Here is a 56911-nt window from a genome sequence, read left to right as displayed (position 1 = left end):
AGCGCGTGGTGAAATTCGAAGGGGACAAGCCAACCCCCGATCAGGTCGCGCTTTTCACTTTTCCTTCGATCGAACGGATGCAGGCTTTCGTAATCAGCGACGAATATGCGCCTTACAAGGATGCGCGTCTGGCCCAGTCGAACGCGACAATTATCGGCTTTGAACCACGGCCATAAGCCCCGACCGCATTATCCGAAACAAAAACACTATATCTGGAGAGAAGACCGACCATGCTAACCCCCTATGACGAGTTTCCCGTCCATCAGGCGTCCCGGACGTTCAGTTTCATTCCCTCGACGGATTACAGCTGGGACGATGGCTATTATTTCGGGGTCTTCAATCCTGACGTGGGCGTCTTCATTGCGACGGGCGCGCGGGTCAATCCCAACACGGACATGTTCGGTGGCTATGCTTTTCTTAACGATAAGGGGGTCCATTCGACGACCCGCTTCAATCGTGCCTGGCGCCCGAATTTCGATGTCGGCATCGGTCCCTGGCGCGTCGAGTTCGTGGAACCACTAAAGACCATCCGCCTTGTTCTGGAGGAAAATGAAAGCGGCCTCTCCTTCGACATAATGTGGCAGGGCGTATCCCCGGCCTTCGAGGAGGATCATCATTCCGCCGAAAATCGCGGGCGCCTGACCACCGACCAGACCCGCTATTCGCAGCCCGGCGTGGCCACCGGCTGGGCTGAATATCAGGGCAAGCGCTATGAGATAACGCCCGACAAATGGTTTGCGGCGCGCGACCATAGCTGGGGCCTCTATGCCGAACGACCGCCGCTCGCTCCGATCGCTTCGCTATTGCCGCCCCGGAAGAAAACCGGCCCGCAACGCGCGATGCGGTGGTGGAACTGCTTCGTGGCCGGCGATTATAGTGGTTTTTATCATCTGCACGAGACGCCCGACGGCGTTCAGGCGAAGATGAACGACGTGTTCGGCACGCCGCTGGGCGGCCATGTGTTCAAGGGCTGGGACAGCGAGCCGCTGCATTTCACCTCTGCGCGGCACGAAATGCGCTTTGTCGAAGGAACCCGCATGTTGACGGGGGCCACCATGTATCTCGAAGACGATCATGGCGACCAGTGGACGATCGAATATGACGTCGCCGCTCCGCCCTGGATGGGCCAGACGATGGGCTATCATCCCGGCAGCTGGAAGGACGGCGGCACGTTCCACACCTATCATGGGTCGGAGGAACTGGCGATCGAGTGGGAGACGTTCGACTGGTCGGTACAGCCCTTCGCCTATACGCCCTACAAGGTGTCGGGCGAGCAACTCGCCACCAATTTCGGGGAGGGCACGGGCGTCGAGGACGAGGGCAATGACGGCAAAAAGTCCCATGGCGTCGAATATCTGATGCGGGTCACGCTGCACGCGCCGGACGGGTCCGTCCACAGGGGCGCGGCGCAGGTCGAAATGTTCATCAACGGTCGTTACGATCCCTATGGCTTCGAATGAGGTTGGGACTGACTGACAAGGTCGCGCTCGTGTCCGGCGGCAGCGCCGGCATGGGGCGCGCCATTGCCACGGAACTGGCGGACGAAGGCGCTGCGGTGATGATTGCCGCGCGTCGGGAAGAGCCGTTGCGCGACGTCGTGGCCGATATCCGCGCTCGCGGCGGCCGCGCCGCATGGGTCAGCGCCGACATGGCGGTGGAAGCCGATATCGCCCGCGCGGTGACGGAGACCCGCGAGGCCTTTGGCGATCCCGATATCGTCATCGCCAATGTGCGATCGATCCTGCGATACAGTTTCGACGACGCGTCGAACGACGATTTCCGCCAGAGCAACGAGCAGATCATCCTGTCGCTCGCCATCCTTGCGCGAGAGACCGTCCCGGCGATGAAGAACAAGGGCTTTGGCCGCTTCGTCAATCTCGGCTCGGTGTGCGCGAAGGAACCACACCGCTTCTTTGATATCGTCCTGTCCAATACCTACCGGGCCGGCGCGGTCGGCCTTGCGCGCAGCCTGTCCAATGAGCTTGCGCCGTTCGGCATTACCGTCAACACGATCGCACCCGGCAGCATCGACACAGGGCTGAACGAAGAGACGCAGAAGGGCGGAGCCGAAGTGTGCCCCCGGCGCGAGGAACCGCCGGCCATTCAGATGGGCCGCAACGGTCGCCCCGACGAAGTGTCCGCCCTTGCCGCATTCCTGTGTTCGGAACGGGCGAGCTATATTACCGGCCAGACGATCGCCGTCGATGGCGGCTGGACCCGCGGCCTGTTCTGATGGCGGAAAAACAGCCATGACCCCCGAGGACATGCTCGCGCGCGAAGCCATTCGTTATACGATCGAATTGTATAACAGGGGGTCGGACAACGCCGATTATGAGATCCATCATCAGGTATTCCACCCGGAAGCGGTGTTCGAGGTGCAGTCCCAGGGCGCACTGATTGGGCCCGATGCGATCATCGCGGCGCTGCGCCCGGCGGCGGAACGGCGCGGCGCGTTCGAACCGGGCAATTTCCAGCGCCACAATCTGACGACGACGATGATCGAATTTACCGGGCCGGACCGGGCGGAAGCAGTGACCTATATCATCGTCGTGACCGAACTCGGTATCGACCATAGCGGCCGATATGATGATGAATTCGTTCGCAGCGGTGAGCGGTGGCTGCTGATGCGGCGGCGCGCGACGATGGAATGGTCGCGGCCGGATTCCCGCTTCACCCGCTGGCTGGGGCAAGCGAAGCCGGTAGACAAGGTTCAGCGCTGAGGCGCGCGCAGGAGAGTTTATGGAGTTTCTGAACGTGGCCCGGTATACCGAAACCAATTTACGGTGATAGCTCAATGCTGAAATATCGGTCGCTCCCGATAGGGCTGAGGTAACCCAAGGTCGATTGGCGCCGGGTGGGGTTGTAGAAGCATTTGATGCAATCGAACACGTCTGCCTTCTGCCAGCTGTCGTGCCCCTTAGTTGCCGCTCAGGTGCCAGTTTCTTTGTCTTCGAGCGGACGTTCCGGTAATAGGTTCGTGATTCAATCTGACTGTGCCATGATCAGGAAGGTTACTCCGATCACCGTTTAGGGCTTGCTGCGATGAACGAACTGACCATCTGGACGCTGGACTGGGTGCCGGAAGGCCCTCGCGGTTTTGTGCGTGACCTCAGGCTGCGATGGGCATGCGAGGAAGCCGGCCTTGCATACGCCGTCCAAACGATCGGGTTCGATGAACGCGAGACCAATCATCTCGAGCGCCAACCATTTGGCCAAGTACCATTTCTGGACATCGACGGATTGAAGATGTTCGAAAGCGGAGCTGCGTTGCTCCATCTGGCTCGGAAAAGCCACAAGCTGATGCCGCCCGATCCGGCTGGGGCAGCGGAAACATTGCAATGGACGATTGCCGCGCTCAACTCAATCGAGATGGTCAGCGTTCCTTGGTGGTTCCTGACCATATCCGGTGATCAGGACAATAGCCTAACCCAATGGTTAGGCCAGCGTCTTGACCATGTGGAACGGGTATTGAGCGATCGGGAATGGCTGGCGGCCGGTCGTTTCACGGTCGCAGATTTGCTTATGGCGGATGTGCTGAGGATCCCCAAAGTCCGCGCCTACGGCGATCGGCCGGTGACCGAGGACTATGTAACCCGTGTAACGGATCGCCCCGCCTTCAAAAAGGCGTACGCAGACCAAATCAGCTTTTTCAAAGCGGCTGATGAGAAGAGAATAGAGGAAAGGTCAGTATAAATCCTCCGTCATTCATTTCGCCCGCAATCAGCGGCCACTCCCTCCCTTCCGCCGTCGCCCCTTGCGCGACACTCGACGGGTGATTTTCACGCGTCGACTGCAGTCCGTCCGCTTTACAAAGCCCTTTGTATCTCGCCCCCCCCCCCCCCGTCTTCGCCTTAGCTGTAGCCTGCCTTTGAATGTCGGCCCCGGCGTTGGTTCCACGGCTTCGCTAAATTCCACTGCCAGATTGGTCGGCCACGGCGCATCCCTCCATCATTATAATGTCTGGTGTTTTGGGTGTTTGAAGAACGGGACAAAAGTCGTCTTTGTCCATTCCCGGAAGCTCGTCGTCTTGCCGATCAGCGCCGCAAGGTCGTCGCAATTGTCCTTGGTGGTGCGCGTACTGAGCCAGAGAGTGTCGTCATATCCTTGCGGCCAGTCCCGTTTGATATCGTCCAGCGGTATGTGGACCGTGCTCGCTTCGCAGCCCAGCTCCTCACCCAAGATCCGCGTCATCCGGCTGGGAGAGGCGACATCGGACACCAGCTTGATCTCGGTGCCGGCATGTCGGTCCGGATCGGAGATCACGGCGACCGCCGCCCTGCCGATATCCTCTGCGGCGATCAGACCATTTTCCTTCTCGGGCGGGATCGGGATGGCGAAGACTAATTTCCCGTCCTTTTCGAACGGGACGAAGAAGCGCAGCAGGTTTTCCATGAAGAATCCAGGCCGCAAAATGGTCGTGCGCAAAGGCAGTTCGGCAAGCCGTTCCTCGATCGCCCGTTTCGATCCCATCAGGAGCACGCCCCGGGCGTCGGCCGTCAGCGCGGACTGGAAAACATAATGTGAAATGCCGGCTTCGATCGCGGCGTCGACGGCGTTGATGCCTTGAACGGCTTGCCCCACATCCCAACGATTTTCCGCCGAGGAACCAACAAAATAAACCGCGTCGGCGCCCTGTATGGCGTTGCGGATCGACGCGCGGTCGTTTAGGTCACCGGTCACAGGGACGGCCCCGAAGCTGGCGGCATGGCGCGCGGCGTCGCTGTCCGGGTTCCGGGTGACGGCGCGAACATGGAAGCCAGCCGCGATCAGGTGACGCATCGCTGCGCCGCCCGAAGTCCCGGTGGCGCCGAAAACCGCAACTGTCTTATTCATTTATCCACTCCAATTACCGCTCGAACCGGCCAGGAAAGCGCGAACAGCCATGTTCAAAGGAAATTGAAGGCTTCCATCCCGACATATTGACTGACCTCCATGGCAATCGATCCATCGGTAACCGCAGCCTTCAAGGCGGGATAAAAGTCAGCGTCCAGATGCGATTGTACATCTGAAATCGTCTTGTACACGTGAACGAGCCAGATCACGCGTTTGTCATGAAAATCCTGCGCATGTGTGTAATGAACGCATCCCGGCTCGGCGGCGGACAGTGCGTCGCCGTCCCCCGCATTTTCCAGGGCACGCGTTGCCGCTTCCGGAGTCGGATGGGTGATCTTGCCGATGAAAATTATCATTTCAGATCCTCTTGACGCGCGGCGCTTTAAGTCATCAACTGTTAAAACCGCCGAATAACCGCCTGCAACTGTTATTGAGCGGTCAACCCGCCATCGGCGGCAATCGCGGCCCCGGTTACGAAACTGGCGGCGTCGGACGCCGAGCGCAACTGGCGGGAAAACCAGTCTCTATCGGCGATGTCATGCTAGAACCGCATCATCCTGCACCAGTTGCGGGATGATCCTGGTGCCGATGAGTTCAAGGCTTTCCCATGCAAGATCGGGGTCAAGTCCGGCAAGGAGCGGGGCCAGGATCACCGAGCGCCCCAGATCCCGCTGTTGCCTGAGCAATGTCAGGCCATCCTCCGGCGTGAGCACCTGATAACTTCCCGCGGCCCGCAGCGCATCGGCATTTTCGGCATGCTTGAAGTTGGTCGTCTGACCCAGTTTCGCTGCATATGCTGCGTAAGCGTTTGTTTCGTGCAGCGCGTGTGGCGCGATTCGGGCCCAGGCGGCATCTGGATCTTCGGAGATATGGATATGACGGGGGCCGGTGACGTCGACGATCCGGCCTGGTTCCTTGCCGAGTTCGGAACAGGCTTCCTTATAGGCCTGAATCAATTCCGGCTTGTTGACCATCGGATAATAGCCATCGCCCAGCTCTGCGGCACGGCGCGCGGTCGCCTTAAGGCTGCCCCCGATCCAAAGTCTGGGTCCGCCGGATTGTACCGGCGGCGGGGTGACGTGGACGGTGCGCCCTTCATAGTCGAACGTCTCGCCAGCGAACGCACGCTTGAGCACTCTGAGCTTGGCATCGACGAGCCGCGCCCGGTCCTTCAAATCGATACCGAACATCGCGAATTCATCGGGAACATAGCCAAGGCCGATGGTCACATCGAGCCGGCCGTTGCTGATCACGTCCAGAATCGCCAGATCCTCGGCAATGCGGACCGGATCGTGCAACGGCAACAGGATCGCCGACGGCTGAAGCCGGATCTTAGAGGTGCGGGCGGCCATCGCCGCGCCCAGCATCAATGGCGACGGGTTGTAATTGTCCGCGCTGCAATGATGTTCGGGAAGCTGGATCGTATGAAAGCCGTGCTTGTCGGCCCATTCGACCTGTTCGAGGGCGGCGGCGGCCAATGTCGTCGATTTGATGCCGACCCAGGACGGGTTCCGGAGGTCATAGCGCAGCCAAATCTCGAGCATCTCTCGCCTTCCTGAATATTATCGAACGTTCTGCAAACATCCGGGTCGACCAACTCCATGGCAAATGACCGGACCAGAATATAATATATATTTTAATTGCTAGATGGTCTGTCGGTGCGAGTCAATGTTCATAGGGCCCAAAACGGGTTGCCGAAACCAGATAGACCGGCCAGTTTTCGAGGAAATTTTGACTTTTGGGCCGTTGACCATGCCCCATTGGCCTAGCTAATAATCGCGGTTGCATCATGGTGGTCGCTCTGGTTCCCGCTTCCGCACCTGCCTCCACCGGCGCGGCTGAATCGATACGGCGATGGCGTCGGCAGATCGAATGATCTAACGAAAATTGTAATTCTATATTGGAGAAGGAACATATGGCAGGTCGTCTGGACGGGAAGGTCGCAGTCATCACCGGCGGCGTGTCGGGAATGGGCCTGGCGAGCGTCGAAATGTTCGTCGGTGAAGGCGCGAAACTGGTGGTCGCCGATGTCCGCGAAGATAAGGGCCGGGCGCTCGAACAGCGTTTCGCAGGGGCCGTTCGCTTTTCGCGATGCGATATCCGCAACGAACAGGATATCGAGGCGGCCGTCGCGCTTGCGGTGTCGAGTTTTGGCGAACTCGACATCATGTATCATAATGCCGGGGCGGCCGGCGCCAAGGAGTCGCTGGAGACGATGACGGTCGCGGGCTGGGACGACACCCAGGCTTTGCTGTCGAGATCCACCGCATTGTGCATGAAGCATGCCGTACCGTCGATGAAGCGGCGGGGGCAGGGGTCCATCATCCTGACGTCATCCGTGGGCGCGACGAACCTGCGTCCTGGAACACCGGCCTATTCGGTCGCGAAGGGGTCGGTCATTCTACTCGGTCGCCTCGGCGCGCTGGAGTTCGCCGCCGATCGCATACGGGTAAATGTCATCGTTCCGGGCGGCTTTGCCACCCCCATATATGGTGATCTGGTCGGCGCGTCTCGCGAAGTCGCGGATATAATGCCTGATTATCTGGACGAGATGATGGCGCAATGGCAGCCCCTTCCGCGGCCGGGCAAGCCGATCGACATCGCCTATGCCGCCACATATCTGGCCTCGGACGAATCGGCGTTCGTGACCGGCGTGGCATTGCCGGTCGACGGGGGACTGACGCTGAACCGCCCGACCAACGCGGCCGACTTTCTGTTCGGTCACCTGAACGCGGCCAAGGAAAAGGCCGAAGCCGAACTGGCCCGTCGAAGCGGCGATTAGTCACGTATCGATCGGGACCTTGTCGGAGCGAGGCCGCTCTTTGGTGCCAGCCGCGAGCCTGTGCTCAAGCTGGCACGAGCGGCTCGCGCGATCTTGCTATCAGGATGCGGCGCTGGTCACTTCGAAACCACATCCGTTATCGGCACGAACATGCCCGTGATCGCCCCGGCTCGGTCGATCGCGTCGGAGGATGGCATCTCAGGGCCGCCCGCGCGCGAAACAAGGTCGCGCAGCGTGCGGGCTGGATCGTCCGTTTCGACGTCGAAGATCGACAGATATTTGTATGGCGGATCCTTGGCGAGGGAGTCGACCAGGCTGAAGCGCTGCCCGTTCACGAAGTCGGTGCATCGTACGACGTCAGGAAGATGTTGATCGCTATACCATCGATTATAGTCTTCTTCCTTGCCCGGCACCGGGTTGGAAAGAACGACGAATTTATACAGTGCCATTGCGGCGTCTCCTGGCGATTGATCGGCTGTAACAAGCTGGCCGGCCAGCAAATCCCGGGCGCGGAGAGCGACTAGCGGGGCGACTCATCGAGATAGCGTCCGGTCCGCATCGCGCCTTGGAGGGTCGTGCGGAAGGCCACCCGCTTCATGCCCGGCGGCCAGCCGAACGCCTGGTGCAATGTGCGCCGGTTATCCCAGAGCATCATGTCGCCCTGTTGCCATCGATGGACATAGCGATATTCTGCCCTGAACACATGGTCGATGAGCGTGGTCAGCAGTTCCTCGCTTTCGGCACGCTCCAGACCCAGGATGGCATCGACATTGGACGGGCTGATCGAAAGCGACTTCAGGTCGGATTCGGGATGGGTCACGACCAGCGGATGCACGACCGGCGGAAAATCCGGCATGGACAGATTCTCTCCCGGGGATTCCTCCGCGGTCGGCCGCCGGAACGGCCGCTCCTTCTGAACGAAGCGCATGCCATCCGGCCGTGCGTTGTGGACACGCATCACCACTTCCAGGCCGTCGATGCGGTTTTTGATATCGTCGGGCAGGCCGGCATAGGCTTTGGCGGTGTCGATCCACCCGGTTTGACCGCCTTCGCTGGCAGGGGAGTCCATGAACAGGATGGCTCCTTTGGAGATGTCGGGCGTATAGCAGCTGTCCTGATGCCAGGGGATAAAGCCGCCGAGCAGTTGCCCGTCCACGACATAATAGCCGCCCTGCTCCCTTATTTCGACGAGTTCTTCATAGCCGGGGACCCGGACTTTGGGGATCGCGTGGATCTCAAGCGGGCCGAATATCTTGCTCAGCTCCACATGCTGTTCGCGCGTCGCGCCGGTGTCGCGGAACAGGATGACGCCATGATGCAGCCAGAGAGTATATAATTCTTCCCGCACTTCGGGTGCGTGCAGGCGGCCGAGGTCAAGGTCCATCACTTGCGCGCCGACGGCGTCAAGCTCCATGATCCGCAGTTGGCCATAGTGTAGCGCATCATTCATGCCGACACTCTCCATGGGCGTCATTTCCTGTGGACTGCCTTCGCAGGTGGAAGATGTCAGGTCAGGCGAGGCTGCTCCAGTAATCCGAACGCATCGCCTCATTGACCAGTTGCCAGGTCGCGCCACCATGTGTCCGCGTCGAATCCGATCGGTGGTCGCGTAATTCGATCATCGCATCATGGATCGCCCGCCCGGCCGCCCACACCGACAGCACGGGATACATCAGATATTTGACGCCCAGTTCGCGCGCGCGATCGACGTTGGCCACATCCTTGGCATCGGTGGGAATGAACATATGCGCGATCGGCGTCGCGGTGACGGCCGTGATCCGCGGGATTTCCTCGATCTCCAGAAAGGGGACAAGGACCAGGTCGGCACCGGCTTCGCCATAGGCGGCGACCCGGTCACATGCCTCGTCAAGCGTCGATGCATCGCGGGCATCGCAACGAGCCATCACGACAAGATCACCGTCCCGGCGCGCGTCGACGGCGGCCTTGATATGATCGACCATGCGCTCGACCGGCAGCAGGCGCTTCTTGCGGCCGGGCAGATATTTGCCCACCGACAGGTCCAGATCCTCCATCTGGATGCCGCCGATCCCTGCCCGCTCCACAAGCTGGACGTTGCGCGCGATCTGCAGCGTGGAGCCGCCGCCATCGTCGATATCGCACATTGCGGGCAGGCCGGAACATTCGACCAGCAGACGGTAAGCCTCGACCAGTTGCGCCACCGGAACGATGCCGGCGTCCGGCATGCCAAAGGCCGAGGCGGTGATCGCGTAGCTTCCCAGGAAAATACTCTCAAAGCCCGCAAGCCGCGCCATCTGCGCGCTGAGAGCGTCGTGAACGCCGGGGACGATCAACATGTCCGGCCGTTCGAGGAGCAGTCGCATAGCCCTTGCGCTGTTCATGTCATCTCTCCGCCGCATCATAAAAGCCGTTCATTTCGCACTAGAGCGCACAGTTCTAACAATGATTGCAATAAACGGGGGATATGGGCTTGTCCAGAGTGGGTTACGGAAACGATTTGCCGCCATGGTTAGACATCCGCTCAAAAAATATCGATCAGGGAATAACATCGCCTCGTTGATTTTTTCTAACGGATACCTTATATTGAAATAGGATGGGAGGCTGGCTTCCCGCCTGCAGCAGCAAGATAGTGGGACAGGATATGGCGGATCAACTGGAATGGCGGCAGATTACACCCTTTGGTGCGGAGGTGATCGGTATCGATCTTTCCCAGACGCCGCCGCAAGCGATCCTCAATCAGCTTCGCCAGCTTTACGACGAGCATCATCTTCTGGTTTTTCGCGGGCAGACTCTCACCCTGGAGCAGCAGCGCAGCGCGGCGGGCTGGTTCGGGAAACTCTATCCACCGGCTGAGGGCGTCAATTTCATATCGAACACGCGTAAAGACGGATTTCTCGGCAATCTCGAACTCAAATTCCACTCCGATCTGGCGCATTGCGAATATCCGATCGAAAGCGTCATGCTTCTGGGCGTCGAACTGGACGAGGGTAATACATCGACCAAGTTCGTCAGCTCCACCAAGGCCTGGGTCGAACTGCCGGACGATCTGAAAAAAGCGGTAGAAAACCGGCGGGCTGTGCAATGCTTTGCTTATGGACCCAATGACGGGCTGTACGGCTATGACGAAAATCTGCCGAACTGGTCGCATCGCATCGCGCGTCCGCATCCTAGGACGGGGGAACCCTGCCTGTACGTCATGCCGGAATCGACCCGCATCATCGAAGGTCTGCCGGAAGAGGAGGGCCGGCCTTTGCTGGAAGCCTTGTACGCGCATATTGCCCGTCCCGAAGCGGTATATGAGCATATATGGCATATCGGCGACGTCGTGCTGTGGGACAATCTGGCGTGCCAGCACGCCCGTGGCGCGCTGAACCCCGACGTGCCCCGGACGATGCAGCGCGCGACGCTCGGCCCGCTGACCTTCAAGCAGCAATATCCTTCCCTCACGCCCGAAGCGCAGGAGATCGTGTTTGGCAGGCTTGGCGCAGAACCGGGATGAGCCCGGCTGCTGCGCTCGATGCCGACATCTGCGGCGGGATAGGATCCATGGCACCATGGACAAATGGCCCGCCCATAAGATAATGCGACGAGATGAAAACTCGTAAAGCTATTCAAAAGCGCGACAGAATCCTTCAGGCCGCCGCTAAGGTGGTTGCGCATAGAGGCTATGCGGAGACGACGCTGGCGGAGATTGGCGAAGTCGCGGGGACCTTTGCGGGCAGTCTCTATTATTATTTCCCGTCCAAGGACGCGCTGGTCGAAGAAGTTCTCAATATCGGCACGACGAGTGTTTCGGCGCCGGTCATGGAGGCGGTCGCGGCACTGCCTAATGACGCGAGCGCATGGCGCAAGATCAAGACCGCGCTCGACGAGCATGTCGAACGCATGCTCAGCAAGAATGACTTCATCACCGCCTATTGGAAGATTGTCGATCAGGTGCCCGAAGCCATGGGGGGGCGGCACCGCGAACATCCCCGCAGATATGGAGACTTCTGGCGCGGCCTGATCCGCGAAGGGCAAAGCGAGGGCATCGTGCGCCATGATCTGGAGCCGAACCTTGTCCAACTCTTTCTGCTCGGCGCGACTATCTATGCGCAAGACTGGTATGATCCGACGCGACAGCTCAAGCCTCGCCAACTGAGCGATCAACTGGCGCGTATGTTCTTTCGCGGGATTTCACCGGCGGACGCCGAACTGACGTTCGACAAGCCGGCGTCCGTCAAGCCTGCCGCTACCGAAAGCCTGTCCGCCAAACCACAGGAAAAATCCGCCGGGTCCAGGCGCAAGTCCCGCATCCGCGCCGGCTGAGGCGTTCGACACCGGCCGTCTTGCGCCAATTTTATAATTGGTATTGCAAATTTTGCCGATCGGCTTAGGTCATTATCCTCCACATTTCGCCAAGAGGCAGGAGAGGATATGACGGAACAGCGCGATCCGTTGGATGCGGGCCCCAATTCGGCTTCCCCGCTTCGGATGGAGGGTGACCCCTATCATGCCTACCGCTATATCCGCGCGAGCCGCGAAGGCGGCATCCTGACGCTCACTATGGACCAGCCGCCGATGAACGCGGCCGGTTTCGATCTGCACGACGAACTCAGCCGCATCTTTTACGATGTGGCGCGCGATGATTGCGACGTGGTCGTTCTGACCGGCGCGGGGCGGGCGTTCTCGGCGGGCGGGGACCTGGACGAGATGCTCGCGCGCACCGAAAACCCCCAGAGCATGGCCGCGATGATGGAGCGGGCACCGCATATCGTGCATTCGATGCTGGCGCTCGACGTGCCCGTGATCGCGCGGGTCAACGGTCACGCACTGGGGCTTGGCGCCACATTGGCGCTATTATGCGATGTCGCCATCATGGATGAGCGCGCCAGGATCGGCGATCCGCATGTCGCCATGGGACTGACGCCGGGTGACGGCGGCGCGTTCCTGTGGCCGGTTCTGGTCGGCTATGCGCGCGCGCGGCATCATCTGCTGACCGGTGATCCGCTGACAGGCGCGGAGGCGGCGGCGATAGGCCTTATCCACAAGGCGGTGCCTGCCGATGCGCTTGATGCGGCGGTGGCGGCCTATGCCGGGCGGCTCGCTGGTGGCGCGACTTACGCCATCAAGGCGACGAAGCGCACGATCAACATGGCGTTGCGTGCGCAAGCGCAGACGCTGGCCGAGGCGCATGCCGGCATAGAGCAGCTGACCTTGCTGTCCCAGGACCACCGGGAAGCGATCCTGGCGTTCAAGGACAAGCGCCCTGCCCGGTTCGAGGGGCGATGATGATGAATATGACCGGCCTTGAAGGAAAAGTTGCGCTGGTGACCGGCGCATCGAGTGGTCTGGGCGAACATTTCGCCCGTGTTCTGGCAAAGGCGGGCGCGCAGGTCGTGCTTGCCGCGCGGCGAGTCGAGACGCTCGAACAGGTCGCCAAGAGCATTGGAGACGAGGCGCGGACGATGGCGCTGGACGTCACCGATGCGGCCTCGGTCGCGCGCATCGTCGATACGGTGCCCGTGCTCGACATTCTGGTCAACAATGCAGGGGTCGTCCGGGAAAAGCTGGCGCTGGACCAAGCCGAAGAGGATTGGGACGCGGTGATCGACACCAACCTGAAAGGCGTCTTTCAGGTCGCGCAGGCCGCCGCGCGCATCATGCGCGACGCGGGCGGCGGCACGATTGTCAACATCGCGTCGATCGCCGGATTGAGGGTCGGAGCCATGGTGATGCCCTATTGCGTCTCCAAGGCCGGCGTCATTCAGATGACCAAGGCGCTGGCGCTCGAATGGGCGCGCCATGGCATTCGGGTGAACGCCTTGGCGCCCGGCTATTTCCGAACCGATCTTAATGCGGATTTTTGGGAGACCGACGCCGGGCGCGCGATGATCAAGCGCATCCCCCAGCGCCGTCTGGGCGATTTTCCCGATCTGGACGGGCCGTTGCTGCTGCTGGCGTCCGATGCGTCGCGCTACATGACGGGATCGGTGATCGCGGTCGACGGCGGCCATCTCGTCAGCACGCTTTGAAGGGAGGGTTTATTGGTCGAGAAAATCTATCCTGACGCGAACGCGGCTCTGGAGGGCTTATTATTCGACGGCATGACGATCGTTGCGGGCGGCTTTGGCCTGTGCGGGATACCCGAGACGCTGATCGACGGGCTGCTGGCGGCCGTCGCCCGCGACCTCACGATTATTTCGAACAATGCCGGTGTCGACGATTTCGGGCTCGGGCTGCTGCTGCGCAACCGGCAGGTCAGGCGCATGATTTCCTCCTATGTGGGCGAGAACAAGGAATTCGAGCGGCAATATCTGGCGAAAGAACTGGAGCTTGAATTTTGCCCGCAGGGCACGCTTGCCGAACGTATCCGGGCGGGTGGCGCCGGGATCGCGGGCTTCTACACCCGGACCGGAGTCGGTACGCTCATCGCCGACGGCAAGGAACTGAAGGATTTTAACGGCGAAACCTATGTTCTCGAAACGGGGCTGGTGGCCGACCTGGCGATCGTCAAGGCGTCGAAGGCGGATCGTTTTGGCAACCTCGTTTTCCGCAAGTCGGCGCGCAACTTCAATCCGATGGCGGCCACGGCGGGCCGGGTCACGGTGGCGGAAGTCGAGGAAATCGTCGACGCGATCGACCCCGATCACGTCCATACGCCGGGGATTTTCGTCAGGCGCGTCATCCTGGCTACGCGCAACGAAAAGCGGATCGAACAGCGCACTTTGAGCATGGTGGCCTGACATGGCGTGGACCCGCGATCAGATGGCGGCTCGCGCGGCGCTGGAACTGCGTGATGGCGACTATGCCAATCTCGGCATCGGCATTCCCACGCTTGTCGCCAATCATATCCCGCACGACATCGACGTGACGCTGCACTCGGAAAATGGCATCCTCGGCCTCGGGCCATTCCCGACTGCCGACACCATCGATCCAGACATCATCAATGCGGGCAAGCAGACGATCACCGAGCTGCCGGGCACGGCCTATGTCTCGTCCGCCGACAGCTTCGGGCTTGTTCGCGGCGGTCATATCGATGCGTCGATCCTGGGCGCGATGGAGGTGTCCGAAGGCGGCGACCTGTCCAACTGGATGGTGCCAGGCAAGATGGTGAAGGGACCGGGCGGGGCGATGGATCTCGTGGCCGGGGTCAAGCGCATCATCGTCCTGATGGATCATGTCGACAAGGCGGGGAACCCCAAGTTCCGGCGGGAAAACAGCCTGCCCTATACCGGGCGTAATGTGGTCGACATGATCGTCACCGACCTTGCGGTATTCGTTCGCCGGGATCGGCGATCCGGCTTCCGGCTGATCGAACTGGCTCCCGGCGTGACGGCCGAACAGGTCGCTGTGCACACCCAGGCCCATTATATCGAGGAACTGACATGACGGAACGGGCGCAGGCCATTGGCAGCAAGGTCGAGGCATTTGTGCGCACCATCGTCGCGCCATATGAGAAGGATCCGCGCTGCGGATCGCACGGGCCGTCCGACGATCTGGTGCAGGAGTTGCGGGCCAGGGCGCGGCAGGCCGGCGTACTGACGCCGCACATTCTGGAGGACGGCGATCATCTGACGCAGTGCGAGACGGCGCATGTCCTCATCCGCTCGGGCCTGTCGCCGCTGGGACCGTTGGCGTGCAACACCGCCGCGCCCGATGAGGGCAATATGTATTTGATCGGCAAGGTCGGCAGCGCTGCCCAGAAAGCGCATTTCCTGGCGCCCATGGTCGCCGGCGACACGCGTTCAGCCTTCTTCATGACCGAGCCGGCCGGCGAAGGCGGTGCCGGATCCGATCCGTCGATGATGAAGACGACGGCGCGGCCTGAGGGCGATCGCTGGGTGATTAACGGCCGCAAGGCGTTCATCACTGGCGCGCAAGGGGCGGGGGTGGGGATCGTCATGGCCCGCACCGACCCTGGGGATGGCAAGATGGCGGCGACAATGTTCCTCGTCGATCTGCCCGACCCTGCCATCCGAATCGAGCGGGTGCTGGAGACGATCGACAGCTCCATGCCCGGCGGCCACGCGATCGTGGCGATCGACGATCTGAGCGTGCCGGCGGACGCCATTCTCGGCGCGGCGCATGAGGGGTTCCGTTATGCGCAGGTGCGCCTGTCGCCGGCGCGGCTGTCGCACTGCATGCGCTGGCTGGGCGCATGCATCCGCGCGAACGAGATCGCGACCGACTATGCCTGCCGCCGCCACGCCTTCGGCAAGCCGCTTGTCGACCATGAGGGGGTCGGCTTCATGCTGGCCGAAAATCTGATCGATCTGAAGCAGGCCGAACTGATGATCGACTGGTGCGCTGATGTGCTCGACACCGGAAGCCTCGGCACGCTGGAAAGTTCGATGGCGAAGGTCGCGGTGTCGGAGGCGCTGATGCGGATCGCCGATCGCTGCGTGCAGGTTATGGGCGGCACGGGGGTTTCGGGCGATACCATCGTCGAGCAAATATTCCGCGAAATACGCGCCTTCCGCATCTATGACGGCCCGACCGAAGTGCATAAATGGAGCATCGCCAAATCGATCAAGCGCCGTCAGGGAGCGCAGCCATGACCGATGCGGGTTTCGCAGGCGCAGGCGCGGTCAGGGCGGCGCACCGGTTTGACGAAGAGCGTCTCGCACAATGGCTTTCCGCCCATGTCGAAGGCTTTGCAGGGCCGCTGACCGTAGAGCAGTTCAATGGCGGGCAATCCAATCCCACCTACAAGCTGGTCACGCCGCAGCGCAGCTATGTCATGCGCCGCAAACCACCGGGCGTCCTGCTCAAGGGCGCGCATGCGATCGAACGCGAGGCCAGGGTGCTGAGCGCGCTGGAAACGGTCGGGTTTCCGGTGGCGCACGTCCATGGTCTGTGCGCCGACGAGACCGTTATCGGCACGTCCTTCTATGTCATGGACATGGTCGAGGGCCGGATTTTCTGGGATGCGAAGCTGCCGGAAGTCGACCGGGATCAGCGCGGCGCCTATTTCGATGCGATGAACGCGGCGATCGCCCGGCTTCACGGTGTGGACCATGCATCGATCGGTCTTGGCGACTTCGGCCGGCCCGGCAGCTATTTCGAACGGCAGATCGGGCGCTGGACCAAACAATATCTGGACGATGCGGAGGCAGGCCGCGATTCCAATATGGACCGGCTGATTGAATGGTTGCCCGGTCATATTCCCGATGGCGATGAAACCGGCATCGTCCATGGCGACTTCCGCATCGACAACATGATCTTTCACCCGACCGAGCCGCGCATCCTGGCGGTGCTCGACTGGGAATTATCGACGCTGGGCCATCCGCTCGCCGATTTCGCCTATCATCTGATGATGTACCGGATGCCGCCGCTGACGATCCCGGGGCTGATCGGCACCGATCTCGCGATGGCTGGTTTGCCGGACGAGAGCGCCTATGTCGCAGCCTATTGTCGGCGGACTGGCCGCGACGGAATCGCCGACCTCGATTTCTATCTTGCGTTCAATTTATTTCGCTTTGCAGCCATCTGCCATGGCATCAAGGGGCGGCTGGTGCGGGGGACTGCTGCGTCTCCCCAGGCGAGCCGTCTGGTCGCCGACCTGCCGATCCTTGCCGAGCTGGGGTGGAAACAGGCCTTGCTCGCCGGCTGAGCCGAGGCGGATGTGATCGCCCAACACATGCCAGACAAATGGCCTCATATTTATAATCAACGTTGCATTATTTCTGTCATCCGGTAGGCAGGGGTGGCCATCGCGATGCAGGCGCGGAACGTAAGACAGGGACGGGATGCAAAAACTGGGTTACTCGGCTGAGGATTTCGCCTTCCGGGAGGAGGTGCGCACTTTCCTGCGCGAGCAACTGCCGCCGGAACTGGCCGCGCTGGAGGCGCAGCACAGTCATCTCAAGCGGCGCGATACCGACCCCTGGCAAAAGCTGCTGGCCGCGCGCGGCTGGGCCGTGCCCAATTGGCCCAAGGCCAATGGCGGCCCCGACTGGACGGCGGTTCAGCGGCACATCTGGGATGTTGAATATGGGCGCGCCAATGCGCCTGAATATAATATCATCGGTGTCGGCATGGTCGGCCCGGTGATCGCAGAGTTCGGGTCGGACGCTCAGAAAGCCTATTTCCTCCAGGCGATCATCAAGGGCGATCTGCATTTCTGCCAGGGCTTTTCAGAACCGGGTGCCGGATCGGACCTTGCGTCGCTCAAGACCCGCGCCCTGCGCGACGGCGAGGATTATGTGGTGACGGGGCAAAAGATCTGGACCAGCCATGCCGCCGACGCCGACATGATGATCTGCCTTGCCCGCACCAACATGGAGGTCAAGCCGCAGGCGGGGCTGTCGATGATCCTGCTGCCGATGGATGCGCCGGGCATTACCGTGCGACCGATCCGTTCGATCGATGGGATCGAGAGCATCAACGAGGTATTTCTGGATGAGGTGCGTGTACCGGCAAGCGCTGTAATAGGCGAGGCGGACATGGGCTGGACCTATGCGAAGTTCCTGCTCACCGCGGAACGGACGCACAATGCCTATCTGGGCATGCTGCACCGTTATCTGGATCGCCTGCGCATCGCCACGGCAGGGTTGGGTCCGGCCATTCGCCGGCGACTCGTGCAGCTTGAGATCGACGTGGAGGCGCACGACTGGTCCGTGCTGCGCGTTCGCCTTGGCGAGGACGAGCGGCTGGGTGGTGCGAGCGCATCGGCGCTCAAGGTCACGGCTTCGGAACTGCTCATCCGTGCGGGCATGATGGAGGTGGAGGCGCTCGGTCCGTCAGCCTTGGTCGAGGCGGACGGGCAGGCCAGCGCGCTGTCGAACTGGGTGGATCGCGGCGCGGACGGCAAGATGAGCCAGCTCCTCTATTGGCGCGCCGCCACCATCTTTGGCGGCGCCAATGAAATCCAGCGCAGCATCATCTGGAACACATTGGCGCGCTGACGGGGACGTGTGATGAACGTGATGCCATCCTATGAGCAGGAAGAGTTCCGCACCGGCGTGCGACGACTGGCAGATGCTGCGCCGCTGGAACCCGGCGGCTTCGATGCCGCGCGATATGCCGCCGCATGGAGCAGGTTCGCCGAGGCCGGGGTGGCCGGCCTCTGCCTGGCACCCGTGATGGGCGGCTTTTCCGGCGCGGCAGAGGATGTCGCGCTGATCGCGGCGGAACTGGGCCGCGCGCCCGGCGCCACGCCGCGCATCGAGACGATGGTGCTGGCCGCAGTGCTGCTTTCTTCCGGCGCGGAGCCGGCGATCGCGCGACTGCGCGAAAAGTTCGCTGCCGGCCAATCGCAGCCGGCCGTCGCATGGTTCGAGGGTGGCGACCCATATGGGCAGGATATGCCGCAAGTGCAGGCGACGAGGACCGATGACGGCTTCACGCTCACCGGGCGCAAGATGGCGGTCATCGGCGCTACGACGGCCGATTGCCTGATCGTTACGGCGCAACTACCCGCACGAGGGCTTGGGTTGTTCGTGGTCGATCCGGCGGCGGCGCGCGTGGACATGCGCGGTTACCGACTTTCCGACACCACGCCGGTCGCCGACATTGTCTTTCACGACACGCCCGCGTTGACCGATCGCCCCATCGCCGAGGGCGAGCATGCCCGCGCCATCCTGCACAAGGCGCTCGACCACGCATTGATAGCGCAATGCGCCGCTACGCTTGGCGGGATGGATCGCGCCATTAATCTTTCTATCGAGCATCTCAAGACACGGCAGCAGTTCGGCAGGCCGCTGGCCGATTTCCAGGCTCTCCAACATCGCGTGGCCGATATGTTCATCGCGACCAACGATGCCCGGTCAATCCTCTATGCGGCGATCGCCGCATCGCGCGGCGACGCTGTCCCCAGAGCCGCAGCGGCATCACGGTGCAAGGTCAAGATTTCCACGTCAGCCAGGAGCGTCATCGGTGATGCGCTTCACCTCCACGGCGGCATCGGCATCACGACGGAATATCCGGTCGGTCATCTTTACAGGAGGGCCATGGTCGACAGCCTGCTGATGGGCGATGCGGACTATCATCTTGCCCGGCTGGAGGCAGGCGGCGTAGACTGGCGGATGGACGAGCAGCCGGCGGGCGTTGTCGAATGTCTCGCGCGAGCCTGATGCGGGCGACTTTAAAATAAAATGGTAATTAGATTAATTGTTGCAAGCGGGCGGGGCAGCTTTTATGCTTCGTGGGAAAAAGGCGATCGAGCGCCGCTGAATTTTCAGGAGACGGTTGTTGGACAGCTTCATTCCGCAGAGGCCGCAGGTCGATTATCTTGAGGGTATCCGGTCCTATGACGACGTGCCGGCGGGGTCCGTCCGGGCGAAGGCTCCCTATATCGACAATGGCACGGATCTCATCGATCCGCGCCGCTACCGCGATCCGGCGGAGGCCGTGCGCGAATGGGACAAGCTGTGGACGAAGGTCTGGAACCTCGCGGGCATCGCGTCGGATATCCCCAACCGGGGCGACTGGTTCAAATATGATCTGGGCAAGGAAAGTTTCCTGATCGTCCGTGGCGATGACGATCAGATCCGCGCTTTCTACAATGTCTGTCCCCACCGGGGCAACCAGATGGTCCGCACCGATTTCGGCACGGCCAATGAATGTTTTAGCTGTGCGTTTCACGGCTGGAAGTTCGGCAAGGACGGCAGCCTGCTGTCGGTGAAGGAGCCCGAGACCTTTCGTCGCGAGGTGCTCGATGGCGCGCCCGGTCTTACCGAGGTCCGCTGCGATGTGTGGGGCGGCATCGTCTTCATCAACATGGACGACGACGCCGGGCCATTGCTCGACTTCCTGAGTGTCATTCCCGATCATCTTGCCGCCTACAGGCTGGAAAATTACCGGGTCGTCGACGATGTCGAATATATTTACGACGCGAACTGGAAAACCAGCCTCGATGCGTTCGTCGAATTCTATCATGCCGACCAGATCCACCCCGAACTGGGGCAGGCGATGGAAACCTATTACTGCCAATATGATCTGTATCCGCGCGGCGTCAGCCGCATGATCCTGCCGCTCGGCAATACGCCCGACAAGGTCGAGGATCGCGATACGCCCAACGAAGTGCAGGAAACGATGATCCGCCAGTGGGAAGGCGATCCCGAAGAATGGAAGCATCTGCGCGGCGCGGACTATAAGCAGGCGATGGTGCAGGTGAAGCGCCGCCTCGCCGAACGCGCCGGCTGGACCCATTGCGACGATCTCGACGATGACCAGATGGTCGATGACCTCAACTATCTGATCTTTCCCAATGTCACGACCAACACCTATTCCGACGTCAATTACCTCCAGATATTCCGTCCCCATCCGACCGACCCGATGAAATGCATCTGGCGCTCGATCACATTGGTGCCACCGGCGAAGCATGAAGGTTTCCGGCCACTGGAACTGGCCAGCCTGGGGCAGGGGAACACCATCGACGCCGCCGACAAGGACCTGTCGGTGCGGCCGCCCACGCGCCGCGTGACCGATCCGGCCGATACCGGCTTCGTCCTCGAACAGGATGCTCTGCTGGTGCCGGGTGTGCAGCGCGGTATCGAATCGCGCGCCTTCAAGGGCTATCGCCTCAGCGAACAGGAAATTCGCATCCGCCATTATCTCGCCGAGGTCGATCGATATTTGGCGAGATGACGGGGCAGGATGCACGATCTCATGAAGGCGCTCCGTCACCGGGCGGCTATGTCGCGGTATGCCTCGAAGGCGACATTCGCAACGGACAGCAGCAGCGTTTTGCCGTCGCTGGGCGCGATATCCTGCTCGTTGGCGCGGGAGGGCGCGTCTTTGCTCTCGCCAATCGCTGCCCCCACATGGCCAAGCCGCTCGAAGGGGGCCGGGTTACCGGCATGAGTTTCACCTGCCCGGTCCACGCGGCCCAGTTCGACCTTGAGACCGGCCGGTCGATCGGCTTTCCCAAAACCGGGCCATTGCAGCGCTTCGACGTGCGCATCGAAAATGGGCGTATATTTGTCGGCATTGAACGGAATGGGCCGGACTGAACGGCCGCCGACGAGAGAGGAGACCGGGCGCATGCCGGAGAGAGTGGAATTTGTTGTCGATGGCACGCATGTGCATGCCGATCTTTACCTGCCACAGGATAGGAAAGCCGGGGAAAGGCGTCCGGCCATCGTGGCGGGACATGGGTTTAGCGGCGTGCGGGACATGCTGGCGCCGCAAGGGACATATTTCTCCAACGCAGGCTATGTCACGCTCGCTATCGATTATCGCAGCTTCGGCACCAGCGGCGGCGCGGTTCGGGGCGAACAATTCCCCGAACGACATATGGACGACCTCAGTGCCGGGATCAGCTATCTCCAGACGCGCGACGAAGTCGAACCCGACCGCATCGCGCTCTGGGGCACCAGCTTCGGCGGCGGCGTGGTGCTGGGTGCGGGTGCCCGTGATCGCCGCGCGCGCGCAGTCATCGCGTAGGTGCCGATCGTCGATGGCCGAAGCTGGATGCGTGCCCTGCGCGACGCGGAACAATGGGAAGATTTACTCGACGCCATCGACGAGGATCGCCTGCGGCGTTTCAGGGGAGAGCCAAGCCGGCGGATTCCCGTGTCGCTGCCTTTTGCCTCGCGGGATATATGCGCCATGCCGACCAGCGATGATGCATTGCAATTCCAGACGATGATGCCTGAAATCTGGCGCAGCGACATGAGTATGGAATCGCTGGAAAAAGTGCTTCAGTTCAGCCCGATCGCGACGATCGCCCAGATCTCGCCGCGCCCGCTCTGCATCATCATGAATACGGGATATGAGGTCATCCATCCGATCGAAGCCGTGATGAAGGCCTATGCCGAGGCGGCCGAACCCAAGAGGCTGGTTCTGCTTCCCTACGATCAGCTGGGATTCTATGCCGATGAAGGGCAGGACGCCGCCATGGGCGCAGCGCTCGGCTTTCTGGAAGATGTGTTGCCGGTGGGCAGCAAGGCGGGCGGCGCGGTGCCGCGATCGCGCTTCGCTATATAGCCGCAACGCGGGACCACGGATGGACAGCTACGAACCCGGCTCGTAGCTGTCCAACTTCCCCGCCCCAGGCTTTTGTATTTGCGCGGTTTCCGAGTCATCAGATGATTGGCTTTGCCGAACTGCGTTTCCATCTGATTAGAAGCCGGACTAGAATTCAAAGCGCAGTTCACCCTCGAACGACTGCGGGCGCCCGGGACTTACCGAGTTGATCCCGAATCCCGACCCGGTGGGCAAGCCGCCGACATAATATTTTTCCTTGGTAATGTTCCGGACGTAAAGGGCGGCGGAAAGCTTTGTCCCCGCGATCGAGGACCAGCCAAGCCGGGCATTGGCGATGGCGTATCCTGGGATGCGCGTATTGGGAGTCAGCGTAGAGGCGAGGTTGGAAAAATAGGAGGATGTCTGGGCATAGAGATCACCGCGAAGGGTGATCGTGCCGGCATCGGACGACAGCGGCCAGGACCCTTCCGCATAGAGGACGCCGGACCATTTGGGGACGTCCGCAAACGGACCGTAGGTCAGGGGCGTGCCGAGCGCCAGCGCCTCAGGCTCGGTAAACCGGGCTTTGACATAGGTCATGCTGCCGCCCGCATTCAGCCAGGACACAGGCCGGGCGGTGAATTGCGCTTCGGCCCCGGTGACCCTGGCCTGGGGCACATTGTTCGTCACCAGCGCCGGGTTTCCGTTCACCGGTACAAAGGCCGCGCGCTGGATATCGTGAATCCACTGCGCGAAAATGTCCGCGCTGAATGTGACTGGCGTGCCGCCTGCATATCCGCTGAACTTGGCGCCGACCTCGACATCTTCCGTCGTTTCCGCCGCAAATTCGTTTCCGCCCTGCGCGGATGGAATGTTCAGCGGCAGGCTGGTATTATTATAGCCGCCGGTGCGCCAGCTTCCCCGCGTCGCGGCATAGATCATCAGGCTGGGCGTTACCTGATAATCGACGCTGGCGGTCCAGCTTGGATTGGTCTCGGTCCGGCTTTGGGAGGATGCGCCAAAGACGGATGCCGGCAGATTGTCGGCCGACAGCTTGTCGCGGGTATACCGGAATCCCCCGGTTATGTTCAAGGCATCGGTCAGTCGGTAGGTGGCCTGGACGAATCCCGCCAACGACCGATCCCGGTTTTTCGAGGCATATTTGAACTCGGTCGCGGGGAAAATGGGCAGCAGGCCGAACGCAGCATTGTTGCCGTCGAATATATCGCGCTGATTGAGATAATATACCCCGACGACATAATTCAGGCGGCTGTCAAAGAGCGTGCCCTGAAGCTGTAGCTCTTCGGAAAATTGATGCGTGTCGTTGAGCAGCGGAATGGCGACGTTGGGCGTATGATACACGGCATAAGGCGTGCCGTCGAAATCAGTGCCGGTCACCCTGCGGCCACGGTTGAAACCGATGATGTTCTTGATCTTGAGCGTCGGCGACAGTTCGATTTCCGTGCTGTTGATGACGAAGAAATTCCGATTTTTGTAGAGCGACTGTCCATCGATATTCGTCTTCCACGGCCCAAGCGCACGCTGCGCCTCCAAAGCCCCCGGTATGCCGCCGGCAGGCGCGCCGGGGTTCCCCGCCAGATAGGCCTGGAACAGAGGGTTGGAGGGGTTGTACAGGCAGTCGGCGCTGCTGTTGAGCGTGGCGCCGCCATTGGTCGACCCACAGGCATTGTAGGAATAGATTTCGGTCGGCGTCGAGCGACCTCGATCGCGTGTATATTGAACCGTCGTGACGTTGGTGACGCCATGGGCGGGTTCGATCTTGAGCGTGCCCCGGATCGAGCGTTGGGTCAGGTTGCCGAGCCGCTCGCCATTGAACATATTCTTGACGAAGCCGCCGCCCGACTGAAGATTGCCGGCGATCCGCAGGCCGATGCCGGGCGCGAGGGGCAGCGTGACCGCGGCGGTCAGCTGGCGGCTGTCGAAGCTGCCCAGGCGCCCGGTTACGAAGCCTTCGAAATCGTCCTTGGGCTGCCTGAACTGGTACAGTACCGCGCCCCCGGTCGCATTGCGGCCAAAGAGCGTGCCCTGAGGGCCCTTGAGCACCTGAATGTTATCGATGTCGTAAAAGGTCGCCGCCCCTAGCGTGTTGATCTGGACTTCGTTGATATAGGGCAACACGCCTGGCGCCGAATTGCTGTAGGCATCGATGCTTTGGCCCCGAATGGCGTAATTGATCGCGTTGCTGCTGCCCGTCTGCCGCACGATCAGGCCCGGAACGGCGGTCTGCAAATCGGACTCCGACCTGATCGCCTGGCGTTCGAGCGAAGCGCCGCCGATCGTGGCGATGGAAATCGGAACCCTCGACAGGCTTTCTTCCCGTCGCCGCGCCGTGACGATGATTTCGTCGGCACCCGACGAAGCGGCTCGTCCGCCGTCCACGGCCGATGATGTCGATCCGGCGTCCTGCGCGTGCGCGGCGGATATTCCGCCTGCCAACGCCATCAGGGATGTCGCATAAAATATCGCCGAAGCCTTGCTCACGATTACACTCCCCTTTAGCGCCGGCATCCTCGCGGGCCTTTTTCGCCCTCGGCTGCCGACTTTTTCATCATCTAACGATCAGTAGAATTTCTGGCCATCATGTCACGAAAAAACTGCATCGGCGGATTGAAGAAGTCATTCCTGGGCCTACAGTGTTGCCGGAGCCGGCGGGTCGCCTCAACCCGATACGAACTGCCGCGCATATCGTTCTTTCAACGCGAATTTCTGCACCTTGCCTGACGTTGTGGTCGGGAATTCGTCGACGAACCACCAATATTTCGGGAGCTTGAATCTGGCGATGCGGGCTTCGAGGAAGGCTTTCAATTCACTCTCGTCCGCGGTCGCGCCTGGTTTCAGCCGGACGGCAACCGCGATCTGCTCGCCCCAGCGCTCGTCGGGTACGCCGAACACCGCCGTGTCGGACACCGCCGGATGTTCGAGCAACTGATCCTCGATCTCCCTGGGATAGATATTTTCGCCGCCTCGGATCAGCATATCCTTCGAGCGCCCCGTGATCGTCAGATAACCGTCGGCCCGCACCGTTCCGAGATCGCCGGTATGGAACCAGCCGTCGGGCTCGATCGCCTCCGCCGTGGCGGTGGGGTTTTTATAATAATCCTGGAGGACGCATGCGCTGCGCAGGCAGATCTCGCCGATGGTATCGACGGGCAGGATCGCACCACTGGCCGTGTCGACGATCCGTACTTCGGTGGGGCCAAGCGGCGTGCCTACGGTTCGGCTGACATGCTCGACGCTGTCGCCGCGCACCGTCGAGCATATCATCCCGCTCATTTCCGTCTGGCCGAAGATCATCATGAATTCGCAGCCAAAATGTCGCTCGATCCGCTCGACCAGTTCGGGCGCAACGGGTGCGCCACCGCAGGTCAGGACCTTGAGGCTGCTGAAATCCATATCGTCAAAGCCCGGATGTTCGAGCAGCGCGATCGCCATGGTGGGAACCGTCGTGGTGATGGTGACGCGCTCCTGCTCGATCATGCGCAGCATCAGGCCGGCTTCGAACTGCGGCGGCAGGATCAGCGTGCCTCTGTTCCACAGGGCGCCGCAGGTGGAATGGACCGACCCGCCCGTGTGGAACATCGGCACGCAATTCATCCATACCGATCCGTCGCCGGCGTCGAAACATGCGGTGGCGAATTTCGAACTGTTCACGATGCCGCGATGGCGCATCCGCGCGCCCTTTGGTTTGCCGGTGGTCCCGGACGTATATTGGATCATCACCGGATCGGAAGGCGATATTTGGGGAAGTTCTCCGTCAACAGGCGCCGCAGCCATGAAATCGGACCAGTCGTCGAGGATCAGCACCTCGCGCAGCAACGGCAGGCGGTCGCGCACCTGCGCCAGCATGGCGAGGTGATCGCTCCCCCGGCAATAGCGCACCGTGATAAGCCCCACCGCGTCGGAATTTTCGAGGATATAGGCGACCTCCTTTTCGCGGCTCGCCGGATTGATGGTGACAAGGACGATCCCTGCGAGCGCGGCGCCAAACTCCACCAGCCACCATTCAGGCACATTATGCGCCCAGATGGCGACATGCTCGCCGGGACGGAACAGGGCGAGAAGCCCGCGCGCCGACCGTTCGGCCGCGGCCAGCGCCTGCGCATAGGTCCAGGACCGTTGGCGGCCCTCCATGTCCGGACTTTCCTTCAGCGCGATGCGGTCCGGCACGGCCTGCGCGCAGTCCCGCAGCAAATCGCCCAGCGTCATCTCGGAAACCTGCGCCTGGGGGTTCGCATGGAAATAGGATGTCGCCATCGTTACCTGGTCGGTCATTCGGCGCCCCTCCCATCTTTGCCGTTCGTCGTTCCGGCGCGTTGGAGCACGCGGTCGAGCGTCACCTTCTCGACGAAGGCGACGATGTCGTCGATGGTGGACCCCGGCCCGAATATCCCCCCTACGCCCAATGCGGTGAGTTCGGCATGATCGTCCTGATGAACCAGCCCTCCGATCATCAGCGGCACATCGACACCCTGCACGCGCATCTCCTCAGCGACATCGCGGCAATGCTCCACATAAGCGCCCGACGAAAAGCTGATGCCGATCAGGTCGACGTCCTGGTCGCGCGCCTGCCTGACAAGTTCGCGCACCGTCAGATGCTCGCCCAGAAAGGCGACGTCGCAGCCATAATCCCCAAGGCGGGTCGAAAGCGTGCGAATGCCCTTGGTATGTACGTCGAGGCCGAGCATCCCCAGGCCCACGCGGCCGAGCTTGCGATTGAGCAGTATCGCCATGCTCAGTTCTCCGACAGGCCAAATGGCGAGGTATAGACATCGAAGGCGTCATAGGCATGGCCGAACCCCTGGCGCAGCGTGCCCCATACCTCCGAAATGGTCGCATCGGCGATGAAGGCGTCGATCATGGCGGGGTACGGATTCCCCCCCTCGCGCGTGACACGATGGAGATGCTTGATGGCGCTCGTGACGACAGGCATGTCCCGCTGGCCCCTGAACTGGACGAAGCGCTCGACATGGTTCTGGATGGAGGCCTTCATCGGTTCGAACCGTGCGAACGGCTTTTCGTCGGCATTGGTGAAGGCGTTCAGCCCGACGACGAGCCGTTCCTTGTTGTGCAGTTCGCGGTCATACTGGACGTTGAACTTGTCCATTTCGCCCTCCAGCCAGCCGCTTTCGATTGCCTCGACAAGGCCGCGCCGCTCGATCTCCGCCAGCAGCGTGAGCGCCTCCTTTTCGACCGCATCGGTGAGCGCTTCGACATAATAGCTGCCGCCCAGCGGGTCGGCCACGCGCGCGGCGCCGATCTCATGCGCCAATATCTGCTGGGTGCGCAGCGCGAGTTCCTTCGCTTCCCTGGTGGGAATGCAGATAGGCTCGTCATAGGTGCAGGTTTCGACCGACTGGACGCCCCCGCAAATCGCCGCGAAGGTCTGGAGCGCGGCGCGCGTGATATTGTTGAGCGGCTGCTGGTACACCAGCGACTTGCCGGCGGTATGACAGGCGATCCGCAGGCGCATGCTGCGCTCGTTGGTGGCGCCGAACCGTTCCTTCATCGTGCGCGCCCAGATGCGGCGCAGGGCGCGGAACTTGGCGACCTCCTCGAAGAAATCGACGTCCGACGTCGATACCCAGGCCATGCGCGGCGCGATCTGGTCGACGGACGTGCCGCGCCTGGCGATATCGTCGAGGCAGGTGTTGACGATCGCCATGCCAACCGCGATCTCGCCCGCCGGCGAAACGCCGCGCTCGCGAATATCATAGGCCTGCGGCAGGCCCAGCGCCCATAGCGGCGTGTTGGCGGCGGAATATTCAAGGCATCCGGCGCTCATCCGAAGCGCCATGTTCGACGGCACGAGCTTGGAACCCCAGCCCGATATCACCTGATGGAAATAGTCCGGCATGTGCGAACCCAACAACGTATCGAGCGACTGCCCCCGCTTTTTATGGACCGCCACCGTCAACGGATAGACGAGCGAAATCGAATGCCAGGCAAGATCGATCTTGGACAGGTCGATTCCCTCCATCAGCCGCTCGCAATCGCGCAATGTGGGGAGGGAGACACCTTCGATGCCGACATCGTTGCGGAACATCGGATGGTCGGGATCGACCGCCCATTTGGTCGGCACATCGTCGACGACATTGAGACCCGATGCGCCATTCTCAATCGCTAGGCCGAGACCGTGACGCGTGTCCTCCGGCGCGCCATAGCCCACGATTTCCCGCATACTCCACATGCGCGACCGATACATTTGGGGAAATGCGCCGCGCGTGAAGGGATATTCGCCGGGGCCGCCCCTTATGTCCTCGCCATCGGACACGTCATCGGGCGTATAATGCGATTTCGTCTCCAGATTACCCCAGGTCTTGGTGCGCGACAGGGCAATCGTCGTCAGCTTCTCATGCAGCATGTCGCCGTCGCCGTTCCCGGATGCCGATGCTGGCTGACCCTCATTCTCTTTGGCAGTCACTGATAATTCCAGTTCTTCGAAAAGTGTCTCGGATCATTCCCGCACGGTCAGCCTGCGCGTGGCGCTCCGGTCGATCGTCGCGCATCCCGTGCCACGAAATGCGCGTATCGGCCCTTCGACCGGCAGCTTGGCCAGAACGGCGATGGCCGCTGCCGAGAATGGCGCAGCCAGACGGTCAGGCGTCTGGAATTCAATCCCGCCCTCTCCCGACCAGGCGTCGCGATAGTTCCAACGCATAACGTTGATGAGCGGGTAATCCAGATCGCTACCGCCACCGGGAGCGGCAATATATTTCCAGCCGAAGGTTCGAACCTCGCCAGCCTTATCGTTGACTCGTTCGAGCGCCGCTGGAGCAAGCCGGCGCAGCGATGACGCGCAACCCCTGAGGAGCAAATTCTCGTCTTCGTAACAGCTAAAGCTCGCCTCGGCCCCGCCAACAAACGCGTCAGGAATGGTTCCGAACAACTTGCCCAGGCCCATAAATTCGCGCCCCGCGACCAGTGCGCCGACTTTGTTGACCCATAGGATCGGTGCAAAGGCCGCAACGATCGTCTCGTCCCCATCGCCGTGCACAGCGCTCACAGAAAAGACGATCTCATTATAGGCTCTGCCGCCGAGATAATCGACATTCTGATAACTGACATAGCTGAGCGAGGCCGTCACGATCTCCGGCAGCCGGAAGTGGCCCGGTAGCAAGGACGCAGCTACTTCGGGCGATGTTACATAGCTGAGTACGATCGCATGCGCATCGTCGATCACCGTGCGGTCAGGAACCGGCGAAGGACCGAACATCGCAGGCATGTCGTAGCGTTGGCCTTCAAGCGGCACGAAAACCATGCGTGATTACCTTCCAGCTGCGGAACTGCATCCTGCCATTGTTAAAAACATAATGTATCTTAGAAAATCTAGGCGTGAAGCGCAAGGGGCGATCGAGGTCGCCCGGTGCCGGTTCGGTAGTTTTCAAATCTGACCTGCCTTGCGGTGGTGCCGGCCATCGGCAATGACGGGGGCCAAGCGGCTTGCAGATTCGGGTTATTTGCCATCATTTCCTTCCCGAGGCCGATCCTCGCGGGTCTTTGGTGGCCCGTCACGAAGCGCTGCCAGAAAGTGCCGATGGGTTGTCAGGTGTGGGGCCGGTGAAAGAGCGGCGAACGCCGCCGAGGTAGCGTACCGAGCGACGAGTGTGAGGTTCGCAAACAGCATATTGTTGAGCAATCCTGAAAGCGGCTGAAGGTGTCAACGTCGCCCGCAAGTCGGCTGACCCTACTGTCACGCGGGCGGCATATCTGGCCGATGTCGAAAAGCATGTTGATGGCTTCGGCCGGGACGCAACTGCCAAGCGGGATAACGCGCGCAAGGCGCTTGCCGGTTCACTGAAGGAAGCCGAAACCAAGCTGACGCATATTGTGGGCTTTGCGCCCTCTGCCGACGCAGCGGAAATCCGTGGCGTGCTGCGGAGCATGTCTGCCGATCAGCGGCAAGCGGAACTGGCTAGGGCGTTCGAAGACGGCAACCGGGAAATCATCGACGCTGTGGGCAGCTTCGATCAGCTTATGCACGGCTGCAACCCTGAAATTGTCACCGCATTAGTTGACGAAGATCAGCGCACCGTTGCCCCGGCTGAATATGCCAGCGTCCAATCCCACAAGAAATATGGCTGCTATCTCGACAACGCTGGCCCTAGCTTGATGGCATTCACCACGCGAGCGCTGGCGGGGCCAGGCGGCTATGAGAAAGCCCGGCAGACAACTGCGGCTGTCCTGAAGTCCTATGGGATTGGCTTTGACGACTGAATTGGCGGGGCGGCTCCTAACCGGGCCGCCTTCGCGAATTTAAGCGTAACCCCATGACCACCAATCCTTAGCGACGGTTCACCGTGGGCACCGAAACGGCTCGCATGATTGCTATCTGATTGCTGGCGCTATGGCGCAAGATCATCTGCCCGCATAGATTGCTGCTAAGTATCTTAAAAGTTTGGTGGACGCACTTGGGCTCGAACCAAGGACCCGCTGATTAAGAGTCAGCTGCTCTACCAACTGAGCTATGCGTCCACTTCTGTTCGGAGGGTTCGTCCAAAGACTTCTTCCGACCGGAGGCGCGCGGTTAGCATGATCATCGGGCTTTGCAAACATAAAATGATGGAGTCGCCGGCAAATCCCGCAGCGCAGCGATTCAGCCCCAGTCTCGTAGCCCGCCCGACCGCTTGCTGGCGCGATCGATCGACATGATGATGCCAACACACAGCATCACCGTGAGCATCGAGGAACCGCCATAGGACATGAACGGCAGGGGGATTCCCACGACCGGGGCCAGACCCATCACCATCATCAGGTTGATCGCGACGTAGAAAAAAATCGTCGTGGTCAGGCCGGCCGCGGTCATGCGCGCGAATTTGTCGGGGGTGCGCAATCCCACGCGAATGCCCCAGCGGAAAAGCAGCGCGAAGGCGCCGATCAGGAAGATGCCGCCCATCATCCCCCATTCCTCCGCCATGGTCGCGAACACGAAATCGGTGTGGCCTTCGGGCAGATAGTCGAGATGGCTCTGCGTCCCGTTGAGGAATCCCTTGCCCAATATGCCGCCTGATCCGATCGCGATCTTGGACTGGCTGATATGATAGCCCGCGCCCAGCGGATCGCTTTCCGGGTCGAGGAAGATCAGGATGCGGTTTTTCTGATAATCGTGCAGGAAGCTGAAGGCGACCGGCACGACCGCGGCAAGGGTCAGGCCCGACCCCACGAACAGGCGAAGCGGCAGACCGGCGAGAAACATCACCGTGATGCCGCCCGCCGCGATCATGGTTGCGGTGCCAAGGTCGGGCTGAACCAGCACCAGCGCGGCGGGCGCGCCGATCAGGCCCAGCGCCGGCCAGATCGCGCCCCAGCGACGGATTTCGCCTACCGGCAGCAGAGCATAGAATCGCGCGACGGCGAGGACGATCACAGGCTTCATGAATTCCGATGGCTGCAACTGCATAAAGCCAAGGTTGATCCAGCGCTGGCTCCCGCCGGCGACGCCTCCGATCAGCTCCACGAGCACCAGCGCCACGAGGATAGCGCCATAAGCGGGGAAGGCCAGGCGTGCGACTTGCTCCAGCGGAATTCGGCTGAGCACCAGCGCCATCCCCGAAAACACGCAGAAACGTAAGCCCTGGTTGATCGCCCATGGGGTGATGCTGCCACCGGCCGCGCTATACAGCACCAGCGTCCCGAAAAAGGCGATAGCCAGCAGAAGCGCCAGCACGCGCCAGGGGAAATCCGTAAGCGGCTGGGGAATGATACTCATGGCGTCGCACCGTTCGCAGCGGCAGGCGATCCGGGCGGCGGCGGTACGTCGTCGACCTCATTCGGATCATTTTCGGGACCGGGATGGAGCGGTGTCGCATTATGGCTTGCAGGAGAAGCCATGTTGCCCGCCGCGCTCGCGGCGTCCGGCGGCGCTTCGCCTGTCTCGATCGCCTTGGCGAGGCGAAAAGCGCCCATCTGCCGGGCCATGCGCTCGGCCGGCGGGCCGCCCCATCCTTTTTCGAGCGTCTCAAGCTTCTCCAGCGCTTTTGCCGGATCGAACAGATAGGATAATGTGTCGCTGGCGATCATCGGCGCGTCTTCGTTGCGATTGATATGACCGCCATGTTCGATGATGCAGGCAACGGCGTAGCGCGGATTGTCGAACGGCGCGAACCCCTGGAATAGGGCATGATCGCGCAGCTTGAAGGGCAGCCCGGCATTGCCGCGCACGCCGCCCGCGCGCTCCGCCATGGTGATGCGGCGGACCTGCGCGGTGCCGGTCTTGCCCGCCATCAGCACGCCTGGGATGTTCATGCGCGCCGCGCCGCCCGTGCCGCCGCCATTGACGACCGCACTCATGGCGTTGCGGATAACGGTGAGATGCTCTGGCGACGCGCCGAGAGAGGGCGCCGGCCGCCGCCGCGCGCCGGCGACGAAATTGGGCTCAAGCTGCCGGCCCGACGCGATGCGCGATGCCATGATCGCCATTTGCAGCGGATTTGTGAGCATATAGCCCTGGCCGATGGTGGCGTTGACCGTGTCGTACACCTCCCATTTCTTGCCGTATTTCTTCATTTTCCAGGCCGGGTCTGGCACGGTGCCATAGCTTTGGCTGGGGAAGGGCAGGGCGAATTTCTGGCCCATGCCGACGCGCCGCGCCATGTCGGCGATCACATTCATGCCGACGCGCTGCGCCATCTGATAGAAATAGATGTCGCAGCTCTGGGCGATGCCGCGATGCATGTTGACCGCGCCATGACCTCGCCGGCTCCAGCAGTGGAACAGGGTGTTGCCGACCCGCACCGCGCCCGCGCAATGGATGGTGTCCTCGGGGCTGACTCCGGCCTCCAGCAGCGACAGCGCCACCATCGGCTTCACCGTCGACCCGGGCGGATACAGCCCCTGCAACACCTTGTTGCGCAGGGGGACATGATCGTCCTTCGACAGCATTTCCCATTCGACATGGCTGATGCCGTCGGAAAAGCTGTTAGGATCGAAGCTCGGCATCGATGCCATGGCGAGCACGTCGCCATTATGACAGTCGATCACCACCACCGATCCGCTCTGGGTGGCCAGCCTCCGCCCGGCATATTCCTGCAAACCCGCGTCTATCGTCAGGCGGATGGTGTTTCCGGGCGTATCGGGCCGCGTCGTCAGCTCGCGCACGATCTTGCCGCGCGCTGTCACCTCGACCCGCTTGGCGCCGGGCTTGCCCGTCAGCCTGAGGTCGAAGGACCTTTCAAGCCCGTCCTTGCCGACCTTGAAGCCGGGCGTGATCAGCAACGGGTCCTTGCGCGCCTCATATTCTTTGGCCGACGCGGCCCCAACATAGCCCAGCAGATGGCCGACCGCCGCGCCGGCCGGATAATAGCGCGAAAAGCCCTGCGTCGGTGCAACGCCCGGCAGGTCGGGCAAGCGCACGCTGATCGCGGCGAACTGGTCGTAGGTCAGGTTCTCGGCCACCTGCACCGGCCGGAACCCCGGCGCCTTTTCCAGCTCGTCCTTGATCCGGTCGACCTCGTCGGGGGTGATCGCCAGCAGCTTTGCGAGGCTGCCGACCGTCGCATCGACATCCTTGACCCGCTCGGGGATCAGGTCGACGCGAAAGTCGGTACGGTTGGTGGCGAGCGGGCGGCCGTTGCGATCGATGATCCAGCCACGGCGCGGCGGAATGAGCGTCAGGTTGACCCGATTGCTTTCCGACAGCAGTTTGTATTTCTCGTTCTCGGCAATGCTGATCCACGCCATCCGCCCGGCCAGCAGCGCGCCGATGCCGCCCTGGATGCCGCCCACCACCATGGCCCGGCGGGTGAAGGTAAAGGATTGCGCGGCCTCGGTAATGATCTTGCGATTGGAACGGGGAAATTTCATGCCCAAATCTTATGCCATGACGCGCCAGTGGTCGATCCGGGCACATTGCCTCACCACGAAGGGAAACAGCAAGATCGTCCAGATCATTTGCGGCAGGACGAGCCACAGCCGCACATCGCCGCCGCCGGTCACGCGAACGAAAAACAGCCCGCCGCTGATGCAGAGCAGGATGGCGATCGCCGCGATCAGCCAGTCCTGCCGATAATCGCGCCACAACAGCCTTTGCTCGACCGTGTCGATCGCGATCAGGGTAACCGTCCATAGGAACATGGCGGAGCCGATCGGCTGGCCGCTGGCGATGTCGTCGAACAGCCCAAGCGGCAGGGCGATCCATGCGCGCCACATTTCAGGGCGCAGCAGCCGCCAGGCCAGCAGCAGCAACAGGCCAAAGGGCGGCATCACCGGCGACTGGGCCACGATCGGCAGCGCCGTGACAAGCGATGCCAGCATGACCGTGATCACCGGCGTCCCGGCCAGCCTGAAACCAGAAGGATGGCGGCCGAGACGCGACACCGGCTGCACTCGCCTGTCGATCATGGCGCGGTGGCGTCCGCGGCAGGCTCGGCTCCGGCCTGCACGGCGGGATCGGACCGGGTCACGACCTGTTCGAACGCGCGCTCGACCACCACCGCATCGACCTTGGCGGGGTTGGCCAGCGGCACGCCATAGGCGATCTCGCCTTCGATGCGGACGACCACCGCTACCGGGATGTTGGGCTGGTAGATGCCGCCAATGCCCGACGTGACCAGCAGTTCGCCCGGCCGGAAGGGGTTGCGCCCCGCCGACAACGCCCGAATCTCGACGGCCCCGTCGCCCGTGCCGGTGGAGATGGCGGGAATATTGTCGCTCGCCCGGCGCACCGGCACGATATTGCTGCTGTCGGTCAGCAACAGCACGTCGGCCGTGTTGGGCGTCACGCTGAAAACCCGGCCGATCAGCCCTTCGGGCGCGCGCACCGGCATGCCCGGTCCGATGCCTTGCCAGCGTCCGGCGTTCAACCGGGCAAAGCGACGCGTGCTGCTGGCGGATGAGCTGATCAGCCGCGCGCTCAGCACCTCGCTGCCATCCTCGTCGACCAGCTTCAGAAGCTTTTTGAGGCGGGCATTTTCCTGCGCGATCGCCTTGGCTTCGATGATGCGGTTGCGGTCCGCCTCGACCTGCCGCCGCAGCCCGACATTCTGCGATCCGGCGCGGAAATAGGCGGCCAGCACTTCGTCGATCGAGCTGACGCCGCTCACCATATTCCTGAGGCCGCTGGAGGCCGGGCGCGTGACTTCGGCCGTCGCCCCGCGGATCGCGGAAAAGCCGGTGGGATCGAACATCGCGACCACGATCAGCAACAGCCCGATCGCCGCCCCCGTCATCGCGATGACATAGCTGGCGAAGAGGCTATATTGCGCCTTCCGGTTTTGACCGGGGCGCCGGCTAGGGGGCCGCGCCATTGCCTGTTGCTCCGCTTAAGGGCGTCAAACCAGAGCGATGTCCAGCCAGACGGGATCGTCTGATGCCATGGAAATCGATCGAAACCAACCATTCCGGCTCAGCCGGTCTGAAGCACGCCCCGGAACATGGGATCTTCCATCGCGCGGCCCGTGCCGATAGCGACGCAGGTCAACGGATCTTCGGCGATCGTGACCGGCAACCCGGTCTCGTCGCGCAACTCATCGTCCAGTCCCTTGAGCAGCGCGCCGCCGCCGGTCAGAACGATGCCCTGGTCGACGATATCGGCGGCGAGTTCGGGCGCGGTGTTTTCAAGCGCGATGCGGACGCCCTCGACGATCGTGCTGATCGGCTCGGCGAGCGCGTCGGCCAGCTGGCCCTGGTTGATCGATATTTCCTTGGGCACGCCGTTGACGAGGTCGCGGCCCTTGATGTGGATCGTCTCGCCCACGCCATCTTCGGGCGGCTGGGCGACGCCGAACTGCTTCTTGATGCGCTCGGCCGTCGCTTCGCCGATCAGCAAATTGTGGTGACGCCGCACGAACGACACGATCGCCTCGTCCATCTTGTCGCCGCCCACGCGCACCGACGTGGTGTAGGCGAGGCCGCGCAAGGACAGCACGGCGACTTCGGTCGTGCCGCCGCCGATATCCACCACCATGGAGCCGATCGGCTCGGTCACCGGCATGTCCGCGCCGATCGCCGCCGCCATCGGCTCCTCGATCAGGAATACCTGGCTCGCGCCCGCATTGCTGGCGGCGTCGCGAATGGCGCGGCGCTCGACTTTGGTGGAGCCCGACGGCACGCAAATCACGATTTCGGGAAAGCGCCATGGGCGCGACTTGCCGCCATGCACCTTGGTGATGAAATGCTTGATCATCTGTTCGGCGACGTCGATATCGGCGATCACGCCATCGCGCAGCGGCCGGATCGCCTCGATCGAATCGGGTGTCTTGCCCATCATCAGCTTGGCGTCGTCGCCGACGGCCTTGACGCGCTTTACCCCATTGATCGTTTCGACGGCGACCACCGAGGGTTCATTAAGGACGATGCCGCGCCCGCGCACGTACACGACCGTGTTGGCCGTGCCGAGGTCGATGGCCATATCCTGCGATGATAGCTTGAAGAGACGCGAAAAGATCGACATGCGGTATCCTGTTCAGCGTGCGGTTCCCGGGCTGGAGCGGCACGATTTTCGATCACTTGCCGCGCCGCCAGCCAGCTTCATGTCTCTTGCGTCAAAAATATGAGGGCAGGCGGGTCGCGGAAGTCGCTCGCTTGGGCTAGTCACTAATCAATGTCAATACGCCGCCTTCCCGAACATCTGGTCAATCGTATCGCTGCCGGTGAAGTGGTGGAAAGGCCCGCCAGCGCGCTCAAGGAAATTGTCGAGAACGCGCTCGACGCCGGAGCCGTGCGGATCGCCATCCGCCTCGCCAATGGGGGCCTCGACCGGATCGAAGTCAGCGACGACGGGTGCGGGATGAACGCGGCCGACATCGCACTTGCGCTCGAACGCCACGCCACCTCGAAACTGCCCGACGAGAATATCGAGAATGTGTCGACACTTGGTTTCAGGGGCGAGGCGCTCCCTTCCATAGCAAGCGTCGCCAGGCTTGCGATCGACAGCCGGCCACGCGGCGCGGATGGCTGGAACCGCACGATCGACAATGGCGTGCTGGCGAGTGAAGGTCCCGCCGCGCTGCCCCCCGGCACGCGCGTCACCGTGGAACAGCTTTTCGGCAAGGTGCCCGCTCGCCGCAAGTTCCTGCGCTCGGCCAGGTCCGAATATGCCGCCTGTCTCGATATCGTGCGCCGTCTCGCAATGGCACATCCCGCCGTCGCCTTTTCGCTCGAACATGACGGGCGGCGCGTGCTGGGGGTGCAGGCGGGCGAGGCGCGGGAAGAGCGGGTCGCCGCGCTCACCGATCGCGCGCTGGCGCAGAACCACGTCATTATCGGGCTTGAGCGGGAGGGCATAAGCCTGTCTGGCGTCGCGTCGCTGCCCACCTATAATCGCGGCGTCGGCGATCACCAATATCTGTTCGTCAACGGCCGCCCGGTGCGCGACCGGCTGCTGATCGGGGCGGTGCGGGGCGCCTATGCGGACCTGCTCGCGCGCGACCGTCATCCGGTGGTCGCGTTGTTCCTCGACGTTCCCCCGCTGGAGGTCGACGTCAATGTCCACCCGGCCAAGACCGAAGTGCGCTTTCGCGAGCCGGCGCTGATCCGGGGAATGATCGTGTCCGGCCTGCGCCGCGCACTCGACGCCGAAGGGTTCCGCTCGGTTCAGCATGCCGATCCCGCCGCGCTGTCGGCCTGGCGGCCAGAGCCTATCTCACCCACGCCGATCGGCGCGATGCCGATTTTCGACGCGGTTGGGGTAGGTAGCGTGCCAAGCTTCGGTACGCTCGCCGATCGCCGCAGCAGCTTCATGACCCCGCCGCCGCAGGCCCGCGCCGAGCCCGCCGCCGCGCCAGCGCTGCAAGCCCAGAACTTCCCGCTCGGCGTCGCGCGCGGCCAGGTCGCGCGCACCTATATCGTGGCGGAGGCGCAGGACGGCCTCGTCATCGTCGACCAGCATGCCGCTCATGAGCGTCTCACGCTGGAGCGCATGCGGCGGGCGATGGAAGGGCAGGGCGTTGCGAGCCAGGCGCTGCTCCTGCCCGAAGTCGTGGAACTGGACGAGCCCGCCTGCGACCGGCTGGAAGCGCGGATCGAGGAACTGCACGCCTTCGGCCTAGACCTCGAACGCTTCGGCCCGGCGGCGATGCTGGTGCGCGCGATCCCCGCAATGCTGGGGCAGGCCGATGCGGTCGGGTTGGTGACGGACCTGGCCGATGATCTCGCCGCCTATGACAGCGCGCTCTCACTCAAGGAGCGGATCGACCTCGTCGCGGCCACCATGGCCTGCCACGGCTCGGTCCGCGCCGGGCGGGTGCTCAGCGTCGCGGAAATGAACGCCCTCCTGCGCGAAATGGAAGTGACGCCACGGTCGGGCCAGTGCAACCATGGCCGGCCGACCTGGGTAAAGCTTGGCCATGGCGATATCGAAAAACTGTTCGGGCGGAAATGAGCAGTCTCTGGGGACCCGCCCCCTTCAATATCTGTTGCGGCTGACGAGCGGCCACAAAATGTTGATCGCGAGGCCGCCCATCACGAGAAGCGCGGCACCAAGCTTCCAGGCGGGCATCGCCTCGCCCAGCAGCCACGCGGATGCGCCCATGCCGAAAACCGGCACCAGCAACGCGGTCGGCGTCACCGTCGCGGCCGGATGGCGCGTCAGCAACCAGCCCCAGGCGGCATAAGCGAACAAGGTGTTGCCCACCGACTGCCACAGCACGGCCGCCCAGGTCAGCGCATCCGCCTGCATGACCCCGGCTTCCATCGCCGCCGGCCCCTCCAGCAAGAAAGACCCCAGAAACAATGGCGGTACGGAAAACAGGCTGGCCCAGACGACATAGGCAAGCATATTGGTCGCGCCGCTTATCTTGACGATGTGGTTGCCGATCGCCCAGCTCATGGCCGCCATAATCACCAGCATCAGGCCGAGCGGAGTCGTCGACCCGTCGGAGTGCGACAGGATCAACCCCAGTCCGCCGACCGCCAGCAGGAGCGCGACGATCTGAAAGGATCGCACCCGCTCCCCTGAAAAATACATGGCGAGGGCGATCGTGAAGAACACCTGGCTTTGCACCACCAGCGACGCCAGGCCCGGCGAGATCTGGTCGCGCATCGCGATGTAGAGCAGGCCGAACTGTCCGAAGCCGATGAACAGGCCGTAGCCCGCAAGCGATCGCCAGGACACGGCCGGCCGCCTGACGATCAGCGCGGCCGGCAAAAACGCGAAGCAGAAACGCAGCGTCGCAAAGAGCAGCGGGGGAAGATGATCCAGCGCAAGCCGGATCACGACGAAATTCGTCCCCCATACCGCAACGACAGCGAGCGCCAGCAGGGCGTGGCTCGGCGAGAGGCCGGCGGATGGCGGCGGGGCAGGCCGAGGGAGAGCGCTGATCATGGAGGCGCCATAGGATTTGGGCGGCACGGTGACCATAGCCGCTCTTCAACCTGGTGGCCTTTGCCAATCCGCCGCCTATTGCGGCCGCGTGCGCCACATGGTGATCGGAATCATCGTCAGCACCCGCTCGTCATTCTGATTGAGCAACGTCACCTTATTGCGCACTATCCCCATTTCCGGGCGGCTGCGCGATGGCGTCTTTTCGACCACTTCTGACGATCCCCGCAACGTATCGCCGGGCCGTACCGGCCGCAGCCAGCGCAACTCGTCGACTCCGATCGCGCCGAGGCTCGCCGCTTGCTGGCCCGGATTCTTCTGAATTTCGGCGACGAACATCTTCATGAAAAGGGCGGTGGTGTGCCACCCGCTCGCCGACAGGCTGCCGAAATGGGTTTTGGCCGCCGCCTCGTCGGACAGATGGAAGGGCTGGGAGTCATATTCGGCGGCGAAGGCGATGCTATCCTCGCGAGACAAGGTGATCGGCCCGAAGCTGATGGAATCGCCGAGGGCGATGTCCTCGAAATAAACGGTTTCGTCGCGCACATCGATGCCTTCCATAGCAAGCACGCAATTTAGGAGCGACCGGCCCTTGCATCAAGCCGCGCGCCGCTCATTCCAGATGCTCGGCCATCGCCATCCATGCGGCCCGTTTCGCCTCGCGCGACAGGCTGGCGAACGCGCCGCTGGACGAGGGCAGGTCGATGAACGCCAGCCCCCGCGCCGCGCCCAGTTGCCGGCGGCCGTGCAACGCCGCCGTCTTGCCGTTGAACGCGACCGCGCGCAGCGCCGGCAGCCGCGCGACGAATGCGCCGAGATCCCGCAGTTCAGCCCCCCGGATCGCGCTGTCCATGCTGCCCGGCCGGTGCGCGCTTTCGATCACGTCCCACAGGCCGACGCCGCGCGCCTACAACCGCTTGAGCCGCATCGCATAGGGCTGGCCCCGCAGATCTTCCCCCAGCACGTCGCCCATCAGCGCCCAGAAGGCGTTGCCGCGATGGGCATAATATTCCCCCTGCCGGATCGACGCGTCGCCGGGCAGGCTCCCCAGCACCAGCAGCCGCGTGTCGGCGTCGACGCTCGGCGGAAAGGCGAATTTCAGCGCCAAGAGCTGCGGCGGTCAGACGTTGAAGCGGAACAGCATGATATCGCCATCCTGCGTCACATAGTCCTTGCCTTCCGAGCGCCACTTGCCCGCATCCTTGGCCCCGGCCTCGCCATTATACTGGACATAATCGGCATAGGCCATGGTTTCGGCGCGGATGAAGCCCTTTTCGAAATCGGTGTGGATCGAACCGGCTGCCTGCGGGGCTTTCGATCCGCGATGCACGGTCCAGGCGCGCGCTTCCTTCGGCCCGACGGTGAAGAAGGTGATGAGGCCGAGCAATTCATAGCCCGCCCGGATGATCCGCGCGAGGCCGGCTTCCTCCAGCCCCAGCGCTTCGAGATATTCGCCGCGTTCCTCGACCGGCATGGTGACCAGTTCGGCCTCGATCGCGGCGGACACGATCACGGCCCGCGCCTTTTCGGCCGCCGCCTTCTCGAACACGCGCGCGCTATAGGCATTGCCCTCCGACGCGGCGGCTTCCTCGACATTGCAGATATAGAGCACCGGCTTGGCGGTCAGCAACTGCGCCTGCGCGAACAGCCGGGATTCCTCCTCGTCGCGCGGCTGCGTCAGCCGGGCCGGCTTGCCATCGCGCAACAGGTCGAGCGCCTGACCCAGCACGGCGGCGGCGGCCTTGGCCTCCTTGTCGCCTTGCGCCCCTTTTTTCAACAGGTTGGGGACGCGCTTTTCCAGACTTTCGAGGTCGGCCAGCATGAGTTCGGTCTCGACCGTCTCGGCATCGGCGATCGGGTCGACCTTATTCTCGACATGGGTGATGTCGTCATCGTCGAAACAGCGCAGCACATGGACGATGGCGTCGGTCTCGCGGATATTGGCGAGAAACTGGTTGCCCAGGCCCTCCCCCTTCGACGCCCCCCGCACCAGCCCGGCGATATCGACGAAGGCAAGCTGGGTTTCGATGATCTTGGCCGATCCGCCGATCTTCGCGATGGTCTGGAGCCGATCGTCGGGGACGGCGACGCGGCCCTCATTGGGTTCGATCGTGCAGAAGGGATAATTCGCAGCCTGCGCCGCCTGCGTTTCGGTCAGCGCGTTGAACAGGGTGGACTTGCCGACATTGGGAAGCCCGACGATACCGCAACGAAAACCCATGAAACTGCCTTTTATCTCTGATCGATTGGCCGCGCCGATACCGCTTTCGGGTTCGCTTTACCAGTCTCGCGACGATTGATGCGCGATGGGGTGGGACAAAAGGCCCAATTGCCCGTTCCCCACTGATCCCCACATGATGCGCGGGAAACAAGGAACGATCATGGACGAGTCCGGCGAGAATTTTTGGATGGATGAAAAGGGCCGGCGCTGGCTCCGCCGTCCGGCGCTTGAAACCGGGGCGCGGGGCCGCTGTCCACGCTGCGGCGAAGGGCATATCTTCACTGGCTTTCTGACCGTGCGCGATCGGTGCGAGGTGTGCGACCTCAGCTACGACTTCGCCGATCCCGCCGATGGTCCGGCTGTCTTCGTGCAGCTGTTCGCCTGCGTACCCGGCGTCGTCTTCATCGTCATGCTCGAAATCCTCGCGCGGCCCGGCCTATGGGTCCATATCGCGGTGGGCATTCCAGTGCTGATCCTCACGACCGTGCTGCCGCTGCGACCGATCAAGGGCTGGCTGGTCGCCGCGCAGTATACGAACAAGGCACAGGAAGCAGGCACGGCGCAGCTATGGGCGAAGCTGCACGAAGGCGACCGGCGGTAATAGTCAGGGGCGGACGATCAGGGTGATCGACGCGACATGATTGACGCGAGTCCGCCGGTGTGACTGGTTGACGACCTGGTTGAGGTAACCGATCTCCAGCGTCGACGCGCCTTTGACCGCAACCTCGGCGCCTACGAAGCTGCGCACCTGATCAAAGCCGCCCCGTGCGCCCCAGTCGGTGTCGTTGAGCGCGACGAAACCCTCGACGGAAACCAGCGCATTGACCGCCTGGCTTCCGGGCCGCAGCGGCTTTTCATAGCGCAGCATTTCGCGCAGCCGCCATCCCATGTCGCTGCCATCGGACCGCCAGCGCTGTTCCATCCGTGAACGCGACGACAATTCGCCGCCCCAGGGCTTGCCCAACGTCCAGCTGAGCTGCTGGAAACTACGCTCCTCGTTGAGGTCGCGCCCGCCCTCGACCGGCACGGCGATATGGGCATAGCCCTGATAGACGGTCATTGTGGGCGACAGCTTCCACCCGACCGCGCCGCGCACGATCATCTGATCGAGCCGAGACACGCCATTGCCGAAGCGCGGCTGCAATTCGGCCAGATAGACGAGCTTGCCGGAAATCCGCCCCATCGCGGTCAGGTTGAGCCAGACCTGCTCATCCTGCGCAGTCGCGGCGCGTGCGGTGGCGGTGGAGGACAGCAGGGCGGCAAGGGCAAGGATGATACGCATGGGCGCGAGCCCTTAGCGAGGCATCGTTGCCACAGCATGTCCGCTTCGTGACGTTTATGCTCAGGTGATCACGCTTGGGCGGTCCATTCCGGTATAGCCGCGAATGTCCGCCAGTTCCTGTGCGGCGGCGACCAGCGGCGCGAGCGCGTCGCCCGTGTCCATCGCCAGATCGCCGTCCGGCCCGACATAGCGTTCGATATAGACGCGCAGGGTCGCACCCTGCGTCCCCGTGCCCGACAGGCGAAAGACGATGCGCGATCCATCCTCGAAGATGATCCGCAATCCCTGGTTGCGGCTGATCGACTGGTCGGTGGGATCGGTATAGGCGAAATCGTCCGCGCTCGCGATCGTCCCGCCGCTGGTCGCAAGCGCCGGCAGCGACCCGAGCCTGACGGCGAGCGACGCCATCAGGGCTTCGGCGCGATCGCTGGCGATCGCCTCATAATCGTGCCGGGCATAATAGTTGCGGCCATAGGTCGCCCAGTGAAGGGCCATGATCTCCGCCACGCTTTGCCTGCGGACGGCGATGATATTGAGCCATAGCAGCACCGCCCAGATGCCGTCCTTCTCGCGCACGTGGTCGGACCCGGTGCCCGCGCTCTCCTCGCCGCAGATGGTGGCCATGCCGGCATCGAGCAGATTGCCGAAATATTTCCAGCCCGTCGGTGTCTCGTATAGCGGGATTCCGAGGCTTTCCGCCACCCTGTCCGCCGCGCCGCTGGTCGGCATCGACCGGGCGATGCCCTTGAGCCCGCCGGCATAGCCCGGCGCGAGATGGGCGTTCGCAGCGAGCACCGCCAGCGAATCCGACGGCGTCACATAGCAGTGCCGCCCGATGATCAGGTTCCGGTCGCCATCGCCATCCGACGCCGCGCCGAAATCGGGAGCGTCATCCGCCATCATCCGCTCGTATAGCGCCGCTGCGTGGACCAGATTGGGGTCGGGATGATGGCCGCCGAAATCGGGCAGGGGCGTCCCGTTCATCACGGTCCCCGCCGGCGCGCCCAGCCGTCTCTCGAAAATTTCGGTCGCATAGGGGCCGGTGACAGCGCTCATCGCATCGAAGGCGAGGGTGAAGCCGCCCGCGATCATGGTGCCAATGCCATCGAAATCGAACAGGCTCTCCATCAAATCCGCATAGGGCGCGACCGGGTCCACAATTTCGACCGTCATGTCGCCGATCGCGCTGGTTCCGATCGCATCGATATCGACATCATCGGCCACGGCGATCCGATAGTCGCGGATAGTCAGCGTGCGCTCAAAAATCGCGTCGGTCACCTTTTCCGGCGCCGGGCCGCCATTGGCGACATTATATTTGATCCCGAAATCCTCGTCGGGGCCACCCGGATTATGACTGGCCGACAGGATGAGGCCACCAAATGCTTCGCACGATCGGATCAGGTGCGAGGCTGCGGGGGTCGAAAGGATGCCGCCCCGGCCCACGATTACCCGGCCAAAGCCATTGGCCGCCGCCATCTTCAGCACGGTCTGGATGACCTCGCGATTGAGGAACCGCCCGTCGCCCCCGACCACCAGCGATTCGCCCGCAAAGTCTTCGAGACTGTCGAACACCGACTGCACGAAATTTTCGGCATAATGGGGCTGTTGAAAGACGCGGACTTTCTTGCGCAGACCGGACGTGCCCGGCTTCTGGTCGGTAAAGGGCGTGGTCGAAATCGTTTGAAACACTGGCATCCCCCGAAAGGCGCTGGAATGATCATCATGGCGTGATCGCTGATGTGTGCAATCAATGCTTTTGGCCCTGGCGGCTTGATTATTGCACGGCGCGATGGTTTGAAAGGCGTCAATGAAGGAAGGTTTCACCATGTCCCCCATCCCCTGGGATCAGCCGGCAACGCTGATCGACCTCGACGGCAAGGCGCCCCTGATCGCCACCGTCCGCGATTGCGCCACGCATTTCGCGATGTTCAAACCTTTCGCCAAGGAGCAGGCTCGCGTCCTCCTGACCCAGCCGGTCCACCGCGAAGGGCGCAAGACCCGCACATGGCTGCTGGAACCTGCCGAAATCGAGCAATTGGCGCAAAGGCTGAAGGACGAGGGCTGAGCGGGCGACGTTAGCGCCGCTCTATTTTATGGGCGCGCGGAGGCGCTGAGGACGCGGAGAGATAGGAACTGCCCTACGGTCGGTCCAACTCCTAATCAGAATGCGATGATATCAGCTTGATCTTGTTCCCCGGCGCACGCCGGGGCCCAGAGTCCAATGCGCAGGCCCTATGAACTTTCAACCGCGCCGGGACCCCATCTCCGCGTCCTCTGCGCCTCTGCGCGAATATGATCGTCCCGGCATCCCTCACGCCGACGAGTGTCGATTGACCCGAACATCAGTCCGCCAGACGCAGCGCAACCTCGTTCATGAACCGGGCGTCGTCGCCCTCGGCCAGCCAGGGCGCCTCCGCGCCGATCGCGCCCAGCATGTCCGACAGCGCGTCGATTTCGCTCTTGTGATAATTGCCCAGCACATAGTCGTGCACCCGGTCCTTGTGCCCCGGATGGCCGATGCCGATCCGCACCCGGCGGAAATCGGGCCCGATATGCGCGTCGGTCGACCGCAGGCCATTATGCCCGGCATTGCCGCCGCCGCGCTTGACCTTGACCTTCATCGGTACGAGGTCGAGTTCGTCGTGAAAGACGGTCACGTCCTGCGGCGTCAGCTTATAGAAATCCATGGCCGCGCGGATCGCCCGGCCGCTTTCGTTCATGAAGGTCGCGGGTTTGAGCAGGATGATCTTGTCGGGGCCGATCCGTCCTTCCTGCACCCATCCCTGAAACTGCTTCTTGGCAGGGGAAAAATGATGGAGATCGGCGATGACGTCCGCCGCCATGAAGCCGACATTATGCCGGTGCATCGCATAGGTCGGGCCGGGATTGCCCAAGCCTGCCCAGATTTGCATGATGCTTCTCCCCGACAAAACGTCCGTTCGTCCTGAGTGGACATTGAGCTTGTCGAAATGTCGTATCGAAGGATGCTTTGATACAGGTCTTCGACGTTGCTCAGCCCTTACTCAGCACGAACGGAGGTTGAAGATCGTTATCGGCTGGAGATATTATTCGGCCTCGGCTGTCTCGGCCTCGCCGCCTTCGCTGCTCTTGAGAGCGGACGGCGCGACGATGGTGGCGAAGGTGAAATCGCTCTCGTCGGCGGCCTTGGCGCCCTTGGGCAGCGTCACGGCGCTGATATGGATCGAATCGCCCACTTCATAGCCGGTCAGGTCGACGATGATATCGTCGGGGATCTCGGCGGCATCGACGATCAGTTCGACGTCATGCAGGACGATGTTGAGCACGCCGCCCTTCTTGAGGCCGGGCGATGCGTCTTCATTTTCGAACCGCACCGGCACGTTGACGTGGACGGAGGCATGTTCGGACACGCGCAGGAAGTCGGCGTGCAGCGGACGATCGGATACGGGGTGGAAAGCCACATCCTTGGGCAGGGTGCGTACGGTCTGCCCGTTCACCTCTACCATGACGACCGAATTGAAGAAGTGACCGGTGCCGAGCAGCTTGTTGAGGAGCTTTTCCTCGACGTGGATCGACTGGGGTTCTTCGTTCATTCCATAGATGACGGCGGGTACGCGGCCTTCACGGCGGAGGGCACGGGAGGCTCCCTTGCCTGCCCGATCGCGTGCCTCGGCCGACAGCGTAAGCTGCTCGCTCATTGCGTGTCTCCAAAAGCTTGGTTGATAGTCTTTTCCCGCCACGCCTCCAGGGATGACCATAGCGGGAACGCGGCCCTTTAGCAGAAAAGGGCGCAAAGGCAAGGGTGGGATGAGTCCACTCCGTTCGCCCTGAGTAGGGGCTGAGCCTGTCGAAGTCCCGTATCTAAGGGTTCGTACGTAAGAGCGTCCTTCGATACGCCATTTCGACAAGCTCAATAGCTACTCAGGACGAACGGGCATTTTTTCCGAGTCACTGCACTCGCGTCACCGAATAGCCCCTGGCCTCCAGCAACTCGATCAAATTCTCCCGCCCGGTCAGATGGCCCGCACCCACGGCGATGAAGGGCTTGCCCTTCATCGGCCCGATCGCCTTCACCCAGTCGCGGTTGCGCGCCACCAGCACGGCTTCCTCGACCAGCGGATCGGGCTGCTCGCCGATCTCATCCTCTTTCGCGATCGCTTCCATGTCGCCCTTGGCCCAGGCGGTGAGGATTCGATCATAGAGCGCCTTCATATCCTTCGCCTCATGCACCGTCTGGACGAGCAATCGCCGCTGCGCCGCCTCGGGCAGCGTGTCGAACGCGCCGAACTGGCGCTCAACCGTCTCAAGCCCGCCGATCGGCTTGCGCTTTGCATTGAACGTCGCGATCAGCGCCTGCTCGACCCCGTCGTCCTGGCTGACCTTCAGCGCCTGTTGGGTGGCGGCCGACAGCAGCATCGCCGCCGCCCAGCTTTCATAGCCCGACAGCAACTGCGTATTGGTGCCGCCCTCGCGCATCGCCGTGTCGAGCGCCTCCTTCTCGCCGGCCGGCACCCGCGCCTCCAGCGGCGGCAGCCCAGCGCTGCGCCCCATCTTCTCGAACAGGCCGAGCGTCTTGGGCGCGTCCTGAATGTCCGCCGCCTCCAGCACCAGCCGGTCCGCCTGGCTCATCGCCCGCCCGATCGCAGGCGTTTCCCACGCGATTCCCTTAGGCAGCACATGAATGGTGCCGAACAGCCAGCCGTCCAGCGCCCCTTTTTGCACCCGCCACAGCGCCGGGCCGGACTGGGAGGATGGCGCGGGGGCAGGGGCCTCGCTCCCGCAAGCCGCCAATGCCGTCAAAGCCAGCAGCGCAAGGAGCCTGTAAATCATGCGCATCCCTCTATTCCCCCACCCGCGCCGACGCGATGCCGAGCGCTTTGAGCTGATCCTGCACGCTGCCAGCGCCCGCCAGATGCCCCGCACCGACCGCGACGAACACCGTGCCCGGCCGGTCGAGCCGCGCCTTGATCCACTTCGCCCAACTGGCGTTCCGCCCGATCAGCAAAAGCTGCGCCAGCTCCGGCGTCGCCTCCAGCGATTCGTTCATTTCCTTCGCCAGCCTGTCGGGCTCGCCCCGCTGCCAATGGCGCATGAGCGAGGCGAATTGCGCCTCCATATCGCCCAGCCCATCGACCGTACTCGTCAGGAACCTGACCTGCTGGTCCATCGGCAGGCTGGCGAAAAAGCCCAGTTGCTGCTCCACCGTCTCCAGCGCCTCGATCCGCTTGCCCTGCGCTTTCGCGTTCGCCATCAGTATCTTGTCCGCGCCCAGTTCCGCCTCGTAGCCCAGGCGATCGAGCGGCGCGACCGACAGCGCCATGCCGGCCATCCACGGGGCGAACCCCTCGAACGCCTGCCATGGCAGGCCGTTGGCGCTCATCGCCGCCTGATATTTCGTGCGCGCCTGCGGCTCCAGCCGGTCCGACAGCTTCACCCCGTCATGCGCTCTCGCCTTGCCCGCCATCAGGCCCGCCAGAGCGCCGGGGTCCTCCGGCTCGATAATCTCCACCACCAGCTCGTCCGACCGGTCGAACGCGCGCTTCACCCCGCCGCCGAACCAGTGCACATCGGGCTTGAGCACATGGACCGTGCCGAACAGATAGATGCGGGTGTCGGCATCCTCCACTTCCCAGAGGGCGGGCGCGCCGAGCGCCGCCGGGGGAGGAGGAACGGCAACCGGCCGCTCCTGCGTACATCCGCCCAGTAGCAACAGTCCGGCGACCAGCAGGCGGGGGAGGGGCCAGTTCATATCGCCAAAGCATCCGCATCGTGAAAACCGCCTTGTTCATGCGGGGCGTGGCCCTCCCGCGCAAGCGCCTTAACCCTGATTGCCGCTGCTTTTCCTTGACCCTATTGCCCCCATGGGCCAAGGCGCGGCCATTCATATCCCGGTCTTTTTTGCCAAAGGACGACATGTGGCCGAAGGCTCGCCCCTTTCCTTCCAGGACCTGATCCTGACCCTGCACGCCTATTGGGGGCGGCAGGGCTGCGTCATCCTGCAACCCTATGACATGGAAGTCGGCGCGGGCACTTTTCATCCCGCGACCACGTTGCGCAGCCTGGGGCCAAAGCCGTGGAACGCCGCCTATGTCCAGCCCAGCCGCCGCCCGACCGACGGCCGCTATGGCGAAAACCCCAACCGGCTTCAGCATTATTACCAGTATCAGGTGATCATGAAGCCGAGCCCCGCGAACCTTCAGGAACTGTATCTGGGGTCGCTGGTGGAAATCGGCATCGACCCGCTGGTCCATGATATCCGCTTCGTCGAGGACGACTGGGAAAGCCCGACTCTGGGTGCGTGGGGGCTTGGCTGGGAAGTCTGGTGCGACGGCATGGAAGTCAGCCAGTTCACCTATTTCCAGCAGATGGGCGGCTATGACTGCAAGCCGGTCGCGGGCGAGCTGACCTACGGCCTCGAACGGCTCGCCATGTATATTCAGGGCGTCGACAGCGTCTACGACCTCAAATTCAACGATGCCGGCGTGACCTATGGCGACGTCTTCCTCGCGAACGAACAGCAGATGTCGAAATGGAATTTCGAGATCGCCGACACCGAAAAGCTGTTCCGCTGGTTCAAGGATTGTCAAGCTGAATGGCGCAGTTGCATAAATGCTCAATTGCCATTGGCGGCGTACGATCAGGCGATCAAGGCAAGCCACGTTTTCAACCTGCTCCAGGCGCGAGGCGTGATTTCGGTGCAAGAGCGCGCCAGCTATATGGGGCAAGTCCGGGACATGGCTAAAGGCAGCTGCCAAGAGTGGATTGCCACGAATTGGGATGAGTGGTCTGCGCAATATCCTGGGTGGACGGTGTGATGACGTATATTTCCCTGCCCCCTACCGTCATCCCAGCGAAGGCTGGGATCTCATGCCTTGAACGCTGCGCCCTGCGGCCTGAGACCCCGGCCTTCGCCGGGGCTTCGGAGAAAATTGCATGAGCAATTTCCTCCTCGAAATCCGCTGCGAGGAAATCCCCGCGCGCATGCAGTCGAAGGCGTCGGACGACCTCGCCCGCCTCTTCACCGAAGAACTGACGAAGGCCGGCCTCAAACCCGCTGCCTTCGAAAGCTTCGTGACGCCCCGCCGCCTCGCGCTTATCGCCCGCGATTTGCCGCTCGAAACCGCAGCCGTCAGTGAGGAGTTTAAAGGCCCGCGCACCAGCGCACCGCCACAGGCACTCGAAGGCTTCCTGCGCAAGACCGGCCTGACCCAGGACCAGCTTGAGGACCGCGACGGCATCTGGTTCGGCACCGTCAGCAAGCCCGGTCGCGCCACCGCGCACGTCCTTGCCGAAGCCGTTCCCGCCGTGATCCGCGCCTTCCCCTGGCCCAAATCGATGCGCTGGGGGGCGGCCAGTCAGACCACGACAAGCCTGCGCTGGGTCCGCCCACTGCAGGGCATCGTCGCGATCCTCGGCGAGGATCTGATCGATATAGAGATCGACGGCGTGCGAAGCGGCTTCGCAACCTTGGGCCATCGCTTCCATCATCCCCACGAAATCACCATTGGCGGCGCGAACGACTATGTCGAAAAGCTGCGCGCCTGCCATGTGATCGTCAGCCATCAGGAACGGCAGGCGATCATCGAAGCCAAAGCCGCCGAAGCCGCCGCCGCGCACGGTTATAGCGTGATCGAGGACAAGGGCCTCGTCGCCGAAAATGCGGGCCTCACCGAATGGCCGGTGCCGCTGCTCGGGCATTTCGACCCCGCTTTCCTTGAGGTGCCCCCTGAAGTCATCCAGCTAACCCTACGGATAAACCAGAAATATTTCGTGCTAAAGGACGCGACCGGCAAGCTGGCGCCAGCCTTCATCTGCACCGCCAATATCGACGCGAAGGACGGCGGCGAAGCCATCGTCGCCGGCAACCGCAAAGTCCTCGCCGCACGCCTCAGCGACGCCCGTTTCTTCTGGGAACAGGACCGCAAGGTCCGGCTGGAAGATCATGCGAAAAAGCTCGACCGCATCACCTTCCACGAGAAGCTGGGGACCGTCGCCGACAAGGTCGACCGCGTGGCGAAACTCGCTAGATGGCTGGTGGAAGAAGGCATCGTCACCTTAACCACCCCCGTCGTCCCCGCGCAGGCGGGGACCCATGTGGCCCCACGCGACTCCCATAGTGGCGGAGAGATGGGTTCCCGCCTTCGCGGGAATGACGAAGAGAGAGAGGCGCTCGCCACCCTCGCCGAACAGGCAGTCCGCCTGTGCAAGGCCGACCTCGTCACCGAAATGGTCGGCGAATTCCCCGAATTGCAAGGCATTATGGGCGGCTATTACGCCCGCGCCGAGAGCCTGCCCGACGCGGTCGCCGATGCCATCCGCGACCACTACAAGCCGGTCGGGCAGGGTGACGACGTACCCACCGCGCCGGTGACGGTGGCGGTGAGTCTGGCGGATAAATTTGACACGCTAGCTGCTTTCTTTGCCATCGGCGAAAAGCCGACTGGGTCGAAAGATCCTTTCGCGCTGAGGCGTGCCGTTATCGGCATTGCTCAAATTGTAATCAAAAACCATCTCAGATTGCCATTGAGACGTTTGTTCACAATCGCCCATCTCGCTTGGTTTGAAGGCGCAGTGAGAAGCGTTCGCAATGACGATATTTTTGTGGGTCTCGAAGAGAAAAGCTATGATCCGAAGGCATTAGACCTTCTTCGAGTTGAACTGATCGATCGCTACCTAGAGCTTGCGCCAATCGAACATGCCCACGAGTTCACTCGCCTTTTCGACTTGTGGAGTGCAAGTGCTGCGCTAGGCATCCCGGAGTTTGTCGCCGACCGCCTTAAGGTCCAGCAAAAGGAAGCCGGCGTCCGTCACGACCTGATCGACGCGGTGTTCGCGCTTGGGGGCGAAGACGATCTCGTCCGCCTGCTCGCGCGCGTGAAAGCGCTGCAATCCTTCATCGCCACCGACGACGGCGCGAACCTGCTCGCCGGCTACAAGCGCGCCGCCAACATCCTCAAGAAGGAAGCGCCGGCCCTGGCCAGTGCTCCTGCGGACGCAGGAGCCCAGCGTGATGAAGCGCAATCCCGCCCTGGACTCCGCCTCTCGGCGGAGAACGGAATTTCACCCCTGTCCTATTCCCCCGAAATCGCCGAAGCTGCCCTGATCGCCGCGCTCGACGCGGCCGAGCCCCGTGCGACGCAGGCGGTGGCGGACGAAGAATTCGAGGGCGCGATGGCCGCGCTCGCATCGCTTCGCCAGCCCATCGACGCCTTCTTTGAATCCGTCACGGTCAATGATGCGGAACCCGCCAAACGTACCGCCCGGCTTGCCTTGCTTGCGCGGGTGCGGGATGCGGTGCACGCTGTCGCAGACTTTTCGAAAATTACCGGATAGCGCAATAAATAGTCGAATTGTCCGGGAACTATGCGAAGTTAAGCCGAAGCGGGTCTATGAAGCGCCCGTCACCATGAGAGGTCTTTGTTGCAGCGCACAAATATATTATGGCTCGCTGCAATAGGGAGATCGCCCACCGATGATTATGATGGAAGAAACCAGCATGACCGATACCGCCACCCGCTATGTGTACCGTTTCGGCGGCGGCGTCGATGACGGCGGCAAGGGCGACAAGAACCTGCTGGGCGGCAAGGGTGCCAACCTCGACGGCATGGCCTCGATCGGCCTGCCGGTGCCGCCGGGCTTCACCATCACCACCGAAATGTGCACCCGCTATTATGAGGATGGCGGCGTCTATCCCGACAGCCTGATGGCGCAGGTTGCAGGCGGCATCGCCCATATCGAAGGCGTGACCGGCAAGCGCTTCGGCGACCCGTCCGATCCGCTGCTCGTCTCGGTCCGCTCGGGCGCGCGCATTTCGATGCCCGGCATGATGGACACCGTCCTCAACCTCGGCCTCAACGACGCCACCGTGCAGGGCCTCGCAAGCGCGAGCGGCGATGAACGCTTCGCCTGGGACAGCTACCGCCGCTTCATCCAGATGTACTCGGACGTCGTGCTCGAACTCGATCATGGCGCATTCGAAGAAGCGCTGGAGATCGCCAAGGAGGATCAGGGCTACACGCTCGATACCCAGCTGACCGCCGACGACTGGAAGGCGCTGGTCGAAGAATATAAAGGCCTCGTTTCAAAGCTTTGGGGCAAGGACTTCCCCCAGGACGTAAACGACCAGCTATGGGGCGCGATCAACGCCGTGTTCGGCTCGTGGCAGGCCGATCGGGCCAAGGTCTATCGCCGTCTCAATTCCATCCCCCATGACTGGGGCACCGCCGTCAACGTACAGGCGATGGTGTTCGGCAATATGGGCGAAACCTCCGCCACCGGCGTTGCCTTCACCCGCGATCCGGCGACCGGCGAAAATGCCTATTATGGCGAATATCTGATCAACGCCCAGGGTGAGGACGTCGTTGCCGGCATCCGCACCCCGCAATATCTGACCAAGGCCGCCCGCGAGCGCGCCGGGGCCAAGCCCCTCAGCATGGAAGAGGCGCTGCCGGAGACCTACGCCGAACTGGCCGACGTGTTCCAGATCCTCGAACGCCACTATCGCGACATGCAGGACATCGAATTCACGGTGCAGCAGGGCAAGCTGTGGATGCTCCAGACCCGCTCGGGCAAGCGCACCGCCAAAGCCGCGCTCAAAATGGCGGTCGACATGGCCGCCGAGGGCCTGATCACGCAGGAGGAGGCGGTCGCCCGCGTCGATCCGTCCGCGCTCGACCAGCTTCTGCACCCGACGCTCGATCCATCGGCGCCCCGCGACGTATTGACCAAGGGCCTGCCCGCCTCACCGGGCGCGGCTTCCGGCGCGATCGTATTCGACGCCGACACCGCCGAGCGCCACAGCGAACTGGGCGAATCGGTCATCCTCGTCCGCGTCGAAACCAGCCCGGAAGACATTCACGGCATGCACGCCGCCAAGGGCATCCTCACCGCGCGCGGCGGCATGACCAGCCACGCCGCCGTCGTCGCGCGCGGCATGGGCCGCCCCTGCGTGTCGGGCGCGGGCAGCCTGTCGATCGACAACGCCGCCAAGATCCTGCGCATCGGCGATCGAACGCTGAAGGAAGGCGACATCCTCACCATCGACGGATCCACCGGCGAGGTGATGGCCGGCGCGGTGCCCACGGTGCAGCCCGAGCTCGCCGGCGATTTCGGCACGCTGATGGTATGGGCCGACAAGGTCCGCCGCCTCAAGGTGCGCGCCAATGCCGAAACGCCGCAGGACTGCACGGTCGCGCGCGAATTCGGCGCGGAGGGCGTCGGTCTATGCCGCACCGAACATATGTTCTTCGACGCCGCTCGCATCACCGCCGTGCGCGAGATGATCCTCGCCGACAGCGAAAAGGGGCGCCGCACCGCGCTCGACAAGCTGCTGCCCGAACAGCGCGACGATTTCGCGCAGATATTTGAGGTTATGGCGGGTTTGCCGGTCACGATCCGCCTGCTCGACCCGCCGCTCCACGAATTCCTGCCCCATGGCGAAGCCGATTTCGAGGAGGTTGCCAAAGCCGCCGGCATATCGGTCGACGTGCTCAAACGGCGCGCGGCGGAATTGCATGAATTCAACCCTATGCTCGGTCATCGCGGCTGCCGCCTTGGCGTCACCTATCCCGAAATCTACGAAATGCAGGCCCGTGCGATCTTCGAGGCGGCGCTCATCGTCAAGAAGAGCAGCGGCGACGCGCCGATCCCCGAGGTCATGATTCCGCTGGTCGCGACCCGTAAGGAACTGGAGCTGATGAAGGCGATCGTCGATCGCGTCGCGGCCGAAGTCTTCGCCGAACAGGGGGCAAGCGTCGACTATCTGGTCGGCACCATGATCGAACTGCCGCGCGCCGCGCTCAAGGCCGGCGAGATTGCGGAAGTAGGCGAGTTTTTCTCCTTCGGCACCAACGACCTGACGCAAACCACGATCGGGATCAGCCGCGACGACGCCGGACGGTTCCTGACGCAATATGTCGACAAGGGCATTTTCGCGCGCGATCCCTTCGTCAGCATCGATGTCGAAGGCGTGGGCGAACTAATCGAGATCGCCGCCGAAAGGGGCCGCGCCACGCGGCCGGGGATCAAACTTGGTATTTGTGGCGAACATGGCGGCGATCCGGCCTCGATCGCTTTCTGCGAATCGATTGGCCTCGATTATGTGTCGGCATCGCCCTATCGCGTGCCGATCGCTCGTCTTGCGGCGGCTCAGGCCGCCCTGGCACGCATGACCTGAGGTGCAGGGGCGGCCTTGCGGTCTCCCCCACCTTTTTCATTAAAGCGGGGTCTTGCGCCGATTGAAATAGCTGCTGTGATCTTCATTCCTGCCGTCGGAGAGCAACTGCGCCTGCCGGGCCCATTCGTCCCGCGCGATCAGCCCGGGACGGCGCCCGAGCCGGGATTCGAGCGTGGCCTGTTGCTCGTCATTGAGCGCGGCGATCTGGGCATAACGATGATAGCCGGCCTCGTTGAGTCTAATTTCATCCTCGCGCGAGATCGTATGGATCTGGGTAAGGTCGTCCCGGCCATCCACCGCCCCGGCTACCGCCGTCGCCGTGCCCGAACCGATCGGCTCCCTGCGCCGTTCCAGTTCCGCGACCCGCTGATTTGCGACCTCGATCCGTGCGTCCCGGTCGCTGATCGAATGGCGATGCGCGGCCTGTTCATCTCGCCACAACTGCTTGAATCGTCCGCGACCACTCATCATCAGGCCAAGCACGACCCCGATCAGCAAGGCGATCAGCAACAGGACGATATCGTTCATCGTGAAGGTCATGAGGATATCCTTTCACCCGTGGAAACGATCCTCGACGGACAAAGGTTGCCGGTTGCTGCCTGGTCAAATCGGCCCGATCAAAAAAGGGCGAAAAAGGGGTTGCCAGAACAGCAGCCCCCGTCTATCCGCGCCACTCCAGTGCACCCGTAGCTCAGCTGGATAGAGCATCAGACTACGAATCTGAGGGTCGGGCGTTCGAATCGCTCCGGGTGCACCATTCCCCCCATCTCTTCCTTGAAAGTCTGAAAAGGCTTGAAAGGTGAAGAGGTTAGGGAAGTTCTAAATCCAATATTTTTGACATATTCCGAGCGCTGAGCAAAACAGAGCTTGAGCACATATGCTTGAGGTCCAATCGCTCAGAAACCCATAGTTATAAGGGTTCGCGAGGGATGTGAGTGCCGTTCTAAATGCCCCGTCGAAACTGGCAATCGGACGCCCGCAATTGTCGAGCTTTTCGGCCAGTTCGATCTTACGATTCTCACTCTCGCTGATACGCTTTCCGTAGGCTGCAATGAGCATGGCATTTTCCGCTTCGATCACGCGATCTACGAGTCGAGCAATCTCATTCTCGACTTCGCGAATTTCTGCCGTAATCGCTTTCTTGCGATCAGCGGCGCGGTGGCTTTGCCAACGCAGCCGCCGGCTTCAACGTCTCCACTATCCTGACAACGGTTGCCGTCGACAGCTTCTCCGGCCCTATGTTCAGCGAGATCACCGACGCCTTCCCGCCTCATCCTCACCGCGACATGGAAATCATAACCTATGTCCGCGAAGGCGCTATCACGCATGAGGACAGCCTGGGCAACAAGGGCCGGACGGAGGCCGGTGACGTTCAGGTCATGAGCGCGGGATCAGGCGTGCGTCACTCCGAATATAATCTGGAGGATGTCACCACGAAAATGTTCCAGATCTGGATCGTGCCCCCCAAAAACGGCGATGCTCCAAGCTGGGGC

The 56911-nt window shown here is 62.4% G+C and carries 53 protein-coding genes, 2 tRNA genes and 2 pseudogenes (1 of these 57 cut by a window edge); 29 read left to right on the top strand and 28 right to left on the bottom strand.

Annotation, left to right across the window (positions count from 1 at the left end; all coding sequences use genetic code 11):
* The 5 genes from WG907_RS12310 to WG907_RS12290 all read left to right on the top strand — a co-directional run.
* Nucleotides 1–176, top strand: the 3' portion of a protein-coding gene (locus WG907_RS12310; RefSeq protein ID WP_340233168.1) for a DUF1330 domain-containing protein. It extends 220 nt beyond the left edge of the window; only the last 176 of its 396 coding nucleotides appear in the window; its start codon lies beyond the left edge, outside the window; it ends in the stop codon at nucleotides 174–176.
* A 54-nt stretch (nucleotides 177–230) separates the two neighbouring features.
* Nucleotides 231–1460, top strand: coding sequence for an Rv3169 family protein (locus WG907_RS12305; RefSeq protein WP_340233166.1), 1230 nt, complete (start codon nucleotides 231–233; stop codon nucleotides 1458–1460).
* Nucleotides 1457–2233 carry an SDR family oxidoreductase gene (locus WG907_RS12300; RefSeq protein WP_340233164.1) on the top strand — a complete coding sequence of 259 codons (777 nt, stop codon included), beginning with the start codon at nucleotides 1457–1459 and terminating at the stop codon, nucleotides 2231–2233. Before WG907_RS12305 ends, WG907_RS12300 begins: the two co-directional genes overlap by 4 nt.
* Before the next feature lie 16 nt (nucleotides 2234–2249).
* Nucleotides 2250–2720 (top strand): nuclear transport factor 2 family protein, encoded by a 471-nt coding sequence (locus WG907_RS12295; RefSeq protein WP_340233163.1) that lies wholly within the window; start codon nucleotides 2250–2252, stop codon nucleotides 2718–2720.
* Between the two features lie 322 nt (nucleotides 2721–3042).
* Nucleotides 3043–3693 carry a glutathione S-transferase family protein gene (locus WG907_RS12290; RefSeq protein WP_340233162.1) on the top strand — a complete coding sequence of 217 codons (651 nt, stop codon included), beginning with the start codon at nucleotides 3043–3045 and terminating at the stop codon, nucleotides 3691–3693.
* A gap of 258 nt (nucleotides 3694–3951) precedes the next feature.
* Here WG907_RS12290 and WG907_RS12285 read toward each other — a convergent pair whose 3' ends face one another.
* From WG907_RS12285 to WG907_RS12275, 3 genes are all read right to left on the bottom strand, one after another.
* On the bottom strand, nucleotides 3952–4833 hold the full coding sequence (locus WG907_RS12285) for an NmrA/HSCARG family protein (RefSeq protein WP_340233160.1): 882 nt from the start codon (nucleotides 4831–4833) through the stop codon (nucleotides 3952–3954).
* 53 nt (nucleotides 4834–4886) lie between these two features.
* Complete coding sequence (locus tag WG907_RS12280) at nucleotides 4887–5189, bottom strand: putative quinol monooxygenase (protein ID WP_340233159.1); 303 nt, start codon at nucleotides 5187–5189, stop codon at nucleotides 4887–4889.
* Between the two features lie 180 nt (nucleotides 5190–5369).
* On the bottom strand, nucleotides 5370–6377 hold the full coding sequence (locus WG907_RS12275; protein ID WP_340233157.1) for an LLM class flavin-dependent oxidoreductase: 1008 nt from the start codon (nucleotides 6375–6377) through the stop codon (nucleotides 5370–5372).
* Between the two features lie 371 nt (nucleotides 6378–6748).
* On the opposite strand from WG907_RS12275, the gene WG907_RS12270 reads away from it, so the two are divergent.
* On the top strand, nucleotides 6749–7615 hold the full coding sequence (locus WG907_RS12270; RefSeq protein ID WP_340233155.1) for an SDR family NAD(P)-dependent oxidoreductase: 867 nt from the start codon (nucleotides 6749–6751) through the stop codon (nucleotides 7613–7615).
* A 116-nt stretch (nucleotides 7616–7731) separates the two neighbouring features.
* Here the strand turns inward: WG907_RS12270 and WG907_RS12265 are convergent, their stop codons facing one another.
* The 3 genes from WG907_RS12265 to WG907_RS12255 all read right to left on the bottom strand — a co-directional run bounded on the left by WG907_RS12265 (nucleotide 7732) and on the right by WG907_RS12255 (nucleotide 9975).
* A complete protein-coding gene (locus tag WG907_RS12265; protein WP_340233153.1) occupies nucleotides 7732–8064 on the bottom strand; it encodes a hypothetical protein in 333 nt (110 codons plus the stop codon).
* A gap of 71 nt (nucleotides 8065–8135) precedes the next feature.
* The gene (locus WG907_RS12260) at nucleotides 8136–9080 is read right to left on the bottom strand and encodes a TauD/TfdA dioxygenase family protein (protein ID WP_340233152.1); all 945 of its coding nucleotides are present in this window, start codon (nucleotides 9078–9080) and stop codon (nucleotides 8136–8138) included.
* Nucleotides 9081–9126: 46 nt separating this feature from the next.
* Complete coding sequence (locus tag WG907_RS12255) at nucleotides 9127–9975, bottom strand: isocitrate lyase/PEP mutase family protein (protein WP_340233150.1); 849 nt, start codon at nucleotides 9973–9975, stop codon at nucleotides 9127–9129.
* A 260-nt stretch (nucleotides 9976–10235) separates the two neighbouring features.
* Between WG907_RS12255 and WG907_RS12250 the strand changes: the two genes are divergently transcribed.
* From WG907_RS12250 to WG907_RS12185, 14 genes are all read left to right on the top strand, one after another.
* On the top strand, nucleotides 10236–11093 hold the full coding sequence (locus tag WG907_RS12250) for a TauD/TfdA dioxygenase family protein (protein WP_340233148.1): 858 nt from the start codon (nucleotides 10236–10238) through the stop codon (nucleotides 11091–11093).
* A gap of 92 nt (nucleotides 11094–11185) precedes the next feature.
* The gene (locus tag WG907_RS12245; protein ID WP_340233146.1) at nucleotides 11186–11902 is read left to right on the top strand and encodes a TetR/AcrR family transcriptional regulator; all 717 of its coding nucleotides are present in this window, start codon (nucleotides 11186–11188) and stop codon (nucleotides 11900–11902) included.
* A 108-nt stretch (nucleotides 11903–12010) separates the two neighbouring features.
* Nucleotides 12011–12865, top strand: coding sequence for an enoyl-CoA hydratase/isomerase family protein (locus WG907_RS12240; protein WP_340233144.1), 855 nt, complete (start codon nucleotides 12011–12013; stop codon nucleotides 12863–12865).
* A complete protein-coding gene (locus WG907_RS12235) occupies nucleotides 12865–13608 on the top strand; it encodes an SDR family NAD(P)-dependent oxidoreductase (protein WP_340233140.1) in 744 nt (247 codons plus the stop codon). Before WG907_RS12240 ends, WG907_RS12235 begins: the two co-directional genes overlap by 1 nt.
* A 12-nt stretch (nucleotides 13609–13620) precedes the next feature.
* Nucleotides 13621–14319: a CoA transferase subunit A gene (locus WG907_RS12230; RefSeq protein WP_340233138.1), complete on the top strand. Its 699-nt coding sequence runs from the start codon at nucleotides 13621–13623 to the stop codon at nucleotides 14317–14319.
* Between the two features lies 1 nt (nucleotide 14320).
* Nucleotides 14321–14965: a 3-oxoacid CoA-transferase subunit B gene (locus tag WG907_RS12225; protein WP_340233136.1), complete on the top strand. Its 645-nt coding sequence runs from the start codon at nucleotides 14321–14323 to the stop codon at nucleotides 14963–14965.
* A complete protein-coding gene (locus tag WG907_RS12220) occupies nucleotides 14962–16134 on the top strand; it encodes an acyl-CoA dehydrogenase family protein (protein ID WP_340233135.1) in 1173 nt (390 codons plus the stop codon). The genes WG907_RS12225 and WG907_RS12220 overlap by 4 nt, the downstream gene beginning before the upstream one ends.
* On the top strand, nucleotides 16131–17189 hold the full coding sequence (locus tag WG907_RS12215) for a phosphotransferase (protein ID WP_340233133.1): 1059 nt from the start codon (nucleotides 16131–16133) through the stop codon (nucleotides 17187–17189). The genes WG907_RS12220 and WG907_RS12215 overlap by 4 nt, the downstream gene beginning before the upstream one ends.
* 136 nt (nucleotides 17190–17325) lie before the next feature.
* Nucleotides 17326–18483, top strand: coding sequence for an acyl-CoA dehydrogenase family protein (locus WG907_RS12210; protein WP_340233131.1), 1158 nt, complete (start codon nucleotides 17326–17328; stop codon nucleotides 18481–18483).
* Between the two features lie 12 nt (nucleotides 18484–18495).
* The gene (locus WG907_RS12205) at nucleotides 18496–19650 is read left to right on the top strand and encodes an acyl-CoA dehydrogenase family protein (RefSeq protein ID WP_340233129.1); all 1155 of its coding nucleotides are present in this window, start codon (nucleotides 18496–18498) and stop codon (nucleotides 19648–19650) included.
* A 118-nt stretch (nucleotides 19651–19768) separates the two neighbouring features.
* Complete coding sequence (locus WG907_RS12200) at nucleotides 19769–21166, top strand: aromatic ring-hydroxylating oxygenase subunit alpha (RefSeq protein WP_340233127.1); 1398 nt, start codon at nucleotides 19769–19771, stop codon at nucleotides 21164–21166.
* Entirely contained in the window at nucleotides 21163–21531 is a 369-nt protein-coding gene (locus tag WG907_RS12195; RefSeq protein ID WP_340233125.1) for a Rieske (2Fe-2S) protein, read from the top strand. Before WG907_RS12200 ends, WG907_RS12195 begins: the two co-directional genes overlap by 4 nt.
* Nucleotides 21532–21562: 31 nt before the next feature.
* Complete coding sequence (locus tag WG907_RS12190) at nucleotides 21563–21964, top strand: alpha/beta hydrolase (RefSeq protein WP_340233123.1); 402 nt, start codon at nucleotides 21563–21565, stop codon at nucleotides 21962–21964.
* Between the two features lie 27 nt (nucleotides 21965–21991).
* Nucleotides 21992–22507 carry an alpha/beta hydrolase family protein gene (locus tag WG907_RS12185; protein WP_340233121.1) on the top strand — a complete coding sequence of 172 codons (516 nt, stop codon included), beginning with the start codon at nucleotides 21992–21994 and terminating at the stop codon, nucleotides 22505–22507.
* 147 nt (nucleotides 22508–22654) lie between these two features.
* Here WG907_RS12185 and WG907_RS12180 read toward each other — a convergent pair whose 3' ends face one another.
* From WG907_RS12180 to WG907_RS12160, 5 genes are all read right to left on the bottom strand, one after another.
* Nucleotides 22655–24988: a TonB-dependent receptor gene (locus WG907_RS12180; protein WP_340233119.1), complete on the bottom strand. Its 2334-nt coding sequence runs from the start codon at nucleotides 24986–24988 to the stop codon at nucleotides 22655–22657.
* Between the two features lie 177 nt (nucleotides 24989–25165).
* Entirely contained in the window at nucleotides 25166–26779 is a 1614-nt protein-coding gene (locus WG907_RS12175) for an AMP-binding protein (protein WP_340233117.1), read from the bottom strand.
* A complete protein-coding gene (locus WG907_RS12170; protein WP_340233116.1) occupies nucleotides 26776–27237 on the bottom strand; it encodes a cobalamin B12-binding domain-containing protein in 462 nt (153 codons plus the stop codon). Before WG907_RS12170 ends, WG907_RS12175 begins: the two co-directional genes overlap by 4 nt.
* Before the next feature lie 2 nt (nucleotides 27238–27239).
* Nucleotides 27240–28928, bottom strand: coding sequence for a methylmalonyl-CoA mutase family protein (locus WG907_RS12165; RefSeq protein WP_340233115.1), 1689 nt, complete (start codon nucleotides 28926–28928; stop codon nucleotides 27240–27242).
* A gap of 33 nt (nucleotides 28929–28961) precedes the next feature.
* Nucleotides 28962–29765: an acetoacetate decarboxylase family protein gene (locus WG907_RS12160; RefSeq protein WP_340233114.1), complete on the bottom strand. Its 804-nt coding sequence runs from the start codon at nucleotides 29763–29765 to the stop codon at nucleotides 28962–28964.
* Between the two features lie 623 nt (nucleotides 29766–30388).
* Here WG907_RS12160 and WG907_RS12155 point away from each other — a divergent pair.
* Nucleotides 30389–30721 (top strand): hypothetical protein, encoded by a 333-nt coding sequence (locus tag WG907_RS12155; protein WP_340233112.1) that lies wholly within the window; start codon nucleotides 30389–30391, stop codon nucleotides 30719–30721.
* Nucleotides 30722–30903: 182 nt separating this feature from the next.
* On the opposite strand, the gene WG907_RS12150 is transcribed toward WG907_RS12155, so the two are convergent.
* From WG907_RS12150 to WG907_RS12125, 6 genes are all read right to left on the bottom strand, one after another.
* Nucleotides 30904–30979 (bottom strand) — tRNA-Lys (locus tag WG907_RS12150).
* A gap of 121 nt (nucleotides 30980–31100) precedes the next feature.
* Entirely contained in the window at nucleotides 31101–32213 is a 1113-nt protein-coding gene (rodA, locus tag WG907_RS12145) for a rod shape-determining protein RodA (protein WP_340233111.1), read from the bottom strand.
* Nucleotides 32210–34306: a penicillin-binding protein 2 gene (gene mrdA, locus WG907_RS12140; protein ID WP_340233110.1), complete on the bottom strand. Its 2097-nt coding sequence runs from the start codon at nucleotides 34304–34306 to the stop codon at nucleotides 32210–32212. The genes rodA and mrdA overlap by 4 nt, the downstream gene beginning before the upstream one ends.
* Before the next feature lie 9 nt (nucleotides 34307–34315).
* Nucleotides 34316–34843, bottom strand: coding sequence for a rod shape-determining protein MreD (gene mreD, locus WG907_RS12135; protein WP_340233109.1), 528 nt, complete (start codon nucleotides 34841–34843; stop codon nucleotides 34316–34318).
* Nucleotides 34840–35748: a rod shape-determining protein MreC gene (gene mreC, locus WG907_RS12130; protein WP_340233108.1), complete on the bottom strand. Its 909-nt coding sequence runs from the start codon at nucleotides 35746–35748 to the stop codon at nucleotides 34840–34842. Before mreC ends, mreD begins: the two co-directional genes overlap by 4 nt.
* Before the next feature lie 98 nt (nucleotides 35749–35846).
* Nucleotides 35847–36893, bottom strand: coding sequence for a rod shape-determining protein (locus WG907_RS12125; protein WP_340233106.1), 1047 nt, complete (start codon nucleotides 36891–36893; stop codon nucleotides 35847–35849).
* 150 nt (nucleotides 36894–37043) lie between these two features.
* Between WG907_RS12125 and mutL the strand changes: the two genes are divergently transcribed.
* Complete coding sequence (gene mutL, locus WG907_RS12120) at nucleotides 37044–38822, top strand: DNA mismatch repair endonuclease MutL (RefSeq protein ID WP_340233104.1); 1779 nt, start codon at nucleotides 37044–37046, stop codon at nucleotides 38820–38822.
* A gap of 24 nt (nucleotides 38823–38846) precedes the next feature.
* Here mutL and WG907_RS12115 read toward each other — a convergent pair whose 3' ends face one another.
* The 4 genes and pseudogenes from WG907_RS12115 to ychF all read right to left on the bottom strand — a co-directional run bounded on the left by WG907_RS12115 (nucleotide 38847) and on the right by ychF (nucleotide 41982).
* Nucleotides 38847–39764: an EamA family transporter gene (locus WG907_RS12115; RefSeq protein ID WP_340233102.1), complete on the bottom strand. Its 918-nt coding sequence runs from the start codon at nucleotides 39762–39764 to the stop codon at nucleotides 38847–38849.
* Nucleotides 39765–39839: 75 nt separating this feature from the next.
* Nucleotides 39840–40322, bottom strand: coding sequence for a MaoC family dehydratase (locus WG907_RS12110; RefSeq protein WP_340233100.1), 483 nt, complete (start codon nucleotides 40320–40322; stop codon nucleotides 39840–39842).
* 52 nt (nucleotides 40323–40374) lie between these two features.
* A pseudogene (locus WG907_RS12105) lies at nucleotides 40375–40869 on the bottom strand (DNA-deoxyinosine glycosylase).
* A gap of 12 nt (nucleotides 40870–40881) precedes the next feature.
* Entirely contained in the window at nucleotides 40882–41982 is a 1101-nt protein-coding gene (ychF, locus tag WG907_RS12100) for a redox-regulated ATPase YchF (protein WP_340233098.1), read from the bottom strand.
* A 160-nt stretch (nucleotides 41983–42142) separates the two neighbouring features.
* On the opposite strand from ychF, the gene WG907_RS12095 reads away from it, so the two are divergent.
* A complete protein-coding gene (locus tag WG907_RS12095; RefSeq protein ID WP_340233096.1) occupies nucleotides 42143–42583 on the top strand; it encodes a DUF983 domain-containing protein in 441 nt (146 codons plus the stop codon).
* Nucleotides 42584–42586: 3 nt separating this feature from the next.
* Here WG907_RS12095 and WG907_RS12090 read toward each other — a convergent pair whose 3' ends face one another.
* Both WG907_RS12090 and WG907_RS12085 read right to left on the bottom strand, forming a co-directional pair.
* Nucleotides 42587–43264 carry a DUF2490 domain-containing protein gene (locus tag WG907_RS12090; protein ID WP_340233095.1) on the bottom strand — a complete coding sequence of 226 codons (678 nt, stop codon included), beginning with the start codon at nucleotides 43262–43264 and terminating at the stop codon, nucleotides 42587–42589.
* 60 nt (nucleotides 43265–43324) lie between these two features.
* Nucleotides 43325–44953, bottom strand: a complete 1629-nt coding sequence (locus WG907_RS12085; RefSeq protein ID WP_340233094.1) for an alpha-D-glucose phosphate-specific phosphoglucomutase — start codon at nucleotides 44951–44953, stop codon at nucleotides 43325–43327.
* A 136-nt stretch (nucleotides 44954–45089) separates the two neighbouring features.
* On the opposite strand from WG907_RS12085, the gene WG907_RS12080 reads away from it, so the two are divergent.
* Nucleotides 45090–45329, top strand: a complete 240-nt coding sequence (locus tag WG907_RS12080) for a hypothetical protein (RefSeq protein WP_340233093.1) — start codon at nucleotides 45090–45092, stop codon at nucleotides 45327–45329.
* 277 nt (nucleotides 45330–45606) lie between these two features.
* Here the strand turns inward: WG907_RS12080 and pth are convergent, their stop codons facing one another.
* The 4 genes from pth to WG907_RS12060 all read right to left on the bottom strand — a co-directional run bounded on the left by pth (nucleotide 45607) and on the right by WG907_RS12060 (nucleotide 48992).
* On the bottom strand, nucleotides 45607–46176 hold the full coding sequence (gene pth, locus WG907_RS12075; protein WP_340233091.1) for an aminoacyl-tRNA hydrolase: 570 nt from the start codon (nucleotides 46174–46176) through the stop codon (nucleotides 45607–45609).
* 153 nt (nucleotides 46177–46329) lie between these two features.
* The gene (locus WG907_RS12070) at nucleotides 46330–46941 is read right to left on the bottom strand and encodes a 50S ribosomal protein L25/general stress protein Ctc (protein WP_340233089.1); all 612 of its coding nucleotides are present in this window, start codon (nucleotides 46939–46941) and stop codon (nucleotides 46330–46332) included.
* Nucleotides 46942–47191: 250 nt separating this feature from the next.
* Complete coding sequence (locus WG907_RS12065; protein ID WP_445326811.1) at nucleotides 47192–48073, bottom strand: TraB/GumN family protein; 882 nt, start codon at nucleotides 48071–48073, stop codon at nucleotides 47192–47194.
* 10 nt (nucleotides 48074–48083) lie between these two features.
* Entirely contained in the window at nucleotides 48084–48992 is a 909-nt protein-coding gene (locus WG907_RS12060; RefSeq protein ID WP_340233086.1) for a TraB/GumN family protein, read from the bottom strand.
* A gap of 166 nt (nucleotides 48993–49158) precedes the next feature.
* Between WG907_RS12060 and WG907_RS12055 the strand changes: the two genes are divergently transcribed.
* The 3 genes from WG907_RS12055 (at nucleotide 49159) to ppdK (ending at nucleotide 55418) form a co-directional block, all read left to right on the top strand.
* On the top strand, nucleotides 49159–50058 hold the full coding sequence (locus WG907_RS12055; protein ID WP_340233084.1) for a glycine--tRNA ligase subunit alpha: 900 nt from the start codon (nucleotides 49159–49161) through the stop codon (nucleotides 50056–50058).
* Between the two features lie 118 nt (nucleotides 50059–50176).
* Nucleotides 50177–52576, top strand: a complete 2400-nt coding sequence (gene glyS, locus WG907_RS12050) for a glycine--tRNA ligase subunit beta (protein ID WP_340233082.1) — start codon at nucleotides 50177–50179, stop codon at nucleotides 52574–52576.
* Between the two features lie 139 nt (nucleotides 52577–52715).
* Nucleotides 52716–55418, top strand: a complete 2703-nt coding sequence (gene ppdK, locus WG907_RS12045) for a pyruvate, phosphate dikinase (RefSeq protein WP_340233081.1) — start codon at nucleotides 52716–52718, stop codon at nucleotides 55416–55418.
* A 39-nt stretch (nucleotides 55419–55457) separates the two neighbouring features.
* Here ppdK and WG907_RS12040 read toward each other — a convergent pair whose 3' ends face one another.
* Entirely contained in the window at nucleotides 55458–55958 is a 501-nt protein-coding gene (locus WG907_RS12040; RefSeq protein WP_340233080.1) for a helix-hairpin-helix domain-containing protein, read from the bottom strand.
* A 140-nt stretch (nucleotides 55959–56098) separates the two neighbouring features.
* Between WG907_RS12040 and WG907_RS12035 the strand changes: the two genes are divergently transcribed.
* Nucleotides 56099–56175 (top strand) — tRNA-Arg (locus WG907_RS12035).
* Between the two features lie 505 nt (nucleotides 56176–56680).
* Nucleotides 56681–56911: pseudogene (locus WG907_RS12030) on the top strand (pirin family protein); the annotation flags it as partial.

It is taken from the genome of Sphingobium fluminis (assembly GCF_037723805.1).
GTDB lineage: Bacteria > Pseudomonadota > Alphaproteobacteria > Sphingomonadales > Sphingomonadaceae > Sphingobium.
Note: the sequence above shows the minus strand (reverse complement) of the source record. Positions and strands in the feature narration are given on the sequence as shown.

What these genes read in the sequence shown, in the direction of transcription:
- mutL (WP_340233104.1), top strand. Translation starts at nt 37,044, where the DNA reads ATGTCAATACGCCGCCTTCCCGAACATCTGGTCAATCGTATCGCTGCC.
- WG907_RS12210 (WP_340233131.1), top strand. Translation starts at nt 17,326, where the DNA reads ATGCAAAAACTGGGTTACTCGGCTGAGGATTTCGCCTTCCGGGAGGAG.
- WG907_RS12080 (WP_340233093.1), top strand. Translation starts at nt 45,090, where the DNA reads ATGTCCCCCATCCCCTGGGATCAGCCGGCAACGCTGATCGACCTCGAC.
- WG907_RS12265 (WP_340233153.1), bottom strand. Translation starts at nt 8,064, where the DNA reads ATGGCACTGTATAAATTCGTCGTTCTTTCCAACCCGGTGCCGGGCAAG.
- glyS (WP_340233082.1), top strand. Translation starts at nt 50,177, where the DNA reads ATGAGCAATTTCCTCCTCGAAATCCGCTGCGAGGAAATCCCCGCGCGC.
- ychF (WP_340233098.1), bottom strand. Translation starts at nt 41,982, where the DNA reads ATGGGTTTTCGTTGCGGTATCGTCGGGCTTCCCAATGTCGGCAAGTCC.
- WG907_RS12110 (WP_340233100.1), bottom strand. Translation starts at nt 40,322, where the DNA reads ATGGAAGGCATCGATGTGCGCGACGAAACCGTTTATTTCGAGGACATC.
- WG907_RS12255 (WP_340233150.1), bottom strand. Translation starts at nt 9,975, where the DNA reads ATGAACAGCGCAAGGGCTATGCGACTGCTCCTCGAACGGCCGGACATG.
- WG907_RS12070 (WP_340233089.1), bottom strand. Translation starts at nt 46,941, where the DNA reads ATGAGCGAGCAGCTTACGCTGTCGGCCGAGGCACGCGATCGGGCAGGC.
- mreD (WP_340233109.1), bottom strand. Translation starts at nt 34,843, where the DNA reads ATGATCGACAGGCGAGTGCAGCCGGTGTCGCGTCTCGGCCGCCATCCT.
- WG907_RS12240 (WP_340233144.1), top strand. Translation starts at nt 12,011, where the DNA reads ATGACGGAACAGCGCGATCCGTTGGATGCGGGCCCCAATTCGGCTTCC.
- WG907_RS12160 (WP_340233114.1), bottom strand. Translation starts at nt 29,765, where the DNA reads ATGGTTTTCGTGCCGCTTGAAGGCCAACGCTACGACATGCCTGCGATG.
- WG907_RS12090 (WP_340233095.1), bottom strand. Translation starts at nt 43,264, where the DNA reads ATGCGTATCATCCTTGCCCTTGCCGCCCTGCTGTCCTCCACCGCCACC.
- WG907_RS12285 (WP_340233160.1), bottom strand. Translation starts at nt 4,833, where the DNA reads ATGAATAAGACAGTTGCGGTTTTCGGCGCCACCGGGACTTCGGGCGGC.
- WG907_RS12125 (WP_340233106.1), bottom strand. Translation starts at nt 36,893, where the DNA reads ATGTCGATCTTTTCGCGTCTCTTCAAGCTATCATCGCAGGATATGGCC.
- WG907_RS12215 (WP_340233133.1), top strand. Translation starts at nt 16,131, where the DNA reads ATGACCGATGCGGGTTTCGCAGGCGCAGGCGCGGTCAGGGCGGCGCAC.
- WG907_RS12225 (WP_340233136.1), top strand. Translation starts at nt 14,321, where the DNA reads ATGGCGTGGACCCGCGATCAGATGGCGGCTCGCGCGGCGCTGGAACTG.
- WG907_RS12220 (WP_340233135.1), top strand. Translation starts at nt 14,962, where the DNA reads ATGACGGAACGGGCGCAGGCCATTGGCAGCAAGGTCGAGGCATTTGTG.
- WG907_RS12260 (WP_340233152.1), bottom strand. Translation starts at nt 9,080, where the DNA reads ATGGAGAGTGTCGGCATGAATGATGCGCTACACTATGGCCAACTGCGG.
- WG907_RS12155 (WP_340233112.1), top strand. Translation starts at nt 30,389, where the DNA reads ATGTCTGCCGATCAGCGGCAAGCGGAACTGGCTAGGGCGTTCGAAGAC.
- WG907_RS12040 (WP_340233080.1), bottom strand. Translation starts at nt 55,958, where the DNA reads ATGACCTTCACGATGAACGATATCGTCCTGTTGCTGATCGCCTTGCTG.
- WG907_RS12175 (WP_340233117.1), bottom strand. Translation starts at nt 26,779, where the DNA reads ATGACCGACCAGGTAACGATGGCGACATCCTATTTCCATGCGAACCCC.
- WG907_RS12095 (WP_340233096.1), top strand. Translation starts at nt 42,143, where the DNA reads ATGGACGAGTCCGGCGAGAATTTTTGGATGGATGAAAAGGGCCGGCGC.
- WG907_RS12065 (WP_445326811.1), bottom strand. Translation starts at nt 48,073, where the DNA reads ATGATTTACAGGCTCCTTGCGCTGCTGGCTTTGACGGCATTGGCGGCT.
- WG907_RS12295 (WP_340233163.1), top strand. Translation starts at nt 2,250, where the DNA reads ATGACCCCCGAGGACATGCTCGCGCGCGAAGCCATTCGTTATACGATC.
- WG907_RS12195 (WP_340233125.1), top strand. Translation starts at nt 21,163, where the DNA reads ATGACGGGGCAGGATGCACGATCTCATGAAGGCGCTCCGTCACCGGGC.
- mrdA (WP_340233110.1), bottom strand. Translation starts at nt 34,306, where the DNA reads ATGAAATTTCCCCGTTCCAATCGCAAGATCATTACCGAGGCCGCGCAA.
- WG907_RS12170 (WP_340233116.1), bottom strand. Translation starts at nt 27,237, where the DNA reads ATGGCGATACTGCTCAATCGCAAGCTCGGCCGCGTGGGCCTGGGGATG.
- WG907_RS12245 (WP_340233146.1), top strand. Translation starts at nt 11,186, where the DNA reads ATGAAAACTCGTAAAGCTATTCAAAAGCGCGACAGAATCCTTCAGGCC.
- WG907_RS12205 (WP_340233129.1), top strand. Translation starts at nt 18,496, where the DNA reads ATGAACGTGATGCCATCCTATGAGCAGGAAGAGTTCCGCACCGGCGTG.
- WG907_RS12270 (WP_340233155.1), top strand. Translation starts at nt 6,749, where the DNA reads ATGGCAGGTCGTCTGGACGGGAAGGTCGCAGTCATCACCGGCGGCGTG.
- WG907_RS12115 (WP_340233102.1), bottom strand. Translation starts at nt 39,764, where the DNA reads ATGATCAGCGCTCTCCCTCGGCCTGCCCCGCCGCCATCCGCCGGCCTC.
- WG907_RS12235 (WP_340233140.1), top strand. Translation starts at nt 12,865, where the DNA reads ATGATGAATATGACCGGCCTTGAAGGAAAAGTTGCGCTGGTGACCGGC.
- WG907_RS12300 (WP_340233164.1), top strand. Translation starts at nt 1,457, where the DNA reads ATGAGGTTGGGACTGACTGACAAGGTCGCGCTCGTGTCCGGCGGCAGC.
- WG907_RS12185 (WP_340233121.1), top strand. Translation starts at nt 21,992, where the DNA reads ATGCGTGCCCTGCGCGACGCGGAACAATGGGAAGATTTACTCGACGCC.
- pth (WP_340233091.1), bottom strand. Translation starts at nt 46,176, where the DNA reads ATGCAAATCTGGGCAGGCTTGGGCAATCCCGGCCCGACCTATGCGATG.
- mreC (WP_340233108.1), bottom strand. Translation starts at nt 35,748, where the DNA reads ATGGCGCGGCCCCCTAGCCGGCGCCCCGGTCAAAACCGGAAGGCGCAA.
- WG907_RS12280 (WP_340233159.1), bottom strand. Translation starts at nt 5,189, where the DNA reads ATGATAATTTTCATCGGCAAGATCACCCATCCGACTCCGGAAGCGGCA.
- WG907_RS12290 (WP_340233162.1), top strand. Translation starts at nt 3,043, where the DNA reads ATGAACGAACTGACCATCTGGACGCTGGACTGGGTGCCGGAAGGCCCT.
- WG907_RS12305 (WP_340233166.1), top strand. Translation starts at nt 231, where the DNA reads ATGCTAACCCCCTATGACGAGTTTCCCGTCCATCAGGCGTCCCGGACG.
- ppdK (WP_340233081.1), top strand. Translation starts at nt 52,716, where the DNA reads ATGATTATGATGGAAGAAACCAGCATGACCGATACCGCCACCCGCTAT.
- WG907_RS12190 (WP_340233123.1), top strand. Translation starts at nt 21,563, where the DNA reads ATGCCGGAGAGAGTGGAATTTGTTGTCGATGGCACGCATGTGCATGCC.
- WG907_RS12250 (WP_340233148.1), top strand. Translation starts at nt 10,236, where the DNA reads ATGGCGGATCAACTGGAATGGCGGCAGATTACACCCTTTGGTGCGGAG.
- WG907_RS12275 (WP_340233157.1), bottom strand. Translation starts at nt 6,377, where the DNA reads ATGCTCGAGATTTGGCTGCGCTATGACCTCCGGAACCCGTCCTGGGTC.
- rodA (WP_340233111.1), bottom strand. Translation starts at nt 32,213, where the DNA reads ATGAGTATCATTCCCCAGCCGCTTACGGATTTCCCCTGGCGCGTGCTG.
- WG907_RS12060 (WP_340233086.1), bottom strand. Translation starts at nt 48,992, where the DNA reads ATGAACTGGCCCCTCCCCCGCCTGCTGGTCGCCGGACTGTTGCTACTG.